This window comes from Phyllobacterium sp. (assembly GCF_037994405.1).
In the GTDB taxonomy this organism is placed as follows: domain Bacteria; phylum Pseudomonadota; class Alphaproteobacteria; order Rhizobiales; family Rhizobiaceae; genus Phyllobacterium.
The window spans coordinates 1-41,039 of sequence record NZ_JBBNAN010000448.1 but is presented as its reverse complement, the minus strand read 5'-3'; the positions used below and the strand labels follow the sequence as shown (position 1 = coordinate 41,039).

Annotated in this window: 36 protein-coding genes; 14 read left to right on the top strand and 22 right to left on the bottom strand. The window is 56.8% G+C overall.

Going from position 1 to position 41,039, the window contains the following annotated elements; all coding sequences use genetic code 11:
- On the bottom strand, window positions 1–1,976 hold a 1,976-nt coding region (gene secD / locus AAAC48_RS24510; protein ID WP_340656692.1), incomplete at its 3' end, for a protein translocase subunit SecD.
- Between the two features lie 730 nt (window positions 1,977–2,706).
- Here secD and AAAC48_RS24505 point away from each other — a divergent pair.
- The 3 genes from AAAC48_RS24505 to guaD are packed head-to-tail and all read left to right on the top strand — an operon-like array spanning window position 2,707 to window position 6,017.
- Window positions 2,707–3,417, top strand: a complete 711-nt coding sequence (locus tag AAAC48_RS24505) for a 2OG-Fe(II) oxygenase (RefSeq protein WP_340656691.1) — start codon at window positions 2,707–2,709, stop codon at window positions 3,415–3,417.
- Window positions 3,418–3,474: 57 nt separating this feature from the next.
- On the top strand, window positions 3,475–4,704 hold the full coding sequence (locus AAAC48_RS24500; RefSeq protein ID WP_340656690.1) for a urate hydroxylase PuuD: 1,230 nt from the start codon (window positions 3,475–3,477) through the stop codon (window positions 4,702–4,704).
- Window positions 4,701–6,017 carry a guanine deaminase gene (gene guaD / locus AAAC48_RS24495; protein WP_340656689.1) on the top strand — a complete coding sequence of 439 codons (1,317 nt, stop codon included), beginning with the start codon at window positions 4,701–4,703 and terminating at the stop codon, window positions 6,015–6,017. The genes AAAC48_RS24500 and guaD overlap by 4 nt, the downstream gene beginning before the upstream one ends.
- 1 nt (window position 6,018) lies before the next feature.
- Here the strand turns inward: guaD and AAAC48_RS24490 are convergent, their stop codons facing one another.
- The 3 genes from AAAC48_RS24490 to AAAC48_RS24480 are packed head-to-tail and all read right to left on the bottom strand — an operon-like array spanning window position 6,019 to window position 9,870.
- Window positions 6,019–6,606, bottom strand: coding sequence for a sarcosine oxidase subunit gamma family protein (locus tag AAAC48_RS24490; protein ID WP_340656688.1), 588 nt, complete (start codon window positions 6,604–6,606; stop codon window positions 6,019–6,021).
- A complete protein-coding gene (locus AAAC48_RS24485; protein WP_340656687.1) occupies window positions 6,599–9,586 on the bottom strand; it encodes a sarcosine oxidase subunit alpha family protein in 2,988 nt (995 codons plus the stop codon). Before AAAC48_RS24485 ends, AAAC48_RS24490 begins: the two co-directional genes overlap by 8 nt.
- Window positions 9,583–9,870, bottom strand: coding sequence for a sarcosine oxidase subunit delta (locus tag AAAC48_RS24480; RefSeq protein ID WP_340656686.1), 288 nt, complete (start codon window positions 9,868–9,870; stop codon window positions 9,583–9,585). Before AAAC48_RS24480 ends, AAAC48_RS24485 begins: the two co-directional genes overlap by 4 nt.
- Before the next feature lie 337 nt (window positions 9,871–10,207).
- Between AAAC48_RS24480 and AAAC48_RS24475 the strand changes: the two genes are divergently transcribed.
- The gene (locus AAAC48_RS24475; protein ID WP_340656685.1) at window positions 10,208–12,661 is read left to right on the top strand and encodes a mechanosensitive ion channel family protein; all 2,454 of its coding nucleotides are present in this window, start codon (window positions 10,208–10,210) and stop codon (window positions 12,659–12,661) included.
- Window positions 12,662–12,802: 141 nt separating this feature from the next.
- Window positions 12,803–13,066, top strand: a complete 264-nt coding sequence (locus AAAC48_RS24470) for a hypothetical protein (RefSeq protein ID WP_340656684.1) — start codon at window positions 12,803–12,805, stop codon at window positions 13,064–13,066.
- A gap of 124 nt (window positions 13,067–13,190) precedes the next feature.
- Here AAAC48_RS24470 and AAAC48_RS24465 read toward each other — a convergent pair whose 3' ends face one another.
- A complete protein-coding gene (locus AAAC48_RS24465) occupies window positions 13,191–13,631 on the bottom strand; it encodes a hypothetical protein (protein ID WP_340656683.1) in 441 nt (146 codons plus the stop codon).
- Between the two features lie 247 nt (window positions 13,632–13,878).
- On the opposite strand from AAAC48_RS24465, the gene AAAC48_RS24460 reads away from it, so the two are divergent.
- Together AAAC48_RS24460 and AAAC48_RS24455 are read left to right on the top strand one after the other, a co-directional pair.
- Window positions 13,879–16,395, top strand: a complete 2,517-nt coding sequence (locus tag AAAC48_RS24460) for an FAD-dependent oxidoreductase (RefSeq protein WP_340656682.1) — start codon at window positions 13,879–13,881, stop codon at window positions 16,393–16,395.
- A gap of 177 nt (window positions 16,396–16,572) precedes the next feature.
- On the top strand, window positions 16,573–17,373 hold the full coding sequence (locus AAAC48_RS24455) for a DUF1194 domain-containing protein (protein WP_340656681.1): 801 nt from the start codon (window positions 16,573–16,575) through the stop codon (window positions 17,371–17,373).
- Window positions 17,374–17,383: 10 nt separating this feature from the next.
- On the opposite strand, the gene AAAC48_RS24450 is transcribed toward AAAC48_RS24455, so the two are convergent.
- Window positions 17,384–18,382 carry a GlxA family transcriptional regulator gene (locus tag AAAC48_RS24450; protein ID WP_340656680.1) on the bottom strand — a complete coding sequence of 333 codons (999 nt, stop codon included), beginning with the start codon at window positions 18,380–18,382 and terminating at the stop codon, window positions 17,384–17,386.
- A gap of 220 nt (window positions 18,383–18,602) precedes the next feature.
- Window positions 18,603–18,860: a hypothetical protein gene (locus AAAC48_RS24445; RefSeq protein WP_340656679.1), complete on the bottom strand. Its 258-nt coding sequence runs from the start codon at window positions 18,858–18,860 to the stop codon at window positions 18,603–18,605.
- 134 nt (window positions 18,861–18,994) lie between these two features.
- On the opposite strand from AAAC48_RS24445, the gene AAAC48_RS24440 reads away from it, so the two are divergent.
- Entirely contained in the window at window positions 18,995–19,897 is a 903-nt protein-coding gene (locus AAAC48_RS24440; protein WP_340656678.1) for a LysR family transcriptional regulator, read from the top strand.
- Here AAAC48_RS24440 and AAAC48_RS24435 read toward each other — a convergent pair.
- The 9 genes from AAAC48_RS24435 to AAAC48_RS24395 all read right to left on the bottom strand — a co-directional run bounded on the left by AAAC48_RS24435 (window position 19,894) and on the right by AAAC48_RS24395 (window position 28,052).
- Window positions 19,894–20,622 (bottom strand): copper homeostasis protein CutC, encoded by a 729-nt coding sequence (locus AAAC48_RS24435; RefSeq protein ID WP_340656677.1) that lies wholly within the window; start codon window positions 20,620–20,622, stop codon window positions 19,894–19,896. The genes AAAC48_RS24440 and AAAC48_RS24435 overlap by 4 nt on opposite strands.
- Window positions 20,619–21,533: an ROK family protein gene (locus tag AAAC48_RS24430; protein ID WP_340656676.1), complete on the bottom strand. Its 915-nt coding sequence runs from the start codon at window positions 21,531–21,533 to the stop codon at window positions 20,619–20,621. The genes AAAC48_RS24435 and AAAC48_RS24430 overlap by 4 nt, the downstream gene beginning before the upstream one ends.
- 66 nt (window positions 21,534–21,599) lie before the next feature.
- On the bottom strand, window positions 21,600–23,627 hold the full coding sequence (locus tag AAAC48_RS24425) for an ASKHA domain-containing protein (protein WP_340656693.1): 2,028 nt from the start codon (window positions 23,625–23,627) through the stop codon (window positions 21,600–21,602).
- A 142-nt stretch (window positions 23,628–23,769) separates the two neighbouring features.
- Window positions 23,770–24,732 carry a methyltetrahydrofolate cobalamin methyltransferase gene (locus AAAC48_RS24420; RefSeq protein WP_340656675.1) on the bottom strand — a complete coding sequence of 321 codons (963 nt, stop codon included), beginning with the start codon at window positions 24,730–24,732 and terminating at the stop codon, window positions 23,770–23,772.
- A 10-nt stretch (window positions 24,733–24,742) separates the two neighbouring features.
- Window positions 24,743–25,615, bottom strand: a complete 873-nt coding sequence (locus AAAC48_RS24415; protein ID WP_340656674.1) for a methylenetetrahydrofolate reductase — start codon at window positions 25,613–25,615, stop codon at window positions 24,743–24,745.
- Window positions 25,616–25,631: 16 nt separating this feature from the next.
- Window positions 25,632–25,934, bottom strand: coding sequence for a virulence factor (locus AAAC48_RS24410; RefSeq protein WP_099998457.1), 303 nt, complete (start codon window positions 25,932–25,934; stop codon window positions 25,632–25,634).
- 118 nt (window positions 25,935–26,052) lie between these two features.
- The gene (locus AAAC48_RS24405; RefSeq protein WP_340656673.1) at window positions 26,053–26,724 is read right to left on the bottom strand and encodes an exopolysaccharide biosynthesis protein; all 672 of its coding nucleotides are present in this window, start codon (window positions 26,722–26,724) and stop codon (window positions 26,053–26,055) included.
- Between the two features lie 70 nt (window positions 26,725–26,794).
- The gene (locus tag AAAC48_RS24400) at window positions 26,795–27,373 is read right to left on the bottom strand and encodes a DUF4893 domain-containing protein (RefSeq protein ID WP_340656672.1); all 579 of its coding nucleotides are present in this window, start codon (window positions 27,371–27,373) and stop codon (window positions 26,795–26,797) included.
- 76 nt (window positions 27,374–27,449) lie between these two features.
- Complete coding sequence (locus AAAC48_RS24395) at window positions 27,450–28,052, bottom strand: DUF1638 domain-containing protein (protein ID WP_340656671.1); 603 nt, start codon at window positions 28,050–28,052, stop codon at window positions 27,450–27,452.
- Between the two features lie 91 nt (window positions 28,053–28,143).
- On the opposite strand from AAAC48_RS24395, the gene AAAC48_RS24390 reads away from it, so the two are divergent.
- On the top strand, window positions 28,144–28,299 hold the full coding sequence (locus tag AAAC48_RS24390; RefSeq protein ID WP_340656670.1) for an entericidin: 156 nt from the start codon (window positions 28,144–28,146) through the stop codon (window positions 28,297–28,299).
- 94 nt (window positions 28,300–28,393) lie between these two features.
- On the opposite strand, the gene AAAC48_RS24385 is transcribed toward AAAC48_RS24390, so the two are convergent.
- Window positions 28,394–29,092 (bottom strand): B12-binding domain-containing protein, encoded by a 699-nt coding sequence (locus AAAC48_RS24385; RefSeq protein ID WP_340656669.1) that lies wholly within the window; start codon window positions 29,090–29,092, stop codon window positions 28,394–28,396.
- A gap of 244 nt (window positions 29,093–29,336) precedes the next feature.
- On the opposite strand from AAAC48_RS24385, the gene AAAC48_RS24380 reads away from it, so the two are divergent.
- The 3 genes from AAAC48_RS24380 (at window position 29,337) to AAAC48_RS24370 (ending at window position 32,443) form a co-directional block, all read left to right on the top strand.
- A complete protein-coding gene (locus tag AAAC48_RS24380; RefSeq protein WP_340656668.1) occupies window positions 29,337–30,923 on the top strand; it encodes a trimethylamine methyltransferase family protein in 1,587 nt (528 codons plus the stop codon).
- An 86-nt stretch (window positions 30,924–31,009) separates the two neighbouring features.
- On the top strand, window positions 31,010–31,693 hold the full coding sequence (locus AAAC48_RS24375) for a hypothetical protein (protein WP_340656667.1): 684 nt from the start codon (window positions 31,010–31,012) through the stop codon (window positions 31,691–31,693).
- Window positions 31,694–31,837: 144 nt separating this feature from the next.
- Window positions 31,838–32,443 carry a PadR family transcriptional regulator gene (locus AAAC48_RS24370; protein WP_340656666.1) on the top strand — a complete coding sequence of 202 codons (606 nt, stop codon included), beginning with the start codon at window positions 31,838–31,840 and terminating at the stop codon, window positions 32,441–32,443.
- A 62-nt stretch (window positions 32,444–32,505) separates the two neighbouring features.
- On the opposite strand, the gene bmt is transcribed toward AAAC48_RS24370, so the two are convergent.
- Both bmt and AAAC48_RS24360 read right to left on the bottom strand, forming a co-directional pair.
- Entirely contained in the window at window positions 32,506–33,519 is a 1,014-nt protein-coding gene (gene bmt / locus AAAC48_RS24365; RefSeq protein WP_340656665.1) for a betaine--homocysteine S-methyltransferase, read from the bottom strand.
- A gap of 91 nt (window positions 33,520–33,610) precedes the next feature.
- Window positions 33,611–34,441 (bottom strand): helix-turn-helix transcriptional regulator, encoded by an 831-nt coding sequence (locus AAAC48_RS24360; protein WP_340656664.1) that lies wholly within the window; start codon window positions 34,439–34,441, stop codon window positions 33,611–33,613.
- A gap of 115 nt (window positions 34,442–34,556) precedes the next feature.
- On the opposite strand from AAAC48_RS24360, the gene AAAC48_RS24355 reads away from it, so the two are divergent.
- Window positions 34,557–35,588: a fatty acid desaturase gene (locus tag AAAC48_RS24355; RefSeq protein WP_340656663.1), complete on the top strand. Its 1,032-nt coding sequence runs from the start codon at window positions 34,557–34,559 to the stop codon at window positions 35,586–35,588.
- Window positions 35,589–35,597: 9 nt separating this feature from the next.
- Window positions 35,598–36,365 carry a PhnD/SsuA/transferrin family substrate-binding protein gene (locus AAAC48_RS24350; protein WP_340656662.1) on the top strand — a complete coding sequence of 256 codons (768 nt, stop codon included), beginning with the start codon at window positions 35,598–35,600 and terminating at the stop codon, window positions 36,363–36,365.
- On the opposite strand, the gene AAAC48_RS24345 is transcribed toward AAAC48_RS24350, so the two are convergent.
- The 3 genes from AAAC48_RS24345 to AAAC48_RS24335 all read right to left on the bottom strand — a co-directional run.
- A complete protein-coding gene (locus tag AAAC48_RS24345) occupies window positions 36,342–38,918 on the bottom strand; it encodes an FAD-dependent oxidoreductase (RefSeq protein ID WP_340656661.1) in 2,577 nt (858 codons plus the stop codon). The two genes, AAAC48_RS24350 and AAAC48_RS24345, sit on opposite strands and share 24 nt — an antisense overlap.
- 59 nt (window positions 38,919–38,977) lie before the next feature.
- On the bottom strand, window positions 38,978–40,558 hold the full coding sequence (locus tag AAAC48_RS24340) for a trimethylamine methyltransferase family protein (RefSeq protein ID WP_340656660.1): 1,581 nt from the start codon (window positions 40,556–40,558) through the stop codon (window positions 38,978–38,980).
- Between the two features lie 290 nt (window positions 40,559–40,848).
- Window positions 40,849–41,039: CBS domain-containing protein (locus AAAC48_RS24335; RefSeq protein WP_340656659.1), on the bottom strand; the 191-nt coding region annotated here is incomplete at its 5' end.

Genomic DNA, 41,039 nt, shown 5'->3' with positions numbered 1-41,039 from the left:
GGCCCGACGACTTCCGAACTTTCAATCTTGACACCTGGATCGAGCTGCTGAACGGCTGCCTTGACCTTTGTTACGGCGACAGTCTGCGCCTCTTCGCCGCCTTCCTGCCGCTGTACGCGGATGAGCACCCGGTTGTCACCGCCAGCCTGTTGCAGGGCGACTTCACCGAGGCCGAGGCCTTCCAGAGTTGAACGCATCGTGGCGAGGTCAGCCGGCTTCGAGGTGGTCACGTCCACCTGGATACCGCCCTTGAAGTCGATGCCGTAGTTGAGGCCTGGGTGGATGAACAGGACGACAGACGCGATCGACAGGAAGATCGAAACACCGATGCCGAAGAAACGGGCATTCATGAACGAGATGTTGGTGTTTTCCGGAACGAGCTTGAACAGGTGCTCGATACGGATCGTCTTCATTTTGCGGCGGCGCACGATCGCGATCATGATGATGCGAACGACGGTAACGGCAGTGAACATCGAGACAAGCGCACCGATGATCATAGTGATGGCAAACCCGCGCACCGGTCCCGTGCCGAACAGGAAGAGCAGGAATGTTGCGATGAGGTGCGTGGCGTTCGCATCGACGATCGTCGAGTAGGCAAGCCTGAAGCCGCGGTCGACTGCGGCCATCGCTCCGATGCCCTTGCGCGCTTCTTCACGGATACGCTCGTTGATAAGAATATTCGCATCTACCGCGAAGCCGATACCGAGGATGATAGCGGCGATGCCAGGCAAGGTCAGCGTCGCTCCAAGCAGGCTGAGTATGCCAAATGTCAGCGCGACATTGAGGGCGAGGGCAAGGTTGGCGATGAGGCCCCAGCCGCTATAGAGGATGAAAATAAAGGCTACAACCAATGCGAAGCCAACGAAACCGGTCAACAGGCCCATCTTGATTACGTCGCCGCCAAGGTCCGGACCAACGGTACGTTCCTCAATTACGGTGAGCGGGGCGGGCAGGGCACCGGCGCGCAGCAGGGCAGCGGTGGTGACTGTATCCTGAACGGTGAAGTTGCCTGTGATCTGGCCGGAGCCGCCGGTGATAGGTACCTGAATAACCGGAGCGGTCAGAACCTTGCCGTCGAGGACGATGGCGAAGGGTCGCCCGACATTCTGGCTGGTGATGTCAGCAAACTGGCGCGCACCGACATTGTCGAAGCGGAAGGAAATGATCGGCTGATTGGTCTGCTGATCGAAGGCGGCGCGCGCATCCGTCAAGCGCTCACCACTGATGGCTACCCGGTCTTCAACTGGATAGGTGATGCTGGGATTCTTCACATCGGGCAGGATCGTGACACCCGGCTGCGGAGTTGCACCCGCGTTGCGGTCCGCAACCATGTGGAACGTCATCTTGGCGGTGCTGCCAAGCAAAGCGCGAAGCTGACTTGGGTCCTGGAGACCTGGAAGCTGGACGACGATACGGTCCGAGCCTACACGCTGGATGGAAGGTTCGGCGACGCCAACCTGATCGACGCGGCGGCGGACGATTTCAAGACTTTGCTGCAAGGCATTGTCGAGTTTGTCCTTCATGCCAGCTTCGGTGAGTGTCAGGCGGATCTGATTGTCCGTCGTGGAGATATCGATATCGCTGACCGGTGCCGCAAAGCCAACCTGTGCAACCTGGGTGGTTAACTCGCGCAGGGCAGCAACTGCGGCGTCACGTTGTGCGGGATCGGCGAGGGTGATAACAACGCTATCGCCCGCAACGCGTATGGATTGCGGCTGGATTTTTGCCGTGCGCAGATGGCCGCGCGCATCATCCAGCATCGACCTTATGCGATCTTTTTTGAGAGCTGCAGCATCAACTTCCAGAACCAGATAAGATCCGCCGCGAAGATCAAGACCGAGTGCTACCTGTTTCTTTGGAAACCAGCTCGGCATCGCGTCTAGCTGTGCCTTGGTGAACAGGTTCGGGAGTGCAAGAACAATGCCCGCAAGAATGATAAAAATATAGGTCCAGAGAACCCATCTCGAAGTACGCATATCTGTGTTCCGTTGTGAGGTGCGAGCGCGCTGCGGAGAACTGGTTTACGAGTCTACCTGGCGGCCGCCGGAGTTAGTTTTCGTCGTCTCCTGAGCGGAAACGGTGATGTCAGGCTGCGGGCAACGGTGGTGCGCGGGCGCTGAAAACTGAATTGTGGTCTAGTGTGAAACTAGAACTAACCTGAATGGAAAGTGCTTTCCGCGCGTTCGCGACAACCAGTACGGGTTCAGGAGGCAGCAATGCGTCCTGCGGGCCGCTATCGGACCTCAGGCCGCTCTTGATTTTCAGATGCAGAGCTTCCAGCGCGGTAACGCGCATTGGCCTCTCGACAGGCGTTGACTGATTGTCGACTTCATGGGCAAGGCGCGTCGTGTGTCGATTGGGCGCCCCAACCTCTCTTGCCGCAATACTGGCTTCAGGGCTCGTCGCGTAGGCAGTGCCCAACGCTGCGCCAATTGTTGACACGAGCCAGAAAATAGAAATCAGGAGCGGAGCAGCGCTACGCTTTCCTTTTCCCCTATTTCCGTAAAGGCCCATACCAACATCCAATAAAAAAACCCTCGCGGTGCTAAACACCTCGCTGCGACTCTATTTATGAAGTCTGAGAAGCTGAGTCACCTAAAATCGTCGTGCAAGAGCTCTGATGATCGGAAAATATGTCGTTTTGCAGGAAACGGGTGGAACGAAACAGCCAGATTGGCACTCTTGTTCGAAAATGGAGATGTCACGATGGCAGACACAATCACCAGCACAGCAACAATCCCGTGGAGCACGATCGAGACGGAGTTGGACAATTTCGGCTGCGCCATTTTGAAGAACGTGTTGTCCACGGCCGATTGCGAAAGGCTCGCCGCGGGTTATCCCGACGACAGCCTGTTTCGCAAACGCATCGTCATGGCGCGGCATGGGTTTGGACGGGGTGAGTATAAATATTTCAGCTATCCATTGCCGGACGTCGTCAACAATCTGCGCCAATCGCTTTATCCGCCGCTGGCGAAGATCGCCAACCGCTGGAATGAGTTAATGGGGATCGATGTCCGTTATCCGGACAGGCACGATGCGTTTATTGAACGGTGCCACGCTGCCGGACAGGATCGGCCAACGCCACTGCTCCTAGAATATGGCGAGGGTGACTATAATTGCCTTCACCAGGATATCTACGGCGTGCACGTCTTTCCTCTGCAAGTGGCGTTTCTGCTGTCCAGACCTGGGGAAGACTTCAGCGGTGGAGAATTTGTGCTGACAGAGCAACGGCCACGTATGCAGTCACGCGCCGAAATCGTGCCCCTTCAGCAAGGTGACGCGGTGATCTTTCCCGTCAGCCAGCGTCCGGTGAAGGGCACGCGCGGCTACTACCGGGTGAACATGCGCCATGGCGTCAGTCGTCTGCGCAGCGGCAAGCGCCATACGCTCGGCATTATCTTCCACGATTCGAAGTAGTTGCATCGATTGGCGAACAATCCCATTGTGAGTACGAAAATCTCGCATGGGGCCCCGATGGATTATCTGATTTTCTGGGAATGGCTGAACTTTGCCGCACGATGGCTGCATGTGATCACGGCAATCGCGTGGATCGGATCATCCTTCTATTTCATCGCCCTCGATCTCGGGCTGCGACGTCATGGCAATCTTCCGCAGGGAGTCAATGGTGAGGAATGGCAGGTCCACGGCGGCGGCTTCTACCACATCCAGAAATATATGGTGGCGCCGGCGCATATGCCGGAACATCTCACCTGGTTCAAATGGGAGTCCTATTTCACCTGGTTGTCCGGGTTTGTGCTGCTTTGCATTGTCTATTACGCGGGCGCAGATCTTTATCTGATCGACCGAAACGTGCTGGACGTGTCGGCGCCCGTCGCCATTTTGATCTCGCTCGCATCGATTTCGGTCGGCTGGCTGATCTATGATTTCCTGTGCAAATCACCGCTTGCGTCCAATGATACGGCGCTGATGTTGATCCTCTATGCTGTGACCGTTTTCATGGCCTGGGGCTACACCCACCTTTTCACCGGACGGGCGGCATTTCTGCATCTCGGGGCGTTCACCGCGACGATCATGTCCGCCAATGTCTTTTTGCTGATCATTCCCAACCAGAAGAAGGTCGTCGCCGACCTGATCGCCGGAAAAATACCCGATCCCAAATTGGGGAAGCAGGCCAAGCAGCGCTCGACACACAATAATTATCTGACGCTCCCGGTCATATTTCTGATGCTGTCGAACCACTATCCGCTTGCGACCTCGACGCAATTCAACTGGATCATTGCCGCGCTGATATTCATCATTGGCGTGCTTATCCGCCATTACTTCAATTCGCGGCACGCGGGGACGGGCAATCCGCATTGGACCTGGCTGGCCAGCACTATCCTATTCATCATTATCATCTGGCTTTCGACGGTCCCCAAAGTTCTGACCGGCGCGGAAAAGGTTTCCCGTGCCACCGAACCCTTCCTCGCGGCAGCAAATTTTCAGCAAGTCCGCGATACCGTGATGGGGCGCTGTTCCATGTGCCACGCAGCGGAACCTTCCTGGGAAGGGATGATGATGCCGCCCAAAGGTATCCGTCTCGATACGGATGAACTGATCGCCACACATGCGAGCCAAATCTATGTTCAGGCGGGCGCCAGCCGCGCCATGCCGCCCGGAAACCTTACGCACATCACCGACGCGGAGCGTGCGCAGATTGTCTCGTGGTATCGTGGGGCAACAGCAGGAAAGGCGATGCAATGACTGAGCTTTTGTTGCGCGGTCGCGTCCTGACCTTCCATGACGAGCCATTGGCAGGCGACGTGGACCCGGATGCGCTTACCTATATCGAGGATGGCGGGCTGCTGATCCGCGATGGCAAGATCGCTGCACTAGGTAGTTATGCCCAGTTGCGGGCAGGCGAAGGCCGCAATGTCGAGGTCGTCGACCATCGCCCGCATCTGATCATGCCGGGATTCATCGACTGCCATATTCACTTCCCCCAGATGCAGGTCATCGGATCCTATGCCGGCGCACTGATGGAATGGCTCAACAAATACACGTTTGTCGAGGAACAGAAGTTTTCCAATCAGGGGCATCCGGAGCGTATCGCATCTGCCCTGTTCGACGAGTTGATCCGGCACGGAACCACGACAGCAGCTGCCTATTGCTCTGTGCACAAGGCGTCCGTCCAGGCATTCTTCACGGAATCGCACCGGCGTAACATGCGAATGGTCGCTGGCAAGGTGATGATGGACCGGAACGCGCCGCCCGGTTTGCTCGACACGGCGCAATCGGGCTACGACGACAGCAAGGCTCTGATTGGCGAATGGCATGGCAAGGGCCGCCAGCTTTATGCGATCACGCCGCGCTTTGCGCCGACATCGACGCCGGAGCAGCTTGAGATGAGCGGGGCGCTGGTGCGCGAACATCCAGACCTGCACGTGCAGACGCATCTGTGCGAAAACACCGCCGAAATCGCCTTTGTTGCAGAGCTGTTTCCATGGAGCAGGGACTATACGCAGGTTTATGAGCATTACGGCTTGCTCGGGCCAAAGACGCTGCTTGGCCACTGCATTCATCTGACTGATGCTGAAATCGGTTCGATCGCGAACAGCGGCTCGGTCGCAGTGTTCTGTCCGACCTCAAACCTGTTTATCGGCAGCGGCTTGTTCGATCTAGCGAGGCTGCGTGCATCCGATCCGCCGGTTCGAAATGCGATTGCAACCGATATCGGAGGCGGCACGTCCTACTCCATGCTGCGTACGCTGGATGAGGGTTACAAGATCCTGAACATTCAGGGTCAGCGTTATCACCCGCTGCGTTCGTTCTATCAGGTAACACTTGGCAATGCGCGAGCACTGTCTGTGGAAGGTATCATTGGCTCATTTGTGCCGGGGGCCGAGGCGGACTGTGTCGTGCTTGATGCGCGCGCCACGCCTGCCATGCGCATTCGCATGGAGACGGTCGAAACGTTGGTGGAAGAGCTGTTCCTGATGCAGACCATGGGCGATGACAGGAGCATCGCCGAAGTCTATGTAGCTGGCAAAGCCGCGAAGAGCACTCTGCAGAACTGATCTATTCGACGCGGTAGCCGACTTCCTCGGCGGCGTGGCCCAGCGTTTGCCAGAACGAACGGGCGAAGGTGCGGAAGACGTATAGATCGAAGGTCTCGTCATCGATCCGCTGGATATTGGTGTGGATGTCGTGATGCAATGTCGCTCGCCCATATGCGACGGGAAATGCATGCTCGGAAAAATCGATGGCGAAGAGCTTTGACAAGACCCATTCCGATTGCGATCCGCTGATGCGGATGACGGTCCGGCCATGGGTGAGATCGACGATCGTCCCGAGTTCGAGCGAAATGGCGGAACGCAACCGGGATTCAAGATCAGGTGTGGCGCCAACGACGAAATAGCGGCCTGGCGCAAAACCAAAGACCGATTTCTCGCCGGCGACGCGGCCAAGGCCGGGCTTGTTCTGAAGGACGAGGCCGGTGGCGCTGCCGATCGCGGTCAGCACAGTCGGTATCGTATCGGCCCAGGCTGTGACCTGAATGATCGAAAGATTCTTGCGCTCGCGCAACGTTACGCCAATGCCTGCAGCGGAGTTCCCATGATTGCCGGCGATGTATGTTTTACCGAGAGGCGATTGGATATCAGCCATGCATCCGGCTCCCTTCTGGATCAAACATATGATGGCTGACAATCTCCACCGCGCAATGCTTGTCGCGCAGCAAGTCTGTAGCGAAGGCGCGGTTGCCGATCATGGACGTTCCGTGCTTGACCAGCGCCAATGCAACATACTTGCCAAGGGCGGGCGAATAGCATGCTGCGGTGACATGACCGAAACTGTCGGCTGGTTCGCGTGGAACGGGGTCAGTCACGATGTGGCTGCCGCCATTGATCGATTGATTGTCAAGCGATATCAACCCGACAAGCGATAGCCGATTGTCGTCGGTAAGCCCCTCGCGGTTGATCATGGCGGACCCGATAAACGGTTTCTTCTTCGACAGCATCCAGTCAAGATGCAGATCGTGCGCCGTTGTCCGGCCGTCGATTTCAGCGCCGGTGACATGGCCTTTCTCGATACGCAATGTGCCGAGCGCCTCGAGTCCGTATGGCATGATTTCGAAAGGCTTGCCGGCAGAGAGCAGAGCTTCCCAGACCTTCGTACCAAATCCGGCACCACAATAGACTTCGTATGCGAGTTCGCCTGAGAAGGAGAGGCGGCAGATCATGACTGGTATGCCATCGATCTTGCCATGAACGATACCCATAAAGGGCAAGGTCGTATTGTCGACCTTGGTGCCTGTTACGCAAGCTTCAAGCACAGCGCGGGATTTCGGTCCGGAAATGGCTGATCCTGCCCAGACGTCGGTGACCGATGTCAGATGCACACGCAGTTCCGGCCAGATACAATCGAGATAATATTCCAGATGCTGCATGACAGTTCCGGCATTGGCCGTTGTCGTCGTCATCAGAAACTGCGTTTCGCCGAGACGCCAGGTGGTGCCATCGTCAAAGGCAATGCCATCCTCTCGCAGCATCAGGCCATAGCGTGCCTTGCCAACGGGCAGAGTTGAGAACATGTTGGTGTAGACGCGGTCCAGCAATTCAGCTGCATCCGGACCCTGGATGTCGATCTTGCCAAGGGTGGAAACGTCGACGATGCCGACGCTCTCCCGAACAGCGTGCGCTTCACGGATATAAGCCTGTTCGATGGTTTCGCCATGGCTGCCATAGATCATCGGACGATGCCAAAGACCAGCCTCGTAAGTCTTGGCGCCGTTTTCCAGGTGCCAGTCGTGCATTGGGGTCAATCGATGGGGGCGCAGATCGCCATAGCGTTCACCCGCAAGTGTGCCGAGGGATACGGGTGTAAAGGGTGGACGAAACCGCGTCGTCCCAGCTTCGGGGATCGATATGCCGCGCACGTCCGCCATGATGGCGAGACCTGGAACATTAGACGTCTTGCCCTGATCAGTGGCCATGCCAAGAGTGGTGTAGCGCTTCAAATGTTCGACCGAGTGAAAGCCTTCGCGGTAGGCGAGGCGGATATCATCGGCCGTGACATCGTGCTGAAAATCGACGAATGCTTTCTGCGATTTGGCCGAAGGCTCGATTTCGAAGACCCGGGCAGGAGAGGCGTCCAGCATTGGTGCTTCGACCGGAGGGAGAACCAGCCGGCTCTTCGCGGAACCTTTCGTTGCCGCGTCGGATAGCACGCTGATCGTGTCCATGTAGCCCGCAGCCGCGCCCGTAGCTACCCAGTTCTGGTTCGGCTCCGGCGGCAGGAAGGCCTGCAAATCCTCGTCCCATTCGGGCTTGCCGCCCGCTTGGCTGGCAAGGTGAATGGCAGGGGACCAGCCACCGGAAACCCCGAGGCAATCCGTCCGGATTTCGCGCGGCGCACCGGAAACCCGGCCAGTCTCGGCATTGAAATGCTGAACGGTGACTGAGCTTAGTGTCTTGCCTGCATGTGTGCCCGTGACCGCATGACCTAGAAGCAGCTCAGCACCTGCAACATTGGCAATATCCCGGCAAGTGCCTGAGACATCGGAACGTACGTCAATAATCGCTGCGATGTTGACGCCCGCGAGCGACAAGGCACGGGCGGCATCATAGGCGCTGTCATTATTGGTGAAGAGGGTAACGTTGTTCCCCGATGCCACGCCATATTCGATTGCATAGCGGCGCACAGCATCGGCGAGCATCACACCCGGACAGTCATTGCCGGGAAATACGATCGGCCGTTCAAATGCGCCGGTCGCCAGAACGGTTTTGCCTGTACGAATGACCCAGTGGCGCTGGCGTGGCTGACCCTTTGTCCGGTTTGGCTTGAAGTCGGACACGTGTTCCACTGCCGTCAGCACATTGCCGTCATAATAGCCCCAGATGGAGGTTCTCGTCAGGAACCGGACATTCGGCAGGTTTGCGAGGGCCGCGGCCTTCTCTCGCGCCCAGACCCCGGGGTTGCGCCCGTCAATGAGCTCGCCCGATGCGAGCAGCGAGCCGCCTGCGACCGGCCTCTCTTCGGCGATAATGACCCGGGCACCGGTACTTGCAGCTGCTTCCGCCGCGATCAGGCCAGCCGGGCCACTGCCGACGACAAGAACATCGCAAAAGGCATTCATGCGCTCATAGCGGTCGGGGTCGGGGGCGGTTCCTGCCCTGCCAAGGCCTGCGGCACGGCGGATGAATTGCTCGCAGAACATCCAGAAGCGTGTGCCCCTGAACGGGCCAACCGCAGGGCCCATAAATGTCTTGTAATAGAAACCAGCTGAGAAAAGTGATCCCGCCAACTGGTTGATGGCCATGAAATCATGGTCAAGTGACGGAAAGCGGTTTTGGCTCAGTGTAACGAGACCGTCATAGATGTCGAGCTCTGTCGCACGGACATTGGGCTCGCGCACATTGCCGGATAAAACGGTAACGAGCGCATTGGGTTCATCGCTGCCGGCGGCGAAAACACCGCGCGGACGGTGATACTTGAAGGAGCGGCCGAAAAGTGTGATGCCATTGGCAAGCAGCGCCGAGGCAAGTGTATCGCCTGGGTGACCGCTATAGGCCTTGCCATCGAACGTGAATCTTACTGACTTGGCCCGATCGATGCGTCCGCCCGTGGAAAGCCGCGAACTGGTCATGCGTGTTCACCGGCTTTCACTGAGGTTCGTGCGTCCCGCGCGAATGCAACTGACGAAATGGCGTGGGTCGTCATGTCGCGCGTGATGACGAGGTGCTGGCGGCAGCCGCCGTTATGCAGCCAGAACTCGCGATGCGAGCCACTTGGATTTGTCCGCTCATAAACATAGGCGTTCCACACATCACGATCAGCCGATGCCGGCTCTGGTCGTTTTCGGGTCGCGTCGCCCTGATAGGTAAACTCAATGACGTCACGTGGTCCGCAATATGGGCATTTGATGATCATGGTCTCATTGTCTCGAGGCGAATCGTTTCACTGGCAAATACGGTAAGTTCGGTGGTTCGCTTCCTGCAGGGCCAGTCAACAGATTGTGTTGGAATTGGTCAAGACAGGTGCAAATAGAAGGCGGGCAGTGATGTTATTTAGAAAGCTGTCTATCCCCATGAATCATATTGTCCCGAATATTATGCTAGTGTCAGATCAACAATTCGGTCACCACGATAGCGGCGAGCACTATCGCTCCGCCGACCAGTTTGGGCATGGAAAATGCAAAGAGCCTTGATTGTGCCGAGATGAACAGGCAAATCCACAGTGAAGACGATTCATAAATGGATATGAACCAGTGATTTCTTATTTCTTTCGGCAGTTTATTCTGACGATTGCCGCCGTGCTTTTCTGGGCCGTTCCGTTAGATATCGCAGCCGCGCAGGCACAGTCGTCGCCGGCGGCGCCAGCTACCGTGTCGAGTATTGTTGGCGAACAAAGGCCGGCAATTGACGCTTTGAAGAAGCAAATTGCTGACTATCAGCAGAAGATGGAAAAGGCAGATACCGACGCGGCCCTGGCTGATCTTCGTCTCAATCTCGAAGCCACGGCGAAAAAGCTATTGGAGATTGGTGTATCCTTCCGGCCGCGTATCACCGAAATCAATTCGCGTCTCGAGCAGCTAGGGCCTCCGCCGGCGCAGGGACAGCCACCCGAAGCTCAGGTTGTAACGGATGAACGGACTCGGTTGACGACTGAGAAAGCCGAAATCAACGCTGTCCTCGGGGAGACTGAAGACCTGTTGATCCAGGTCAACAAAATGATCGATGCCACCGGCGATGCAAGGCGAGAGTTGTTTACAAACACGCTTTCGCAACGCGTTGACATCAACTACTCGCTCGGGAGTGAAGTCGTCGACGCCTATGGCCAGGAATTGCGGACGATGAACCAACTGGTTTCATCCTGGTGGCGTTTCGTCATTTCCTTCAAATGGCAATCGATGCTGGCAGCCACGTTCTTTGCGGCGATTGCCGCTCTCGTCCTGTTGTTTGGCGGACAAAGAACGCTTGGCCACCTTTATCTGCGCGACGCTTCGATCGAGTCACCTTCATACCTCAGTCGGCTTGCCGTGGCGTTCTGGTCGACATTGATGCGATCACTGACGGTGGTTGTATTCCTCGCAACGACCTACCTTTTCCTCGGCTATTTCAATGTGATGCGACCGGACATTGCGTCACTGTTCTACATGCTCTTTTGCGTGATCGGCATTGTCTATTTTGTTCACGCGCTGGCACAGGCCGTGATTTGCCCTGGTGCCCCGAACTGGCGCCTGGTGCGCGTGGCACCGCGACCAGGGCGCATCCTCATGGTATTGATCACGGCTACTGCCACCATCACCGGGCTCGATTATATCGCTGATACGATCAACCAGATCGCGATATCGCCATTGTCGTTGACCGTTGCCAAGAGTCTTGTGGCTACTGTTCTGGTGGGGCTGCTCATTATTGCCATGGCTCTGCTCAAGCCGCTGGAAGATGAGGAGACCGGGAAGATCAAGCCTTGGCCCAGGGCCATGCGCATATTCCTCTACACGATCGGGCTTGTTCCGATCATCGCGGCTCTGCTTGGCTATATCGGATTTGCGCGCTTCGTATCGCAGCAGATCGTCATCAATGGCGCTGTGGTCGTCACGATGTATCTCGGCTTTCTGACGGCTCGGGCCGTATCGGATGAGAATGCGCTGGCGGGGACGAAACTCGGACGCGCAATCCAGACACGTTTCGGTATAGATGAGACGACGCTGGACCAGCTTGGCCTCGTGGCGAGCATCGTCATCAATATCTTCGTCGTTCTCCTTGGTATTCCGGTCATCCTGCTACTTTGGGGATTCCAGTGGAGTGAGATGGTGGCATGGTTCCTGACTATTGCCACTGGCTTTCAGATCGGTTCCGTCAATATTTCATTGGTGCAAATGGCCGTCGGCGTGCTGCTGTTCGCGCTGTTCTATTTCTTTACCCGGTGGTTCCAAGGTTGGCTCGACACGCGGGTCATGGCACGCGGCAAACTCGATTCTGGTGTGCGCAATTCAATCCGCACCGCCGTCGGCTATTTGGGACTTGGCATTGCTGGCGTCATTGGCATTTCCGCTGCAGGTATCAATCTTTCCAGCCTCGCGCTTGTTGCCGGTGGTCTATCGCTCGGCATCGGTTTCGGTATGCAGGCAATCGTCTCGAACTTTGTTTCCGGTCTTATCCTGCTTGCGGAACGTCCATTCAAGGTCGGCGACTGGATCGAGACCGGTGGCGTCGGCGGCATCGTCAAGAAGATCAGCGTGCGCGCAACGGAAGTCGAGACGTTCCAGCGTCAATCGATCATCATTCCGAATTCTTCCTTCATCAATGGCAATGTGGGGAACTGGACTCATCGCAATAAATTGGGGCGTGTCGACATTCCGATCGGGGTTTCGCACAAGGTCGATCCGCGCCGGGTGCACGCCATCCTGATGGACATAGCGCGCGGCCATCCGCTGGTGTTGAAGAATCCGGAACCGTTCGTGGCGTTCAAGGCGATCGTCGAGTCCACAATGGAATTTGAAATGCGCGTGCACCTCGCAGATCTCTCCAATTCGGGCACCGTGCAGAACGATATCCGGTTCACTCTTATTGATCGCTTTGCCGAGGAGGGTATTGAGATTCCTTATCCGCAGCGCGACGTCAACCTTCATCTCGAAGATGCAGACTCAATTGTCGAACTGCTGACCAAGCGGGTGAAGGCCGAACTGGCGGCAGAAGTAAAAAAAGCAAAGTCATAAGCAGTGGCTATGCTCTGTTTCCTCTGGTGAAAAAAACAACGAAGCGTTCAGTTGCCGTTCAGTTTGATCCCGTTATAACTGTTCATGAAAAGGGCAGGTCGGGCCCTTGATAACAGGGGCGGTGGAGACACCGGGTAAGACATGAACAGATTTGCAGTTGCCGCTCTTCTGAGTGCTATCTCGGCTGGTTCGGCTTTTGCTGCCAGCGTCAAGAATAATGACGCGGACGCCCAGACCATCGTCGTGACGGAAGGCTCAAGCAAAACTGAATTACAGGTCGGTGCCGGTGAAACGGTCGAATTCTGCTCGAGTGGTTGCTTTGTCACCTTCCCGAATGGCGACCGTGAAGCCCTGACTGGCGGTGAGACCGTCGAGATCAAAGGCGGCAAGGTTTCAATCAAATAGCGTCAACATCTACGACAACTAAACAAGCTTATCGACCGGCTGGATGAATTTCAGTCGGTTTTAATTTTTCATTCACTGTCGATATTGTTTTTCGGGCAAGCCTGATCCGGTTCACCCTTCATTTTTACTTTCCCGCTAAGTCCATCGCCGATAGGCAATATTTCTCGTGCCGGGCAACGGTACATGACTTCAGGGATTGTTTGTGGTGGATGCGCGTGTCGATCGTTGCAATGATGACGGCCATCAAAGGCGCCGCGGGGATTAACACAGACCATTGGGCCAGCAAGGTGGACTGACCGCCAGGGAACAGCGTCTGCAACCAATAGAATTGGTAGTATTCCAATGCCCCAACCGGGGCGAGAAAATCCACTGCCGGGATTTGACCAAGTTTGATCCGCTGGACCGCGTCGAGGTGGATATAAGTATCCCAGTACATCGGGCCGATTGGTATAATCAGAGGCAGGGATAACAGAACACAGAGAACCAGCAGCACAAGCGCCAGCAAAATTAGCGGCGAGCCGATCAGAAACTTAGGTTTGGTGAAGCCGCTGGAAAGATCTGACATTCTTCTTTGGGTTCAGGTTCATCGACGCGTGAAGACTATCTTTAGGCCGTCAACCCTCCACATTGCGTTAAATTGCCCCGGAATTTTCTGTATCTTTCCAGCAAAACGCTGTCAGTTTGCCGCGCGTCGCGGCGTGTTTTGGTCATGTCGCAAACAGGCCTTAGCGATAGACATGGAGAGCGGCATAGTGCACAAAAATCAGCGAAAGCTGTTGTGACCATCGATCGATACCAAAGGATAGAGTGAAATGAAGACTGAGGCGCGTGTAGTCGTTATCGGCGGTGGTGTGGTGGGTGTTTCGACACTCTACCATCTGGCCAAGAAGGGTTGGAGCGACGTTGTCCTGATTGAGCGCAAAGAGCTGACATCCGGTTCGACCTGGCACGCCGCTGGGCTTTTGCCACTGTTTAACATGAGTTATTCGGTCGGCCAGATCCACAAATATTCAGTCAAGTTCTATCAGGAACTGCAAAAGGAAACCGGCATGAATGTCGGCTTCACCAATTGCAGCAATATCCGTCTCGCTCGCACCAAGGACCGTTGGGACGAATATATGTATTATGCTGGCGTTGCCGAGACGATCGGTGTTCCAGTCAAATTGCTTACCCCGGAGCAGGTCAAGGAAATCTGGCCTCTGGCGGAGATGGACGGCATACTTGGCGCAATCCAGCATCCCGAGGATGGCTATATCCAGCCCGCCGATCTGACGCAGGCTCTTGCAAAGGGTGCGCGCGATCGCGGCGCAACGATCTACCGTTACACGACTGTCCTTGGTATCGAACAATTGCCTTCCGGCCAATGGTTGGTGAAGACCGACAAGGGCGACATAACGGCGGAACATGTTGTTTCTGCAACGGGTAACTTTGCCCGCAAGACCGGCAAGATGGTTGGCCTCGATGTACCTGTCATTCCGGTCGAGCACCAGTATATCGTGACTGAGCCGCATCCTGCCATTGTCGAGCGGAAGGCCAAGGGCCTGCCGGAAATGGGCGTCCTGCGTGAAAGTGATAGTTCCTGGTATATGCGCGAAGAGAATGGCGGTCTGCTGCTCGGACCATACGAAAAAGGCGCGCCGGTCTGCTACGTCGACGGTCCCTCCGATGAAAGCGAGTACGAACTGTTCCAGGAAGATCTCGACCGCCTTGAGCCGCACATTGAGACGGCCATTGCCCGTGTTCCGGCATTTGGCGAAGTCGGTATCAAGAAGGTCTATAATGGCGCGATCGCCTATACCCCGGACGGTTCGCCGATCATCGGACCTGCTCCACGCCTGAAGAATTTCTGGCTGAACGAAGGCCACTCCTTCGGCGTTACCGCCGCTGGCGGCGCTGGCTGGCAGCTGGCGGAATGGATCGTCGAGGGCGAGCCTTCCATCGACATGATGGGCGTCGATCCGCGCCGTTTTGGTCCTTACGCGACCGAAGGTTACCTTAAGGAGAAGAATGAAGAAGCTTATGCCGAAGTCTTCTCGGTTCACTATCCAGATGAAGAACGCGGTGCGGCACGTCCCCTGAAGCGCTCGCCATCCTATGACCGGCAGAAGGAACTGGGTGCCGTATTCGGTACCGTCTATGGCTGGGAGCGTGCCAACTGGTTTGCGCCCAAGGGCTACGGACTCGATGTCGCCAAGCTCGACAAGCCGGATGTGCTGATGAACCACAACCATCCGAAACCCGATGCCGAAGGCAGGGTCAAGGAGCTCTGGTCGTTCCGACGTTCGAACTATTTTGATCACGTCGGCCACGAGATCAAGAATGTGACGAGCAATGTCGGTCTTCTTGATATGTCGGCTTTTGCCAAGATGGAGGTTTCAGGTCCCGGTGCTCGCGCCTGGCTGGATTCTATCCTTGCGAATCGCATTCCGAAGAAGCAGGGACGCATTGCCCTTTGCCATCTGCTGACCAAGCTCGGCGGCGTTCGCTCCGAATTCACGGTATATGAATGGGCTCCCGGCAAGTTCTATCTCGTCTCTGCCGGTGCCTACGAGAACCACGACCACGACTATCTCTACAAGCTTCTGCCAACGGATGGTTCGGTTATGCTGCGCCCAATCACGCAGATGTACGGCGTTCTTGTTCTCGCAGGACCCAAGAGCCGTCAGGTCCTGGAGAAGCTCACGCGCGCCGACCTTTCCAATGAGGCGTTCCCCTGGCTCTCCGGCAAGGAAATCAGCGTCGGGATGGCAACGGCACATGCTCTTCGCGTCAATTTCGTTGGCGAATTGGGCTGGGAGCTGCATCATCCGATTGAACAGCAGAATGCGATCTATGATCTGCTGCTGGAGGCCGGTGCGGAATTTGGTATCAAGCCGTTCGGTATCCGCGCGATGACAGCGATGGCGGTGGAAAAATCCTATCGCCTGATCCCGCGCGAATTGTCAATTGAATACAATGCCTTCGAGAGCGGTCTTGACCGTTTCGTTCATCCGAACAAAGGTGAATTCATTGGTCGTGACGCTGTTGTCAAGGCGCGCGAGCAGGGCTTGAAGTGGAACTTCGTGACTTTGGAAGTGCATGTTCCCGGCGTTGCCGATGCGGATGCCCGCGGCAGTGAGCCGATCTACGTCAAGGGTGACCTCGTTGGCCGCGCGACGCATGGCGGCTACGGCTGGCGTCTCGGCAAGAGCCTTGCCCTTGCCATGGTGAAGCCGGAGTATTCTGCTCTCGGTACAGAACTCGAGATCAAGATCCTCGGCAAGGCGCACAAGGCGACGGTAATTCCGGAGTCGCCATTCGATACGGAAAACGAGCGTCTGAAGGCTTAAGCTGCTTCGGCGAACTGAATTTGCAGGAATGGCGCCACTTCAGGCGCCATTTTGCTTTGCATTCAACAGAACGTGAACGAGATTGAAGTCGCTTTGCGTTTCAGTGTTTTGCGTTACACTTCCCCTATGTCATTGCGAAGGAAGGCTCCCTGCAGTTTTCTGTTACTGGCGGCAGTATTGGCCAGCTATCCGGCGCGCGCATATTCTGCTGAAATCGATGTCGATGTGGAGCTTGTACTGGCTGTGGATGCGTCTCGTTCCATGGAACCGTTCGAGCAAAAGATCCAGCGCGAGGGCTATATTGCTGCATTCCGCCGCAAGGACGTAATCGAGGCCATCCGCGAAGGTGTAAACGGGCGCGTGGCGATTACCTATGTGGAGTGGGCCGGGTCGACGGTACAGCGGATCATCATACCCTGGACGCTGGTCGATGGAGCTGAATCCGGCGAAAAACTCGCGGCAGCGCTTGATCAGCCCATTCCGTCGACACAAAGCCGGACTTCAATTTCCGGGGCAATCGATTTCAGCAGCTCGTTGTTCGACAACAATGGGTTCAAGGGAATGCGGAAAGTCATCGATATTTCCGGAGATGGCGCTAACAACAATGGACGCCCGGTCGCAGACGCACGCAATGAGGCGGTCGCAAAGGGCATCACCATCAACGGCCTGCCGCTCATGACTCGTGGCGACTTCTATTCCGACTGGGCAGTTGCCGACCTTGATATTTACTACAGCAGTTGCGTTATCGGAGGACCTGGCGCTTTCATGATCCCGGTCAGTTCCTGGGATCAGTTCCCGGAAGCTGTTCGCCGCAAGCTTGTCCTGGAACTCGCAGGGGACGGCCCCGTCGTTCACAAAGTGGATTGGGTGGCGGCGGAAAACTTGCCCGTTATCCTTGCCCAGAACAAGCCAGAATATGATTGCCTATCCGGCGAGCGGATATGGCAGCGGCGGATGCAGGATTGGGAATCTCGTTAAGTCGCTCGGTTTATGCAGCCATCAATTGCTTGCGGTCAGCGCGCTCCTGTTGCGGCGACCGGCCGTAGAGTTCGCGGTAGCATTTCGAGAAATGCGATGCTGAGACAAACCCGCAAGCAACCGCCACTTCCACGATCGGCATGGACGACTGGATCAGCAGATGGCGGGCACGGTCAAGACGGATTTCCAGATAGTAGCGGGCAGGGGACCGCCCCATTTCCTGGCGGAACAGACGCTCGATCTGACGGCGTGACAGACCGACATGATCGGCAATCTCGATTAACGAAAGGGGTTCGGACAGACGCGCTTCCATCAGTTCGATGATGGTCAGTACCTTGGAGTTCTGGACACCGAGGCGCGCGCGCAGCGGCAGGCGCTGGCGGTCGTGGGGGCTGCGAACGCGGTCTGTCAATGCCTGCTCGCAGACACGGTTGACGATGTTGTCACCGAAATCATCGCCGATCAGCTTCAGCATCATGTCCAGCGCGGCCGTGCCGCCAGCGCAGGTGTAGATATTGCCATCCACTTCAAAAAGGTCGGCATAGACATCGGCCTTTGGAAAGGACTCGGCAAAGCCCGGCAGATTTTCCCAGTGAATTGCACAGCGTTTGCCCGAGAGCAGGCCGGCGGCGGCGAGAATATGTGCGCCCGTGCACAGGCCACCGACGGCAACGCCGCGGTTGAACTCCTCGCGCAGCCAAGCGAAGACCGATTTGTTCTGAAATTTCTCCACATGCACGCCGGAACAGACGAACACCATCGAGGGGCGCTCTTCACCGGTAAGATACCGGCGTTCGTCCTCCAGCGAGGAAGTGGTAGCGCATTCAACGCCATTGGATGCAGTGACAGGCTTTGCGTCCACTGAAGCGAGACGCCAACGATAGGCTTCGTATCCCAGCATGCGGTTGGCAATGCGCAGCGGTTCGATGGCTGTCGCAAATGCGATCATCGAGAAGTTGGGGACGAGGAAAAAAACGAAAGACCGCTTGTTGAGACCGACATGATCCATGATGATTCTATGTTCCCGTATCTTGGCTTCAAGGCCATGTCGCAAATGAAGGTGCATCTTCAAATAACGGGCGTGGTCTTTAGAGCTTTTTTTCAGATAGAACCATAGAATTATTCTAAATGGAAGAGGTCGACCCTGTGTCGCAAACGCGCAGGTATCACATATGGTAAAGGGAGCAGACAGGGCGTTATCTGCTCCCTCGGGTTGTCTGATTCATGATTTAGTGCTGCGATTTCAGCTTGTTGCATTCACTGACCTGGCGTTCGTACAGATCTGGCCAGCCAATGTCGCAACGGATGTCTTCCGGCAGCCCATGAAGGGCTATTTCCGTTTCCCGCAAGCGGCGCTCCCGAATGAAAACTTCGCGGGCGTGAGTGATCGCCTGGACCAGACGATTCACACGATCGACTGCATACGAGGTGATACGCTCTGCAAATCCGCGGTTATCGCTCTGATAGAACTCATCACATGTGCTCATTTTCCTACTCCTCTCGTGTGGACGGCTTCAGTCGCGTCCGTTTCTTGATCTTGACTATCGTCTCAAATTGATGTTCAATCAAACGAAATTATGGAATGCTATGTTTCAGAAAAATTGATGGAGGATACGACGCCATGTCAGCACCGATGCACCATCCCATCCCTATCCTCGATCTCGATGTGTTGCGTACCTTCGCGATGATTGCCGAGACGGGGAGCTTTTCGAGCGCCGCCAATGCGGTGTTTCGCACGCCCTCCGCCGTGTCCATGCAGATCAAGAAACTTGAAGAAACACTGGGGCATGTGCTGCTCGAGCGCGACGCACGTTCGGTAAAGTTGACGCCGAGCGGTGAGGTACTGCTCGGCTATGCCCGGCGCATGCTGGCGCTTAACCGTGAAACGGTGGCCAAGTTCATTGCGCCGACGGTTTCCGGCGTTGTGCGCCTTGGTGCGCCGGATGATATTGGCGAACGGGTCTTGCCGTTTGTGCTCAAGCGGTTTGCGGAATCGCATCCGGATGTGACTGTCGATGTGGTTATCGATCAGAGCAACAGTCTGCGCAAGCGCCTGGACGAGCAGAGACTGGATGTCACGCTGGTCAATGTGAATGAGACACTGGCCAAGGTCGATGAAATCGAAATCCTGATGACCGAAGACATCATCTGGGCGGGTGCCAAGTGCGGCACGGCCCACGAACGCAATCCGCTACCGCTTTCCATGTGGGAAGAGGGATGCATCTGGCGCGCCAATGCGATCAGCGCGCTGGAAAGTGCCGGCAGGGACTACCGCGTTGCCTATATGAGTGCGCATACAATGGGCCAGCGCGCTGCCATTATCGCCGACCTCGCTGTTGCGCCTTTCTCGAAATTCCTGCTGGACGACAACATGGTGCAGCTCGGCCCAGAGCATGGTCTCCCGCCGCTTGGCGAATCCAAACTCGGCATGCTGGTCGCCAAGAATGCGGGCGCGCATGTCAAAGCGGTTGCCCAGCATTTGCGGGTTTATTTCGAAGGTTATGAGCGGACGGGCCGACTCTAGGCGTACCGGCTGAGACAGTAGTTTTTCAATGCTCTGACAAGGTCCACACTCGTCTGCTTTTGCGAGGCGGCTTCGAAGCCGAGCCGCATTGCCGCTTCGCTGACAGGGGCAAGCGGAGCTGCACAGGACGAATGTATTTCACCGAACGGAATGCGATCCAGCAACACGTTCGCATTGCCGATATTGATACCCGACCCGGGCATAATCTTGATCCTGCCGGCGGCAAGCTCGAAGGTCTTTTCCAGATCGTCGATACCTGCAAGCGCGGTCAATGACCGGCCCGATGTCAAGATGCGTTCAAATCCAAGTTCGACGGCCATGGTGACCGCCTCGTCGAGATCAGGGACAAGGTCGAAGGCCCGGTGCAGTGTGACGCCAAGCCCCTGACACTGGCGCATCAGGCGCTGCAGTGTCGTGTAATCGAGTTCACCATTTGCGAGATTGGCGCCAAAAACCACGCCGGCCAGCCCAGTGTTGCGAACGACATCAATCTCGCGCAGCATCGCGTCGATGTCAGCCTCCGTAACGACGAAATTGCCTGGACGGGGACGGATCATGGCGTAGATCGGTATGGGCGCAACAGCGGCCTGTCCGATCAATCCCGATGTTGGAGTGAGACCGCCCAATTCGAGCGCTGAACACAGTTCGACGCGGTCCGCACCGCCATTGATAGCGGCGGTCAGCCCCGCAGAGCTATCAACACAGACTTCCAGCAAGATACTCATTTGGTTGCTTCCATCAAACCCAGGACGCCGGCGCCGATCAGGCCCGGCTCGATCTTGAGTTCTGCCGGGATGACCAGTGGTTTGTCGGTCTTCCGCAAGATTCGCCCGCGAACAGCTTCATCCAATCGCTGGATGAGGGCGACCGAATTGGCGAGCCCGCCGCCGACCGGGACGATCGATGCACCGACAACATTGATTGTCATCGCAAGCGGTCCACTGACAATGTCGATATAGCATTCGATGGTTCTCTCGGCTGCGGCATCGCCGGCATTCCATGCGGCGATAATCTCGGTGCTTGGCAGCTTCACGCCATGCAGGTGGGCGTGCAGCTTCTCCATGCCGCGCGCGGCGCCAACGGCATCGACGCACCCGACTTGGCCGCAGCCGCAGGGGTAGCGAGGTATGACTACCGGCGGATTTCCGGCGAGGGTCGCTGAAACCGGTCCATGACCCCATTCGCCGGCGAAACCGCCAGCGCCTTCGTGAATCTTGCCGTTGATGACGATGCCCCCGCCTACGCCGGTGCCAAGGATAACGCCAAAGACGATGCGATGACCGCGTCCCGCACCCACAACGGCTTCAGAAAGTGCAAAGCAATCGGCATCATTGGCGACGAGAACGGGTCTGCGCAGCTTTTTGCTAAGATCAGCGACAAGCGTTCGACCGTGGATGCACGGAATATTGGCACAGGTGATCCCGCCGGTGTCGGAATCGACCACACCGGCAATCGAGATAGATATAAGATTCTCCGGATCAGCGCCGCCATCGGCAGCAATCTTGTCAATCGCGGCAGCAAAGGCATCGAAGTCATGCAGCGGCGTCGGGACCTTCGGCAGCGGTCTTATATCTTCGGGCGAATAGGCGATTGCGCCCTTGATGGCAGATCCGCCAATGTCAAAGCAGGCTATCATGGCAAGCTATTTCCGGAATCAAATGATCGTGGATGTTTGATAGCGGAAATTGACTGTCGGACAAAGCTATTCGCGATTGCGCCGCGCTGCGCGGTCCTCGCGGGAGCGGCGTCTCGGTGTTGCATCGCCGGCGATACCATCCTCGCTGACATTCTTGCGCTGCGGCAGGGTAACCGCCTGCGACAGCTTCGGAAACGGGTCGATCTTGTTCGGCATCGCCATGGCATAGACGAAATGTTCCTGGAATTTGGGTTCCAGCGCCGTCTCGATCTTCTCGATGCGGGTGACGGTGTCTTCAATTTCGCGGCGATAGTTGCGATTAAGCAGTGCCATGCGCGCACCTGTACCGGCGGCATTGCCAACAGCTTTGACATTGTTCAATTCGCAATCGGGGATCAGGCCCAGGACCATCGCATATTTCGGGTCGATGAAGGACCCAAAGGCGCCCGCAAACCGGATCTGATCGACATGATCGATCCCAAGCTTGTCCATCAACAGCTTGACGCCGGCATAGAGTGCGGCCTTTGCCAATTGGATTGCTCGAACGTCGTTCTGGGTGATGGTGATTGTCGGCGAACCTTCATGCAGAAGGTAGGAGAATGTACGCCCGTTGGCCATAACGCGCGGCGATTTGGCGGCAAGGCTTCCATCGACAACGCCGTCTTCGGAAATGATCCCGGAAAGGTACATTTCGGCAATGACCTCGATGATGGCGGAGCCACAAATGCCGGTGATGCCACTGGCTTGCACGGCTTCAGCAAATCCCGTCTCGTCGGACCATTGTTCCGTTCCGATAACGCGGAAACGCGGCTCCAGTGTTACCGGATCGATACGCACGCGTTCGATTGCACCGGGAGCGGCGCGTTGGCCGCCGGAAATCTCTGCACCCTCGAAGGCAGGGCCGGTCGGAGATGAGGCAGCAACAGTGCGGTGCCTGTTGCCCAGAACGATTTCGGCATTGGTGCCGACATCGACGAGCAGCATCATCTCGTCCTGGCGATGCGGGCCTTCAGCCAACGTCGCCGCAGCGGCATCAGCACCGACATGCCCTGCGATGCAGGGCAGCATATAGACCCGCGTTCCGGCGTTCATCGGCAAGCCGATATCTGACGACTTCAGGTGCACCGCGCCAGAGACGGCCAGCGCAAAAGGCGCGCCGCCGAGCTCCGTCGGATCGATCCCAAGGAACAGGTGATGCATGATGGGATTGCCAACAAAGACGGCATCGAGAATGTCTTCGCGGGCAACGCCGCCCTCAGCGCAAACCTTGTCGATCAGCCCATTTATGGCTTCGCGCACGGCCTGCGTCATGCCTTCCCGGCCATCCGGGTTCATCATGACATAAGAGACACGGCTCATCAGATCTTCGCCGAAGCGGATCTGCGGATTGGAAGTGCCTGCCGACGCGATGGTGCGTACCGAGAGCAGAGACGACAAATGCATGGCGATGGTCGTCGATCCGATATCGCAAGCGATGCCATAAGCTTCATTCTTGAGCCCAGGCCACAGGCCGATCATCGCTGGCCGCGAGGTTTCCTCATCGTGATAAATGGCGGCGGTCACGCTCCATCCGCCCTTGCGCAAAATCTTCTGCACGTTCGGCAGGATATGGGCATCGACTTCCAGATTGCGGACGCCCCATTCCTTTTCGAGCGCGGCCTTCAGGCGATCGAGATCGCCGAGTGGCTTGTGCATGTCAGGCTCTTCTACCTCGACATAGCACATATGGATCGCCGGATTGCGCTCGATGATGCGGGTGTCGGCAGCCTTGCGCACGACCTGCGCGTTGACTTGTACGTCCTGGGGAACGTCGACGACCAGATCGCCAAGGATGGTCGCCGAGCAGGAAAGACGTCTGCCCTCCTTCAGGTTGCGCTTTTCCGCGTAACGCTGTTCCTTTGGGCCGAATTCTGAAATGTGATCATTGGAGGAGGTGATGCCATGCTTGGCAAACCGGCCTTGCTGCACCTCGACCTGACAGCGTCCGCAAATGCCGCGGCCGCCGCAAACACTTTCGACATAGACGCCGAGGGTGCGCGCAGCCTCCAGTACCGGAGTGCCGACAGGAAAACGCCCACGCTTGCCCGACGGCATGAAGAGAACGAGCGCCTCCTTTGCCGATGCCTCTGGTGCTTTGACGGGTGCGTTCACGATCAATACTCCAAACTTACAAGGCGAGGGGCAGTTTAGCTGCCCACCGCCTTTCTATGCTGGTCAGTTTGCGTAACGCAAACCGTCAGCCTGCGGCGCCGCGCCGCGCCTCGCGACCGCCACGACGGCGGCCGCCGCCAGCGGAATCGGCAGGGACGGATACAGCGGGCGCTGCTCCTGCCGCGGCCGGCTGGTGATCGCGATATTTCTTGATCCAGTAGGCGCAATTGGCGTCCGTACCGTTGAGAACGTTGGCGGCGTGGACCGCCTCCATTTCCTGCGGGCGGCAGGGGTTCATGATCGCGGACGTCATACCCGCGCCAATCACCATCGGAATAAAGCCGGCATTGATTCCGTGGCGGTGCGGCAGGCCGAACGAGATATTGGACAGGCCGCAGGTGGTGTTGACCTTCAACTCCTCACGCAGGCGGCGCAGCAACGCGAAAACCTGGCGTCCGGCATCGCCCAGCGCGCCAATCGGCATGACCAGAGGATCGACAACGATGTCATGGGCCGGAATTCCGAAATCGGCGGCGCGTTGGACGATCTTCTTGGCAACGGCAAATCGGACATCGGGGTCCATGGAAATACCGGTTTCATCGTTGGAGATGGCGACGACCGGCACATTGTATTTCTTGATCAACGGAAGAATGGCTTCGAGCTTTTCCTCCTCGCCGGTCACCGAGTTGACGAGCGGACGCCCCTTGGCAACTTTCAAGGCAGCCTCGATGGCGGCGGTGACCGAACTGTCGATGGACAGCGGAACGTCGACCAGATTCTGGACGATTTCCAGCGTCTGGACCAACAGGCCCGGCTCTGTAGCGTTGGGATCAACGGCCGTAACACCAGCATTGACGTCCAGCATGGTCGCACCGGCAGCTACCTGCTCCAGCGCGTCCTTGATGACGGTATCGAAATTACCTTCGATCATCTCCGCGGCGAGCTTTTTGCGGCCAGTCGGATTGATCCTTTCGCCGATTACGCAGAACGGCTGATCAAATCCGATGATGATTTCTTTGGTCGCCGAGGCAACGATCGTGCGGGTCATTCAAATTACCTCAGCTGGCTGCTGCGTTTGCAGATGTATGGGATGCGTTGTGTACCGTCCAGGAGCCACGGTCGACAAGCCATTCTGATGACTTTTTCAGGCCGCCAAACGGGAAGATGTGGATCTGCTTGATGGCTGATGCCGGATTGGCGATAGCGTGCTGCTCGATCGGACCGACAACGCCTTCCGGGGAATGGCTGGTAGCGAGCGCCGTCAGCGACAGGGCGTTCTTCTTCAGGAAGCTGATCGAATTGCCGACACCGCACATGGCGGCATATTTGATCAGGGTGGTGATCTTCGCGGGGCCGGCGACGCCGAGATGCACCGGCATATCCACACCATGTTCGCGCAGCGATTCCGAATAACGGATGAAGCGATCGGCATCGAAACCGAACTGGGTAACAACGCGCAGCTTTGCGCCGGTGCGCTCGCCGAAATTCTTCTTCAGCCGCAGTGCTTCGATTGCGACGGCTTCGGAAAACTCCGGGCTGCCTTCAGGATGGCCTGCGACGCCCATTTCGGTGATGCCATATTTGTCGAAGAAACCTGTCTCCAGCACTTCCATCGTCGATGAAAACTCACCTGCCTGGCGCTCGAGACCGCCGCCGATGACGAGAACATCGGTCACGCCAGCTTCTTGCGCGGCGCGGCGGATGCGGGCTTCAAGCGCCGCCTTGGTCGACAGGCGGCGCGAGGCAAAGTGCGGGACCGGCTTGTAGCCAAGATCATGAACGCGCTTGGCCGCTGCCGTGAGCGTATCCACGCTGTCGGTGCCCATATCCGTGATGTAGACGCGGGTACCGGCCGGGAACAGACCAGGCAAATCCTGCGATTCAATAGCCTGGCGTGCCGCCACTTCGATGGATGCTGCGATCTTTGTCATTGGCTTCGCTCTCAATTCATGAATTGTCATGTCCACCTGCCTTTACAAGCGCCACAAGGCGTTCCCGGTCATATTCGTTGTCAATTCGCGCCAAGGCTGCATCAGCCTCGGTATCCAGATCGTCACTCACAGGCACCGGAGTGCCGCGGCGCCATTCCGCCAGATAGGCATCGGAATCCTTGGCGCCAATGCGCATCGCACACATGTCGATGGCCTCGGTAAAGCGAAGGGGAAGCTCACGCTTGGCCGCCTGACGTCCCTTCTTGACGGTCACTTGAGCGGGAATGTCCCGCCAATAAACGACAATAAGATCAGCCATGCAATTCATCCTCCGATGAGGACCCTTTTGCCGGAATATCAGGGGTTAAGCTTGCTATCTCACGACGCGCGTGCACTCAAATGCGACGTGCTTCATTAGTGCTTTTGCGACAGCCGATTCAGAAAGGCCAAAAGCTCGCGGCATAGGCAACAACGCTTGCTGCAATGAAGGCAAAGCCGAAAACAATGCTGATCGAGACCACACCAAGGATCAGTCCCGCGAGCATCAGTCTGCCGTCACGCTCGCACAGCGCAATACCGATGATGGCGGTTGCCAAAGCGGGCAGCCAATTGGAAAGCGGCATGGGCAGTACCACTGACATGCCGAGTATGGTCGTAAATGCGCCCAACCAGCGATCGCCCTGTTTGCGACCGAACGGCCAGTTGCGCGGCCGAATAAAGCGCTCTAGCCATTGCAGCCAAGGAACGACCTTGTCGGATATTTGGCGGAACCGATCCGGTGCGATCGTCTTGTCGCGCATAAAGGCCGGGAGCCACACTGATTCCCGTCCCATCACCATCTGGACAGACACAAGAACAAGGGGAATTCCGGTAACGACGCCTGTGCCCGGCGGCAGGGGGAGAAGATTCAAAATGGCGAAAAACGTGAGCAACGCAGCAAAACTGCGATCGGTAAAGGCGTCCTCGAGCTCCGTGAATGAAACGGGTGCTGTGACAGTCAGCGACAGATCCTCGAAGACCTTCGACAGGGAACGCGGGTCATTGTCGGCTGTTGAATGAGTAGTCGCCTCATCCGGCTTTATTTCATGATCTGCGTCGATGGCTGCCATCTTCTCGTCGATTGTTCACGTTTTGACGCATATGGCGGCACATTGGTGACATTGCAATGACGAAAGTGTCTCAGCGCCTCAATTCAAGGACGTCCATGAGGGACTCGCGAGCAGGGGCGGGAAATTCGATTCGGAACTCGTTCTTGCCAGTACGGTATGCGTAGCCGACCTGATCATTGTCAGGCCCAGCGCTGTAGGCATGAGGTTTTTCGCCCGCAATGTAGCCAACACCCAGATAGGTGAGACGCTTGTCATTGTCTGTGTAAAAACGCCCTTTTGTGCGCTGTGAGCCACTTGTCTTTTCCAGCATCCAACCCGACCCATCGTCGGTGACGCGGCAATTGAACCAGCCATAAACTGTCAAAGGCGGTTCATTACCAAGTTTCGTTGTTCGGCACTTCCAAACGCCGACCATATTGAAGCCCTCGTCGAAGGCGAGATTGGGTTTCGACAGAATCGAGTCGAGCTGTTGCACATCTGCTGCCGCTCCGCCCTTTCGCGCCTCATCGACTGCCTTGGCCTTGGTGTTCTCATATTTGTCGAGCCGGGCTTGATCTGACTTGGTAATCAGTTGCGTGATTGCGCCGTCCGCCTGAGCATGATTTGCCCAAACAAGGCAGAAAATGATTGCGATCGTGGCGCGAAACATCGTGGCATCACTCCTTTATTGATTTGATTTGCTGCAAATGAACAAAGAAACCGTTCACTTGATGTCGCGCGTGGAGCTAGTGAGCGGCAGCTGACGTCAACGCCGGAACAAGATCGCCGTAGCCTGTGAGGCGACGTTCATAGGCGAGGCCCAGAAATGCAGCCGCCGCTTCGGCTTTGGCGCTTAGTTCAGGATCGTCCGTTTGCGCCATGTAGATCATCTTGGTGTAGTTGCCGAAATACATGTCGCGCAATTCAGGGTGACGATCCAGGCCCAACGGCTTGACCATGAATGCTTCGAAATGCCGGGCAAGGAAGTCGGTCATGAAAAACGACGTCATGTCGTCGTCCCACTGCGTCGCGAACGCCTCGTTTCCAGCGTAGAAGGAAAAGCAATGAGGACCGGCGATGCGGTCAACACCATGTTTCGCACAGACACGGTCAAGCATTCCGCCGGTGCCACAATCGGCATATCCGACAAAGATGCGGGTGATGCCTTCAGCCTTGGCTCTGACAATCGCGCGATCCACCGAAGGCGCAATCTTGTCCGGGTAGTGATGATAAATCGCAGGCAAACATTTCAGCTGGATGTGATCAAGCCCAAATTGTTCGCGTATCGCCAGGATTTCGCGCGCAATCATGCCGCACGCAATCACCCGTACGGTCTCTGTTGATTTCATTGACTTTTGGCTAACATTCATGGAACTGATTTTGCTCCATCGCGTTATGCGAGCGTTGGATTTAATTTTAGCAGAACGGGAGACACAGTCCATGAAACTATCACATATTGCTCCGATTGCCGCTGTACTTGCTGTTGTTGCTCTCGCCGGCTGCGCAAATACCATCCGCGGTATCGGCGCCGATACGGCCAATACGGTCAATGCAACTCAGAGCGCTGGCCACAGAGTGGCAAAAGCTGCCAATTAATCCGTTCTGTCTGGTTTGAATCCACCAGCATCGGATCATACTTTATCTCAATTCTGAAAAACGGCCGCATTCTGATGCGGCCGTTTTTCATCTATCAGACCCCGGAAAGCTGATTGTGTTTGCGCTTCATGAAAGCCTTGGCGGTCTCGACTGCCACCGCAGCGTCGCGGCAATATGCGTCGGCACCAACGGCCTTCCCGAATTCCTCGTTCAACGGCGCGCCGCCAACAAGCACGACGTAATCGTCGCGAATGCCCTTTTCCTTCATCGTGTCGATGACGACCTTCATGTAGGGCATCGTTGTCGTAAGAAGCGCCGACATGCCGAGGATGTCAGGCTGATGCTCTTCGATGGCTGCCAGATAGTTTTCGACCGGATTGTTGATGCCAAGATCGATGACATCAAAGCCAGCGCCTTCCATCATCATCCCGACGAGATTCTTGCCGATGTCGTGAATGTCGCCCTTGACCGTTCCGATGACAAGCTTGCCTTGCTTGGGCGCGCCGGTTGCTGCGAGTAGGGGGCGCAGAATGAACATGCCGGCCTTCATGGCGTTGGCTGAAAGCAGCACTTCAGGTACGAAGAGAATGCCGTCGCGGAAATCTTCGCCGACGATACGCATGCCCTCAACCAGAGCTTCGGTCAGGACCTTGTAAGGTACCCAGCCGCGTTCGAGGAGAATCCGGGTGCCTTCCTCGATTTCTTCCTTCAATCCGTCATACAGATCATCATGCATTTGCTCGACGAGTTCATCGTCCGAAAGCTCCGAAAGAATGATTTCATCATCGGCCATGGGTCTGCTTCCTTTCAAGCGTTATGCACAGGTCAGTATCATAACTGGCATTCGTTTAACATATCGGGCAAGTTGCTGAAAACGCATTGCTTAAATGCGACCTTGTAAATGACGAAAACGACCGGATGTTTGTCTCCGATGCGCCATTGCGTGCCGCACACGGGAACGCCCTTACGGGTGTCGCGGTTAGGATTTGGCATGATTGAAGAAAAGTCTGCGCTTGCGTAGCGCAAGGAGAGAAGAAATGATTGAGGAAACGCCAGTCGATGCACCCGCGGAAGCGGAGACAAGCAGTGGACGTCGCGGACGTGGTGCTGGTGCAGGTGCTGCAGCACGTCGTGCAGCCCGTTCCGGTGGTGGTCCCGGCAAGTCACTCACCTATATCACACGCAAAATTCGCACCTATGAAGTGCTGGACGAAGATGGTCTGGCGTTGATCGAGGCGAATGCGGATACAGTTCTGGAAGAGATCGGCATTGAATTCCGTGACGATGCGGAGGCTCTGGCTCTGTGGAAAGAGGCGGGGGCAGACGTCAAAGGCGAGCGGGTGCATTTCCCGAAAGGGCTTCCCCGTTCCCTTCTGAAGACGGCGCCGTCAATCTACACGCAGCATGCGCGTAATCCTGAGCGTTCTGTGCAGATTGGCGGCAATGCGACAGTCTTTGCGCCAGTTTACGGTCCGCCCTTCGTGCGCGACCTTGACGGAAATCGCCGTTACGCGACGATCGAAGACTTCAACAATTTCGTCAAACTTGCCTATATGGCGCCGTCCATTCACCATTCCGGCGGCACGGTGTGCGAGCCGGTCGACGTGCCGGTGAACAAGCGTCATCTTGATATGGTCTATGCCCACATCAAATATTCCGACAAACCATTCATGGGATCGGTTACGGCGCCAGAACGCGCGGAAGACACGATATCCATGTGCAAGCTGGTGTTCGGCGAGAATTTTCTCGATCACAATACGGTTTTGACCAGCCTCATCAATGCGAATTCACCCATGGTCTTCGATGAGACCATGGTGGGTGCATTGAAGGTCTATGCACGCAACAATCAGGCATGCATCGTCACACCGTTCATTCTTGCCGGTGCAATGAGCCCCGTTACCGTGGCAGGCACGCTGACCCAGGTTCTTGCCGAAGTTCTTGCCGGTGCTTCGTTCACACAGTTGATTCGTCCCGGCGCTCCCGTCATTTTCGGCACGTTCGCGTCTTCGATTTCGATGCAGTCGGGCGCGCCGACCTTTGGCACACCCGAACCATCGCTGGTTTCCTACGGCGCGGCACAATTGGCGCGCCGCCTTGGATTGCCTTTCCGCACTGGCGGTTCGCTGTGTGCATCGAAAGTTTCCGATGCACAGGCGGCCTATGAAAGCGCAAATACACTCAACTCGACGCTGCTTGCCGGCACGAACTTCGTTCTCCATTCGGCGGGATGGCTGGAGGGTGGTCTGGTTTCGTCCTATGAAAAGTTCATGATGGATATCGATCAACTCGGCATGGCGCAGAAATTTGCCGAGGGTGTGGACCTCTCGGAGAACGGCCAGGCGATGGACGCGATTCGTCAAGTCGGGCCCGGAAGCCACTATCTTGGTTGCGATCACACCCAGGCGAACTTCCAGACGGCATTCTATCGCTCGAACATTGCCGATAACAATTCCTACGAGCAATGGCTGGCCGAAGGCGAGAAACGTGCGGATCAGCGCGCCAACGAGCTCGCCCGCCGCTGGCTGGAGAGCTACGAGGGACCCTATCTCGATCCGGCGATCGACGAATCGCTCAAGGAGTTCATCGCGAAGAAGAAGGCTTCGATGCCTGACGCCTTCACTTGAAAGAAGCCCGAGGATGGCCGGGCTAAAGTGGCCAATCTGATCCACAAAGAAGTCTGGGCCTCCGCTGTAAAGGGTTCAGATGCGGTATGAACATTGCCGATCCGATCCTTGATCAAATCGCCGTCGTGCTGGAACCTCATGGTTTGGTTCCGCGCGGCGGCTTTGTTTTTGATGAAGGAACTGCGCCGCACCCGATCGATGGCCTGGTCCCCCAAAGCGTTGTGCTGGTCGGCCATTTCGGTTCATCCATCTGGCCGCACTTCGCGCGATGGCAACAGCACCATCCGGGCGTGCAAGATCCGCTCGATATATGGTCCAAGGAAATTCTAAACGCTGTTGCTGTGAAATTCGGTGCGATAGCGGCGTTTCCCTCCGACAAGCCCTATCTGCCGTTTCAGCAATGGGCGACGTGCGCCGAGGGACTACGCGCGTCACCGCTCGGAATATTGATCCATCCGCAATACGGGCTTTGGCAGGCATTTCGCGGGGCGCTGTTGTTTGATCGCGTTCTCGACTTTCCCAGCAGCAGTCCGCAGCGCTATCCCTGCGATGATTGCCAGGACAAGCCGTGCATTTCGACCTGCCCAGTGAATACGTTTTGCGATGACGAATATGAAGTTGTCCGTTGTCTTGACCATCTTGCCTCTGGAGAGGGGGAAGCGTGTCTGCGTGGCGGTTGCCTGGCGCGCCGCGCCTGTCCCGTAGGACGGGAGCATGCCTACAGTGTGCCACAGATGCGGTTTCATATGGATGCGTTCGCGAAAGGCTGAAGCACCTCTCCGGTGCAAAAATACCGAGGCTATTTCAAATGCTTAGGCACGCATATCATCAAAAGATATATCGTTGTCTTGATTAAAGATATATCTTTGCATAGATATGACTTATGAAAGATATATCTAGGAGACATCATTTCCATGTACGATTATTGCAGAAAATATCACAGCCATGGCGGCGATCACTGGTCGCGCGTTGAGACAATGTCAGGTTCGCATGAGGGTGGCGGCCGCTTTGGCGGACGCGGACGCGGCGGTCCATTCGGGCGGCATCGAGGCGGCCCATTTGGCGGGCGCGGTCCACGCATGTTCGATCCTGGCGCATTGCGCCTTGTCGTCCTCGGTTTGATCGCGAAAGAGCCGCGTCACGGCTACGACGTCATCAAGGCGCTGGAGACAAGGTTCCAAGGCGCCTACAGCCCGAGTGCCGGTGCGATCTACCCGATGTTGCAGATGATGGAGGAAACCGATCTTGTCACCTCCACCACAACCGGCAACAAGCGGCTGTATACGATTACAGATCAGGGGCTTGCCTATCTCGACGAGAACCGGGCGGAGCTAGATAAAATCAACGCCCAACTCGACAATGCCTCAGGCGAGATACGCGGTGCCGCTCTGGGCGAGGAGATGCATGCATTGAGCTTCGCGCTTCGCTCGAAGCTTCGCAGTGGCTCGCTGACGGCAGAAAAGGCCGATCAGCTGCGCGAAATCCTGAAAAGGGTCCGCCGCGAGATCGAGGACCTCTGAGATCCCCAAGGATTGTGTCGGCCAGAACCCGCGGAGCAAACCGCTGGTTCTGGCCGGATTATTTATGCACGCCGTCCGCGGCGTTCGCGCTTCGGCGTGTTGTCCGCGTGGGCAGCAAGCTTGTTGCGCATTGGACCAATGGTTTCAACAATCGTTTCGACCGTTGGACGCGGTCCATGGGTGTGGCTGTCGAGTGCCTTGCGCATTGCTGCCAGATGCTCGAATGACGTGCCGCAGCAACCGCCAATGATCCTTGCGCCACCATTGATGGCGAGGTGCGCGTAATTTGCCATCAAGTCAGGTGTGCCCGAATAGAAGATCTCCGAACCGCGAAACTCCGGAATGCCGCAATTACCCTTGATCACGATGGTCGCTGATGGGTCGGCTTCACTCATGTCAAGCAGCGATGCGAGAATATCCGAGGCACCGACGCCGCAATTGGCGCCAACGGCGACCGGCTTTTCACCGAGGCCATCGACGACACCATGGATGTCTTTAGGTGGCAAGCCCATCATCGTTTTGCCAGCCGTGTCGAACGAACCCGTATAGACATAGGGCAGGCCTACCTTGACTGCGGCCTCAGCAGCTGCACGGATTTCACCAGGCGCCGACATGGTTTCGATCCACGCAACGTCGACGCCGCCGGCTTTTAGGCCTTCCAGCTGTTCCGTGAAGGCGGCGACAGCATCTTCTTCCGTCAGCGCGCCAAGTGGCACCAATAGTTCACCGGTTGGACCGACGGAGCCGGCCACGATAACCTTGCGAGACGCCTTGTCGGCGACGCTGCGGGCAAGTTCTGCCGCCTTCTTGTTGAGCTCGAACACACGATCCTGCGCATGGTGCAGTTTCAGACGATGCCGCGTACCACCGAAGGAATTGGTGAGGATGATATCTGCCCCGGCGTCGACAAAGCCCTGGTGCAGCGCGATGATCTTCTCAGGCTGCGCTTCGTTCCAGAGCTCGGGCGCTTCACCCGCTTCCAGTCCGGTGGCAAACAGGTTCGTACCGGTTGCGCCGTCGGCCAGCAAAACGCCTTTTTCGGCGATGAGATCAGCGAGTGGGTTTGCAATGGTCATGGCGCATATTCCTTTGGGATCGAATAGATAACGATATAAGGAAGTCTTTATATGTGGTCAATCATCAATTGCGACAAGCATTGACGCAGGCTCAAACAACTTTCAGTGACGAGACATAAGATGCAACCTCATGCGCGTTGACCTTGGCGACACGGATAAGCCCGTCAAAATGCCGCTGCATGGTCAGAACGGCTTCGGTCGTATAGAGGACGAGATACATCTCCCCGACAAATATCGCAGCGCGGTAAGGACCGAAAACGGTGTAGGGGACCGAGTAGCGTTCTCGCCCGTCAAATAGATAGAGCCGAAAGGACGGATACAACTCGTCGAGCAACGATGCCATGTGTTGAAGCTGCTCGCTGCGTGTCTTCCGCGGAAGATCAGTCCAGATGCTGCAGCCGGCTGCAAAATCCCGGAGAGTCTGAAATGGCATGCAGGCTTCCATGTCAGTGCCCGGCTGGCGATTATAGTCCAGACGGAACGCGGTCTCGCTCATCTGCGTTGCCGGGTCGCGGTGAACCAAGGAAGTCTCGTAGGCAATTACACCTTGTGTGCGCAAAAGATCGGGTATGCGGGCGGGCACATAGCGTATCTTCGTGCCGGTTGCCTCCGCATGCCATTTGACCAGCAACGTCTGATTGTCAAACCCTTGCTCGATTTCGAGACTTGGGCGCAGTTCGCCGGTAATCCCCTCATCCTGGCTGAGGCCAAGCAGCCAGTCGAGCGAGACGGAATGGCGCTCTGCAATGTTGAGCAGCGTCTCGACGCGGGGAAGCCGCGTGGATTGCCCTGACAAAAGCTGCGAGAGCGCAGACCGGTCAATTCCGACGGAGGCGGCGAATGACGACTGGTTCTCGCCGCTGCGCGTGAGCAGGCTTTTGACGCGCTCCTGAAACAGGCGGGAAAGATCGCGTTTGTCCATTTTTGTGCTGCCTTGTTCACTTTACGCAACATTTGCGCCATTTGGTGCGCAAAATCAACACTTTCTCACAAAAATAGCATTGCTGACAGTTCCTGACAATGAGACCATGAAAAACATGGAATCAGAAAGACATACCGAAGTACCGACGTCCTCAACTCAGCGAAAGCGCCTCGGCGTTGAGTGGCCAACCATTGGCCTGATGATCGTCTGCTACGGACTTTGGTTTACCTCCGGCTATTACATTTATTCCGTCATGCCGGTCCTTGCTTTGGCCTTGATGGCCGTTGCAGTGGCGTTGCATTCGTCGCTGCAACATGAAGCCTTGCACGGCCATCCGACACGCAACGGCGCGATCAATGAAGTCCTGGTTTCACTGCCGATTGGTCTCGTGTTTCCCTATCGCCGCTACAAACATCTGCATCTCAAGCACCATGCGGACGAGCGGCTGACGGATCCCTATGATGACCCGGAAAGCTATTACCGAGCGTCTGGCGATTGGGAGAAATTGCCTTCGTTCGTCAAGGTATTGCTGGGTTGGAATAATTCGCTTGTCGGCCGGTTTGTCATTGGCCCCACGCTGATGGTCGTTGGCTTCGTTTTCAGCGAGATCAAACTCGTTGCTGGAGGTGACCGAAAGACACGCACCGCCTGGCTCTTGCATGGACTTGGACTTATTCCTACGCTCGCTGCGCTGTGGTTTGCGTTCGGTATTCCGCTCTGGATTTATGCGCTGACGGCCGTTTATTGGGGATTGTCGATCATCTCGATCCGCAGCTATTGCGAACATCAGTGGTCAGAACGCCCGGACGGGCGAACAGTTATCGTCGAGAAATCGCCCTTGGCGCTGATCTTCCTCAACAACAATTTGCATTTCGTCCATCATAAACGCCCGACAGCGCCCTGGTATCATCTGCCGCAACTCTATCGCGAGCAGCGCGAGGAGTGGCAGCGCATGAATGACGGCTATGTCTTCCGCAACTATTTCGAGATCCTGCGAGCCTACGCCTTCCGGAAAAAGCAGGAGGTGGTTCACCCGGTCCTGCGGCGTGAGCCAGCGCCAGGTCGCGCTTTCCGCCCGCGCCGCCACGGTATCAACCTCCAGGGTGGTTCAACCGTTCCTATTCCCGCCGAGCCGCCGACAGAGTAAGCATACGACATGACACTTGTGGCGGCTTTGCCGATGTATGACTGGCCTGAGTTGCGCGCTGAAGTTGACGCGCAATGGGTTGTCATGCGCGATGCCCTTCGTGCGAAGGGCTATGACGCGCCCGAAGTCCTTATGCGCCGCAATGCTGATCTTCCCCCGGTTCCCGGTGGCATCAAGGACGCAGCGGGCAACGTCATCGCGCCGGACCCGGCCACGCTTCCGCCTGACGAGCTTGATCTGCCGACGCTCTGGCGTCACCCCGATCTGCTGATTACGCAAACCTGTTGGGGGCCGATGGAGTTGGGCCTTGGAAGGCAGGTTCATCTTGCCGGGCAGGACGACTATTCCGGTATCGAAGGTGGCGGCGGGGAACTTTATTCAAGCGCGCTTGTGGCACGGCGCGGCGAGGGGACGCCCGTTGCAGCGCCTATCGACGGCAAAGCCAGGCTTCCGATCGATCTGATGCGGCAGAAGCGGCTCGCCGTCAACAGCCACGATTCGATGTCCGGTTATTTGGCGCTTAGGCGGGATCTGGAAACACAGGGCGAAACGCTGGCCCTCTTCGTCAGCCTCGTTGAAACTGGCGGCCACCGCGAGTCAATCGAAGCCGTTGCATCCGGCCGGGCCGATATGGCAGCCATTGATTGCAAGTCGTGGGCTTTCGCACAGCGCTTTGATGAAGCTGCGAGCGCGCTGGTTGTCGTTGGCTGGACGGGCAGGCGCAAGGGCCTGCCCTTTATCTCTTCCCTGGAGCTACCCGCGCATCTTTTCGCCTGACGGATCAAATGGCGGCTCGATGTTGATACGGGCTGCCCGGCGAATGCCGAGAATCTCCACTTCGAACAGTCCCTGGCTTTCATTGGTTGCGAGCTCCGCAGGCACATAGCCTTGAGCCATGGAATGGCCGACATAGTGAGCGTAGCCGCCGGATGTAACCCAGCCGACGACGCGCCACTCGCCCCGTACGGCGCCCTTGTCGCCCGCATTGGCAACGACCTCTCCGGTCGCATCGAAGCGCGGTGCGCCGACGCCATGGCCAGCCCGCACGATGCCGTAGTCCTTCGAGGTTTTCGCCCAGATCGGCTCATCGCCCATCACGTCGGCGGCGCCCTCGCCATGGGGCACGTCGATCAGAAACGAAACGCGGCGCAGTTTCGAACTGGTTCCTGCGTCGAGCTCAGCTTTTTCCCTGGCCGCTGCCTCCCGTCCGATGAAATCATTCTTGGAGAGCTTGATGAAGCGATCCATTGAACCTTCGTAAGGTCCGTAGATCGGACGCAATTCGCGAAACCATGTCGGGAAATTCTTCTCGAGTCGCATTGCGAGCAGGGCGCGCATGCCGAAATCGACGATGTTAAATTCTGCGCCGGCGTCCTTGATGGCCTTGTAAACGAGGCGCTGATAAGCGGGCTCCATCCAGATCTCATAGCCAAGATCGCCCGTATAGGAGATGCGGTTGACCTTGCACGGCGCGCCGCCAACGGCCATTTCGCGGAAATCCATGAAGCGGAAAGCGGCATTTGACACATCTTCATCAACAAGCTTGGCGAGCAGGTCTCGGGATTTCGGTCCCGCGATGGCCAAGCCGACAAGGGTCTGATCGAAGCGATGGATTCTTACCGAACCGTCCTTTGGCTGCTGTTTCTGGAACCAGCGCATGTGGTAGCGCTGAGCTGCGGAAGATCCCCAGATCAGGAACCTGTCATTGGCAGCCTTGGCGATGGTGAAATCGCCGATGAGCTTGCCTTCCTCGTTCAGCATGGGCGTCAGAACAAGGCGCCCGGTCTTCGGCATGGTGTTGGTCATCAGGCGAGAGAGGAAAGCCTCTGCGCCAGCGCCCGTCACTTCATACTTGGCAAAATTGGCGATTTCCGTAACACCGACGTTTTCGCGCGTGGCGCGAACTTCATTGCCGATATGCTCGAAATCGTTGGAACGGTGATAAGAAACGATGTCGCGTGGTTCGATACCCTTGGGTGCGAACCAGAGCGGGGTTTCAAGGCCCCACGAATCGCCCATCACCGCATTCTGTGCGAGCATTGTGTCGTAGAGGGGCGTGGTCTGCTGCGCACGAGCGGCAGGCAGTTCCTCGTTGGGGAAACGGATGGAGAAACGGCGCGAATAGTTTTCGCGCACCTTGGCATTGGTATAGCGCAGGGTTGCCCATTCGCCGAAGCGAGCGACATCCATACCCCAGACGTCGAAGCCTGGCTCGCCGTGCACCATCCAGTTGGAAAGCGCGAGGCCAACACCACCACCCTGGCTGAACCCGGCCATGACGGCGCAGGCGGTCCAGTAATTGGTGAGGCCCGGAACTGGACCGACAAGCGGATTGCCGTCTGGCGCGAAGGTAAAAGGTCCGTTGATGATCTGCTTGATGCCAGCCTTTTCGATGCCAGGAAAATGCTTGAAGCCGACCTCGAGGGAAGGGGCGATACGGTCGATATCCGGCGGCAGGAGCTCATGGCCGAAATCCCATGGCGTGTTGACTGGCGACCATGGCTTTGCCGCCTTCTCGTAGGTGCCGAGGAGGATGCCGTTTCGCTCCTGGCGTGTGTAGATCTCGCCTTTGAAATCCATGACGCCAATGAGTTCACGTCCGGTGGACTTGTTGAACTCCATGACTTCAGGAACGTCTTCGGTGAGGAGATACATGTGCTCCATGGCGAGAACCGGCAGTTCAAGCCCGACCATGCGCCCGACTTCGCGAGCCCACAGGCCACCGCAATTGACGACATGCTCGGCTTTCACCGTGCCTTGCTCGGTGACGACATTCCACGTCCCGTCCACTTCCTGCGTCAGCTCGACGACCCGGTTGCGCAGGCTGATTTCCGCGCCAAGTTTGCGCGCAGCCTTGGCGTAGGCGTGGGTTGTGCCGGATGGATCGAGGTGCCCTTCAACCGGGTCCCACATGGCGCCAACGAAGTTGGTCTCGTCCATCAGCGGGAACATTGCCTTGGCTTCAGACGGTGTAATCAGTTCGGTGTCCATGCCGAGGTAGCGGCCGCGAGCATGGGCGAGACGCAGAAAGTCCATGCGTTCCGGCGAATCCGCCATCATGACACCGCCGGTCAGGTGCAGGCCGCAGGACTGGCCGGAAAGCTCCTCGATTTCCTTGTAGAGGCTGACCGTATAGGCCTGCAGCTTTGCAACGTTTGGATCGCCATTCAGTGTATGGAAACCGCCGGCAGCATGCCAGGAGGAGCCGGACGTCAATTCCGACCGTTCGATCAGCATGACATCAGTCCAGCCGGCGCGCGCAAGGTGATAGAGCACAGAGCACCCGACAACGCCACCGCCGATGACAACTGCTTTAACGTGCGATTTCATAGTCTTATGCCTCTTGTATGGAAATGTGATTCAATGTGTTGAGAGTTTGATTCAAGTGATCAGAAATCCGTTGGCGCGCCGCCTTCGGCCTTGCGTTTGGCGACAAAGGCATTGATTTGCTCTTCAATCGCAGGATCGATCGCCGGTTTCTGATAGGTGGCAAGGCGTTCTTTCCAGATCCGGTTGGCCCGCTCGATTGCTGTCGGTGAACCAGCTTCCTGCCAGGTTTCGTAATTGCGCCAGTCGGAAATGATAGGCGCATAGAAGGCTGTCTTGTAGCGCGACTGCGTGTGCGCCGTGCCGAAGAAATGTCCGCCCGGGCCGACATCACGCATAGCGTCGAGCCCCAATGCATCCTCGGACAGATCGAGCGGCGTCAGGAATTCCGCCACCATCTGCAGGAGATCGAAATCGAGGATCATCTTCTCGTAGGAACAGCAGAGCCCTCCTTCGAGCCAACCGGCAGAGTGGAGTATGAAATTGCCGCCGCCCTGGATGGCGCCCCAAAGCGAGAACACCGATTCATAGGCGGCCTGAGCATCCACCGTATTTGCTGCGCAAACGTTGGATGTACGGTAGGGGATGCCATAGCGGCGGGCGAGCTGACCGCCAACCAGCTGCGCTTTCATATATTCAGGTGTACCAAAGGCGGGGGCTCCCGACTTCATATCGACGTTGGAGGTAAAACCGCCATAGCCGACCGGCGCGCCCTTCTTGACCATCTGTGTGAAGGAAATACCAGCCAGCGCCTCGGCATTCTGCTGGACGAGGGCACCAGCGATGGTAACCGGCGCCATGGCGCCGGCGAGGGTAAACGGTGTCACAATGACAATCTGGCCGTTACTGGACATCTGGATGATGCCTTCGAGCATCGGAACATCGAGTTTCAGCGGGGAATTGGTGTTGATGATCGTGTAGCAGGACGCTTCGTTTTGCAGTTGTTCGTGGCTGATGCCGCGCGCAAGGCGGGCGATCTCGATGCCGTCCTGATTGCGTTCCTTGCCGAGAGAATAGATATGAAACGGCTTGTCGGTCAGCGTGGCGAGGTCGCGGATGCATTCGAGATGACGGACCGAAGGATGAATGTCTATCGGCTCGACCGGGTAGCCGCCGGTCGTGTTAATGATGTTGTGCATCTGCGCTAGCTTCAGGAAATTCCGGAAGTCCGCCTGGTTGCCCGACCGCCTGCCATTGTCGGTATCGGAGCAATTCGGTGCCGATCCCATCTGGGCGAAAATCAGGTTGTTGCCGCCGAAGCGAACATTGTGGGCTGGATTGCGGGCATGCAGTGTGAATTCCGAAGGCGCATATCCGATATATTCAAGGATCATGTCCTTGTCGAAATGGACACGCATCGTGCCGGGCGTAACATCGGCGCCGGCCTTTTTCATGATGTCGCGTGCACCATCGTGCAGGACATCGACACCGATCTCCTGCAGCACTTTCAACGACGCGTCGTGGATCGATTCCAGCTCGTCGTCGGAAATGATTTTTGTTGGCGCAAATGGAATTTTCAGCTGGCGAAATGGCGGCTGGTCAAATGCACCGCTTTCAATGCTGCGTGGCCGCGACCGGCCGCCCCGCCTGCCATGATCCCGCGATGAAGCGTTCGTATCGATCTCAACTGCAGGTTCACTCATTGCTCATGCCCTTCGCTTACACCCATGCCGGGCGATCGTGCCACTATCGCCAGAGCTGCTTCGAGGGTGCGCGGCGTGAGCGACGCCGAGCGCAAGGGAAGCGACATGGCCGGATCGTGATGTGTTTGCGTGCGTTGCGCATCAGGATCAGCGAGGTTGGAAGGTGTTGGATAAGTTCTTGGGAAATTTGTGGAAGTTGGGACGCTTTCAGATGGCAAGTACACGTCGACAGTCAATGCCGATGATCTCCCCCTCTCAAGGGGGGAGATAAAAGGGCGGCGGTGCTGCGCCTACTCCGCGGCTGCCTGCGCGGTCAGGTGACTAATCGGCGTAACCATGGCCTGGATCAGGCTATTCATGCTGATGACGCCGGTAGGCTTGCCATTGTCATCGATGACCGTTGCATATTGCTGATTGGCGTCGGTCATGGTCTTGGCCGCTTCTTCGAGAATCGTGCCAGTTCTCACCGTTACACCGCCTG

Excerpts from the sequence above, each read along its gene's own strand:
- AAAC48_RS24505 (WP_340656691.1), top strand. The coding sequence starts at position 2,707 with ATGGCAGACACAATCACCAGCACAGCAACAATCCCGTGGAGCACGATC.
- AAAC48_RS24500 (WP_340656690.1), top strand. The coding sequence starts at position 3,475 with ATGGATTATCTGATTTTCTGGGAATGGCTGAACTTTGCCGCACGATGG.
- guaD (WP_340656689.1), top strand. The coding sequence starts at position 4,701 with ATGACTGAGCTTTTGTTGCGCGGTCGCGTCCTGACCTTCCATGACGAG.
- AAAC48_RS24490 (WP_340656688.1), bottom strand. The coding sequence starts at position 6,606 with ATGGCTGATATCCAATCGCCTCTCGGTAAAACATACATCGCCGGCAAT.
- AAAC48_RS24485 (WP_340656687.1), bottom strand. The coding sequence starts at position 9,586 with ATGACCAGTTCGCGGCTTTCCACGGGCGGACGCATCGATCGGGCCAAG.
- AAAC48_RS24480 (WP_340656686.1), bottom strand. The coding sequence starts at position 9,870 with ATGATCATCAAATGCCCATATTGCGGACCACGTGACGTCATTGAGTTT.
- AAAC48_RS24470 (WP_340656684.1), top strand. The coding sequence starts at position 12,803 with ATGAACAGATTTGCAGTTGCCGCTCTTCTGAGTGCTATCTCGGCTGGT.
- AAAC48_RS24465 (WP_340656683.1), bottom strand. The coding sequence starts at position 13,631 with ATGTCAGATCTTTCCAGCGGCTTCACCAAACCTAAGTTTCTGATCGGC.
- AAAC48_RS24460 (WP_340656682.1), top strand. The coding sequence starts at position 13,879 with ATGAAGACTGAGGCGCGTGTAGTCGTTATCGGCGGTGGTGTGGTGGGT.
- AAAC48_RS24450 (WP_340656680.1), bottom strand. The coding sequence starts at position 18,382 with ATGGATCATGTCGGTCTCAACAAGCGGTCTTTCGTTTTTTTCCTCGTC.
- AAAC48_RS24445 (WP_340656679.1), bottom strand. The coding sequence starts at position 18,860 with ATGAGCACATGTGATGAGTTCTATCAGAGCGATAACCGCGGATTTGCA.
- AAAC48_RS24440 (WP_340656678.1), top strand. The coding sequence starts at position 18,995 with ATGTCAGCACCGATGCACCATCCCATCCCTATCCTCGATCTCGATGTG.
- AAAC48_RS24435 (WP_340656677.1), bottom strand. The coding sequence starts at position 20,622 with ATGAGTATCTTGCTGGAAGTCTGTGTTGATAGCTCTGCGGGGCTGACC.
- AAAC48_RS24430 (WP_340656676.1), bottom strand. The coding sequence starts at position 21,533 with ATGATAGCCTGCTTTGACATTGGCGGATCTGCCATCAAGGGCGCAATC.
- AAAC48_RS24425 (WP_340656693.1), bottom strand. The coding sequence starts at position 23,627 with ATGCCGTCGGGCAAGCGTGGGCGTTTTCCTGTCGGCACTCCGGTACTG.
- AAAC48_RS24420 (WP_340656675.1), bottom strand. The coding sequence starts at position 24,732 with ATGACCCGCACGATCGTTGCCTCGGCGACCAAAGAAATCATCATCGGA.
- AAAC48_RS24415 (WP_340656674.1), bottom strand. The coding sequence starts at position 25,615 with ATGACAAAGATCGCAGCATCCATCGAAGTGGCGGCACGCCAGGCTATT.
- AAAC48_RS24410 (WP_099998457.1), bottom strand. The coding sequence starts at position 25,934 with ATGGCTGATCTTATTGTCGTTTATTGGCGGGACATTCCCGCTCAAGTG.
- AAAC48_RS24405 (WP_340656673.1), bottom strand. The coding sequence starts at position 26,724 with ATGGCAGCCATCGACGCAGATCATGAAATAAAGCCGGATGAGGCGACT.
- AAAC48_RS24400 (WP_340656672.1), bottom strand. The coding sequence starts at position 27,373 with ATGTTTCGCGCCACGATCGCAATCATTTTCTGCCTTGTTTGGGCAAAT.
- AAAC48_RS24395 (WP_340656671.1), bottom strand. The coding sequence starts at position 28,052 with ATGAAATCAACAGAGACCGTACGGGTGATTGCGTGCGGCATGATTGCG.
- AAAC48_RS24390 (WP_340656670.1), top strand. The coding sequence starts at position 28,144 with ATGAAACTATCACATATTGCTCCGATTGCCGCTGTACTTGCTGTTGTT.
- AAAC48_RS24385 (WP_340656669.1), bottom strand. The coding sequence starts at position 29,092 with ATGGCCGATGATGAAATCATTCTTTCGGAGCTTTCGGACGATGAACTC.
- AAAC48_RS24380 (WP_340656668.1), top strand. The coding sequence starts at position 29,337 with ATGATTGAGGAAACGCCAGTCGATGCACCCGCGGAAGCGGAGACAAGC.
- AAAC48_RS24375 (WP_340656667.1), top strand. The coding sequence starts at position 31,010 with ATGAACATTGCCGATCCGATCCTTGATCAAATCGCCGTCGTGCTGGAA.
- AAAC48_RS24370 (WP_340656666.1), top strand. The coding sequence starts at position 31,838 with ATGTACGATTATTGCAGAAAATATCACAGCCATGGCGGCGATCACTGG.
- bmt (WP_340656665.1), bottom strand. The coding sequence starts at position 33,519 with ATGACCATTGCAAACCCACTCGCTGATCTCATCGCCGAAAAAGGCGTT.
- AAAC48_RS24360 (WP_340656664.1), bottom strand. The coding sequence starts at position 34,441 with ATGGACAAACGCGATCTTTCCCGCCTGTTTCAGGAGCGCGTCAAAAGC.
- AAAC48_RS24355 (WP_340656663.1), top strand. The coding sequence starts at position 34,557 with ATGGAATCAGAAAGACATACCGAAGTACCGACGTCCTCAACTCAGCGA.
- AAAC48_RS24350 (WP_340656662.1), top strand. The coding sequence starts at position 35,598 with ATGACACTTGTGGCGGCTTTGCCGATGTATGACTGGCCTGAGTTGCGC.
- AAAC48_RS24345 (WP_340656661.1), bottom strand. The coding sequence starts at position 38,918 with ATGAAATCGCACGTTAAAGCAGTTGTCATCGGCGGTGGCGTTGTCGGG.
- AAAC48_RS24340 (WP_340656660.1), bottom strand. The coding sequence starts at position 40,558 with ATGAGTGAACCTGCAGTTGAGATCGATACGAACGCTTCATCGCGGGAT.